The sequence below is a fragment of the Roseibium sp. AWQ4_254 genome, from assembly GCF_056161025.1.
In genome coordinates this window covers 112,165-157,462 of the sequence record NZ_JBSWYH010000012.1, presented here as the reverse complement: position 1 = coordinate 157,462, position 45,298 = coordinate 112,165, and the positions used below count along the sequence as shown (strand labels likewise).

Annotated in this window: 54 protein-coding genes and 1 riboswitch (1 of these 55 cut by a window edge); of the genes, 45 read left to right on the top strand and 9 right to left on the bottom strand. The window is 59.8% G+C overall.

Features of this window, described 5'->3' with window-relative positions:
* The 34 genes from ACXAIC_RS11555 to ACXAIC_RS11390 form a co-directional block, all read left to right on the top strand.
* Window positions 1–764: elongation factor Tu (locus ACXAIC_RS11555; RefSeq protein WP_475178294.1), on the top strand; the 764-nt coding region annotated here is incomplete at its 5' end.
* A gap of 73 nt (window positions 765–837) precedes the next feature.
* The gene (gene rpsJ / locus ACXAIC_RS11550) at window positions 838–1,146 is read left to right on the top strand and encodes a 30S ribosomal protein S10 (RefSeq protein WP_006936455.1); all 309 of its coding nucleotides are present in this window, start codon (window positions 838–840) and stop codon (window positions 1,144–1,146) included.
* Between the two features lie 22 nt (window positions 1,147–1,168).
* Complete coding sequence (rplC, locus tag ACXAIC_RS11545) at window positions 1,169–1,879, top strand: 50S ribosomal protein L3 (RefSeq protein ID WP_475178289.1); 711 nt, start codon at window positions 1,169–1,171, stop codon at window positions 1,877–1,879.
* A complete protein-coding gene (rplD, locus tag ACXAIC_RS11540) occupies window positions 1,879–2,499 on the top strand; it encodes a 50S ribosomal protein L4 (protein WP_475178286.1) in 621 nt (206 codons plus the stop codon). The genes rplC and rplD overlap by 1 nt, the downstream gene beginning before the upstream one ends.
* Window positions 2,496–2,789, top strand: coding sequence for a 50S ribosomal protein L23 (locus ACXAIC_RS11535; RefSeq protein WP_152501370.1), 294 nt, complete (start codon window positions 2,496–2,498; stop codon window positions 2,787–2,789). Before rplD ends, ACXAIC_RS11535 begins: the two co-directional genes overlap by 4 nt.
* 15 nt (window positions 2,790–2,804) lie before the next feature.
* A complete protein-coding gene (gene rplB, locus ACXAIC_RS11530; protein ID WP_475178279.1) occupies window positions 2,805–3,638 on the top strand; it encodes a 50S ribosomal protein L2 in 834 nt (277 codons plus the stop codon).
* An 11-nt stretch (window positions 3,639–3,649) separates the two neighbouring features.
* Entirely contained in the window at window positions 3,650–3,928 is a 279-nt protein-coding gene (gene rpsS, locus ACXAIC_RS11525) for a 30S ribosomal protein S19 (protein ID WP_022998243.1), read from the top strand.
* Between the two features lie 2 nt (window positions 3,929–3,930).
* Window positions 3,931–4,311 (top strand): 50S ribosomal protein L22, encoded by a 381-nt coding sequence (gene rplV, locus ACXAIC_RS11520; RefSeq protein ID WP_475178277.1) that lies wholly within the window; start codon window positions 3,931–3,933, stop codon window positions 4,309–4,311.
* Complete coding sequence (gene rpsC / locus ACXAIC_RS11515; RefSeq protein WP_299481553.1) at window positions 4,311–5,039, top strand: 30S ribosomal protein S3; 729 nt, start codon at window positions 4,311–4,313, stop codon at window positions 5,037–5,039. Before rplV ends, rpsC begins: the two co-directional genes overlap by 1 nt.
* Before the next feature lie 47 nt (window positions 5,040–5,086).
* Window positions 5,087–5,500, top strand: a complete 414-nt coding sequence (gene rplP / locus ACXAIC_RS11510) for a 50S ribosomal protein L16 (RefSeq protein WP_475178271.1) — start codon at window positions 5,087–5,089, stop codon at window positions 5,498–5,500.
* Between the two features lie 20 nt (window positions 5,501–5,520).
* Window positions 5,521–5,721 carry a 50S ribosomal protein L29 gene (gene rpmC / locus ACXAIC_RS11505; RefSeq protein WP_475178269.1) on the top strand — a complete coding sequence of 67 codons (201 nt, stop codon included), beginning with the start codon at window positions 5,521–5,523 and terminating at the stop codon, window positions 5,719–5,721.
* Between the two features lie 10 nt (window positions 5,722–5,731).
* Window positions 5,732–5,962, top strand: a complete 231-nt coding sequence (gene rpsQ / locus ACXAIC_RS11500; RefSeq protein WP_475178265.1) for a 30S ribosomal protein S17 — start codon at window positions 5,732–5,734, stop codon at window positions 5,960–5,962.
* 171 nt (window positions 5,963–6,133) lie between these two features.
* A complete protein-coding gene (gene rplN, locus ACXAIC_RS11495; RefSeq protein ID WP_008191626.1) occupies window positions 6,134–6,502 on the top strand; it encodes a 50S ribosomal protein L14 in 369 nt (122 codons plus the stop codon).
* Window positions 6,502–6,819, top strand: coding sequence for a 50S ribosomal protein L24 (rplX, locus tag ACXAIC_RS11490; protein ID WP_475178259.1), 318 nt, complete (start codon window positions 6,502–6,504; stop codon window positions 6,817–6,819). The genes rplN and rplX overlap by 1 nt, the downstream gene beginning before the upstream one ends.
* Complete coding sequence (gene rplE, locus ACXAIC_RS11485; protein ID WP_094071092.1) at window positions 6,812–7,369, top strand: 50S ribosomal protein L5; 558 nt, start codon at window positions 6,812–6,814, stop codon at window positions 7,367–7,369. The genes rplX and rplE overlap by 8 nt, the downstream gene beginning before the upstream one ends.
* A gap of 21 nt (window positions 7,370–7,390) precedes the next feature.
* Window positions 7,391–7,696, top strand: coding sequence for a 30S ribosomal protein S14 (rpsN, locus tag ACXAIC_RS11480; protein ID WP_094071091.1), 306 nt, complete (start codon window positions 7,391–7,393; stop codon window positions 7,694–7,696).
* Between the two features lie 12 nt (window positions 7,697–7,708).
* Window positions 7,709–8,107, top strand: a complete 399-nt coding sequence (gene rpsH / locus ACXAIC_RS11475; RefSeq protein WP_207140512.1) for a 30S ribosomal protein S8 — start codon at window positions 7,709–7,711, stop codon at window positions 8,105–8,107.
* 40 nt (window positions 8,108–8,147) lie between these two features.
* Entirely contained in the window at window positions 8,148–8,681 is a 534-nt protein-coding gene (rplF, locus tag ACXAIC_RS11470; RefSeq protein ID WP_475178247.1) for a 50S ribosomal protein L6, read from the top strand.
* 13 nt (window positions 8,682–8,694) lie between these two features.
* Window positions 8,695–9,057, top strand: a complete 363-nt coding sequence (gene rplR / locus ACXAIC_RS11465; RefSeq protein WP_475178243.1) for a 50S ribosomal protein L18 — start codon at window positions 8,695–8,697, stop codon at window positions 9,055–9,057.
* A gap of 41 nt (window positions 9,058–9,098) precedes the next feature.
* Complete coding sequence (gene rpsE / locus ACXAIC_RS11460; protein WP_475178240.1) at window positions 9,099–9,665, top strand: 30S ribosomal protein S5; 567 nt, start codon at window positions 9,099–9,101, stop codon at window positions 9,663–9,665.
* Between the two features lie 41 nt (window positions 9,666–9,706).
* On the top strand, window positions 9,707–9,904 hold the full coding sequence (gene rpmD / locus ACXAIC_RS11455) for a 50S ribosomal protein L30 (protein ID WP_475178235.1): 198 nt from the start codon (window positions 9,707–9,709) through the stop codon (window positions 9,902–9,904).
* 22 nt (window positions 9,905–9,926) lie between these two features.
* Entirely contained in the window at window positions 9,927–10,394 is a 468-nt protein-coding gene (gene rplO, locus ACXAIC_RS11450; RefSeq protein WP_475178231.1) for a 50S ribosomal protein L15, read from the top strand.
* 50 nt (window positions 10,395–10,444) lie between these two features.
* A complete protein-coding gene (gene secY / locus ACXAIC_RS11445; RefSeq protein ID WP_475178226.1) occupies window positions 10,445–11,776 on the top strand; it encodes a preprotein translocase subunit SecY in 1,332 nt (443 codons plus the stop codon).
* Entirely contained in the window at window positions 11,773–12,369 is a 597-nt protein-coding gene (locus ACXAIC_RS11440; protein ID WP_475178223.1) for an adenylate kinase, read from the top strand. The genes secY and ACXAIC_RS11440 overlap by 4 nt, the downstream gene beginning before the upstream one ends.
* Before the next feature lie 179 nt (window positions 12,370–12,548).
* Entirely contained in the window at window positions 12,549–12,917 is a 369-nt protein-coding gene (gene rpsM, locus ACXAIC_RS11435) for a 30S ribosomal protein S13 (protein WP_031268319.1), read from the top strand.
* A 71-nt stretch (window positions 12,918–12,988) separates the two neighbouring features.
* The gene (gene rpsK / locus ACXAIC_RS11430) at window positions 12,989–13,378 is read left to right on the top strand and encodes a 30S ribosomal protein S11 (RefSeq protein ID WP_006936427.1); all 390 of its coding nucleotides are present in this window, start codon (window positions 12,989–12,991) and stop codon (window positions 13,376–13,378) included.
* Between the two features lie 91 nt (window positions 13,379–13,469).
* On the top strand, window positions 13,470–14,492 hold the full coding sequence (locus tag ACXAIC_RS11425; protein WP_475178218.1) for a DNA-directed RNA polymerase subunit alpha: 1,023 nt from the start codon (window positions 13,470–13,472) through the stop codon (window positions 14,490–14,492).
* 185 nt (window positions 14,493–14,677) lie between these two features.
* Window positions 14,678–15,103 (top strand): 50S ribosomal protein L17, encoded by a 426-nt coding sequence (rplQ, locus tag ACXAIC_RS11420; RefSeq protein ID WP_475178213.1) that lies wholly within the window; start codon window positions 14,678–14,680, stop codon window positions 15,101–15,103.
* Window positions 15,104–15,365: 262 nt separating this feature from the next.
* Window positions 15,366–17,471, top strand: a complete 2,106-nt coding sequence (locus tag ACXAIC_RS11415) for a methyl-accepting chemotaxis protein (protein WP_475178210.1) — start codon at window positions 15,366–15,368, stop codon at window positions 17,469–17,471.
* A gap of 151 nt (window positions 17,472–17,622) precedes the next feature.
* A complete protein-coding gene (locus tag ACXAIC_RS11410) occupies window positions 17,623–19,068 on the top strand; it encodes a DegQ family serine endoprotease (protein ID WP_475178315.1) in 1,446 nt (481 codons plus the stop codon).
* A gap of 9 nt (window positions 19,069–19,077) precedes the next feature.
* Window positions 19,078–20,382, top strand: a complete 1,305-nt coding sequence (locus tag ACXAIC_RS11405; RefSeq protein WP_475178206.1) for a replication-associated recombination protein A — start codon at window positions 19,078–19,080, stop codon at window positions 20,380–20,382.
* A 204-nt stretch (window positions 20,383–20,586) separates the two neighbouring features.
* Entirely contained in the window at window positions 20,587–22,980 is a 2,394-nt protein-coding gene (locus ACXAIC_RS11400; RefSeq protein WP_475178201.1) for a patatin-like protein, read from the top strand.
* A gap of 192 nt (window positions 22,981–23,172) precedes the next feature.
* Entirely contained in the window at window positions 23,173–23,556 is a 384-nt protein-coding gene (gene crcB, locus ACXAIC_RS11395; RefSeq protein ID WP_475178198.1) for a fluoride efflux transporter CrcB, read from the top strand.
* 199 nt (window positions 23,557–23,755) lie between these two features.
* Complete coding sequence (locus tag ACXAIC_RS11390; RefSeq protein WP_475178193.1) at window positions 23,756–24,775, top strand: RluA family pseudouridine synthase; 1,020 nt, start codon at window positions 23,756–23,758, stop codon at window positions 24,773–24,775.
* A 27-nt stretch (window positions 24,776–24,802) separates the two neighbouring features.
* Here ACXAIC_RS11390 and ACXAIC_RS11385 read toward each other — a convergent pair whose 3' ends face one another.
* The 3 genes from ACXAIC_RS11385 to ACXAIC_RS11375 form a co-directional block, all read right to left on the bottom strand.
* Window positions 24,803–25,291, bottom strand: coding sequence for a P-loop nucleotide/nucleoside kinase family protein (locus tag ACXAIC_RS11385; RefSeq protein ID WP_475178190.1), 489 nt, complete (start codon window positions 25,289–25,291; stop codon window positions 24,803–24,805).
* 5 nt (window positions 25,292–25,296) lie between these two features.
* Window positions 25,297–25,467 carry a hypothetical protein gene (locus ACXAIC_RS11380; RefSeq protein WP_475178189.1) on the bottom strand — a complete coding sequence of 57 codons (171 nt, stop codon included), beginning with the start codon at window positions 25,465–25,467 and terminating at the stop codon, window positions 25,297–25,299.
* 77 nt (window positions 25,468–25,544) lie between these two features.
* A complete protein-coding gene (locus ACXAIC_RS11375) occupies window positions 25,545–26,795 on the bottom strand; it encodes a DUF2778 domain-containing protein (RefSeq protein ID WP_475178186.1) in 1,251 nt (416 codons plus the stop codon).
* A 432-nt stretch (window positions 26,796–27,227) separates the two neighbouring features.
* Between ACXAIC_RS11375 and ACXAIC_RS11370 the strand changes: the two genes are divergently transcribed.
* Window positions 27,228–27,908, top strand: a complete 681-nt coding sequence (locus ACXAIC_RS11370; RefSeq protein WP_475178183.1) for an HAD-IA family hydrolase — start codon at window positions 27,228–27,230, stop codon at window positions 27,906–27,908.
* Window positions 27,908–28,681 (top strand): ATP12 family chaperone protein, encoded by a 774-nt coding sequence (locus ACXAIC_RS11365; RefSeq protein WP_475178179.1) that lies wholly within the window; start codon window positions 27,908–27,910, stop codon window positions 28,679–28,681. Before ACXAIC_RS11370 ends, ACXAIC_RS11365 begins: the two co-directional genes overlap by 1 nt.
* A gap of 22 nt (window positions 28,682–28,703) precedes the next feature.
* Here ACXAIC_RS11365 and mgtE read toward each other — a convergent pair whose 3' ends face one another.
* From mgtE to ACXAIC_RS11340, 5 genes are all read right to left on the bottom strand, one after another.
* Window positions 28,704–30,125 (bottom strand): magnesium transporter, encoded by a 1,422-nt coding sequence (mgtE, locus tag ACXAIC_RS11360; RefSeq protein ID WP_475178176.1) that lies wholly within the window; start codon window positions 30,123–30,125, stop codon window positions 28,704–28,706.
* Window positions 30,126–30,210: 85 nt separating this feature from the next.
* The gene (locus tag ACXAIC_RS11355; protein ID WP_475178171.1) at window positions 30,211–30,942 is read right to left on the bottom strand and encodes a proteasome-type protease; all 732 of its coding nucleotides are present in this window, start codon (window positions 30,940–30,942) and stop codon (window positions 30,211–30,213) included.
* Window positions 30,943–31,218: 276 nt separating this feature from the next.
* The gene (locus ACXAIC_RS11350) at window positions 31,219–32,040 is read right to left on the bottom strand and encodes a transglutaminase family protein (RefSeq protein WP_475178165.1); all 822 of its coding nucleotides are present in this window, start codon (window positions 32,038–32,040) and stop codon (window positions 31,219–31,221) included.
* A 27-nt stretch (window positions 32,041–32,067) separates the two neighbouring features.
* Complete coding sequence (locus ACXAIC_RS11345) at window positions 32,068–33,018, bottom strand: alpha-E domain-containing protein (protein ID WP_475178161.1); 951 nt, start codon at window positions 33,016–33,018, stop codon at window positions 32,068–32,070.
* 6 nt (window positions 33,019–33,024) lie between these two features.
* Window positions 33,025–34,449 (bottom strand): circularly permuted type 2 ATP-grasp protein, encoded by a 1,425-nt coding sequence (locus tag ACXAIC_RS11340; RefSeq protein WP_475178157.1) that lies wholly within the window; start codon window positions 34,447–34,449, stop codon window positions 33,025–33,027.
* A gap of 289 nt (window positions 34,450–34,738) precedes the next feature.
* Between ACXAIC_RS11340 and ACXAIC_RS11335 the strand changes: the two genes are divergently transcribed.
* Window positions 34,739–36,271 (top strand): acyl-CoA carboxylase subunit beta, encoded by a 1,533-nt coding sequence (locus ACXAIC_RS11335; RefSeq protein WP_475178154.1) that lies wholly within the window; start codon window positions 34,739–34,741, stop codon window positions 36,269–36,271.
* Between the two features lie 81 nt (window positions 36,272–36,352).
* Here the strand turns inward: ACXAIC_RS11335 and ACXAIC_RS11330 are convergent, their stop codons facing one another.
* Window positions 36,353–36,667, bottom strand: coding sequence for a hypothetical protein (locus ACXAIC_RS11330; RefSeq protein ID WP_475178150.1), 315 nt, complete (start codon window positions 36,665–36,667; stop codon window positions 36,353–36,355).
* A 256-nt stretch (window positions 36,668–36,923) separates the two neighbouring features.
* Here ACXAIC_RS11330 and ACXAIC_RS11325 point away from each other — a divergent pair, with 256 nt between their 5' ends.
* The 8 genes from ACXAIC_RS11325 to ACXAIC_RS11290 all read left to right on the top strand — a co-directional run.
* Window positions 36,924–38,936 (top strand): acetyl-CoA carboxylase biotin carboxylase subunit, encoded by a 2,013-nt coding sequence (locus tag ACXAIC_RS11325; RefSeq protein WP_475178145.1) that lies wholly within the window; start codon window positions 36,924–36,926, stop codon window positions 38,934–38,936.
* 175 nt (window positions 38,937–39,111) lie between these two features.
* A complete protein-coding gene (locus ACXAIC_RS11320; protein WP_475178141.1) occupies window positions 39,112–40,203 on the top strand; it encodes a peptidoglycan-binding domain-containing protein in 1,092 nt (363 codons plus the stop codon).
* 105 nt (window positions 40,204–40,308) lie between these two features.
* Complete coding sequence (locus ACXAIC_RS11315) at window positions 40,309–40,962, top strand: HAD family hydrolase (RefSeq protein WP_475178137.1); 654 nt, start codon at window positions 40,309–40,311, stop codon at window positions 40,960–40,962.
* A 51-nt stretch (window positions 40,963–41,013) separates the two neighbouring features.
* Window positions 41,014–41,166, top strand: a riboswitch (FMN riboswitch).
* Between the two features lie 168 nt (window positions 41,167–41,334).
* Window positions 41,335–42,243, top strand: a complete 909-nt coding sequence (locus ACXAIC_RS11310) for a DMT family transporter (RefSeq protein WP_475178135.1) — start codon at window positions 41,335–41,337, stop codon at window positions 42,241–42,243.
* A gap of 112 nt (window positions 42,244–42,355) precedes the next feature.
* Complete coding sequence (locus ACXAIC_RS11305; protein WP_475178129.1) at window positions 42,356–42,643, top strand: acylphosphatase; 288 nt, start codon at window positions 42,356–42,358, stop codon at window positions 42,641–42,643.
* Between the two features lie 134 nt (window positions 42,644–42,777).
* Window positions 42,778–43,998 carry an NAD-dependent epimerase/dehydratase family protein gene (locus tag ACXAIC_RS11300; RefSeq protein WP_475178124.1) on the top strand — a complete coding sequence of 407 codons (1,221 nt, stop codon included), beginning with the start codon at window positions 42,778–42,780 and terminating at the stop codon, window positions 43,996–43,998.
* 7 nt (window positions 43,999–44,005) lie between these two features.
* Window positions 44,006–44,872 carry a glycosyltransferase gene (locus tag ACXAIC_RS11295; protein ID WP_475178119.1) on the top strand — a complete coding sequence of 289 codons (867 nt, stop codon included), beginning with the start codon at window positions 44,006–44,008 and terminating at the stop codon, window positions 44,870–44,872.
* Window positions 44,873–45,298, top strand: partial view of an NAD-dependent epimerase/dehydratase family protein gene (locus ACXAIC_RS11290; protein WP_475178113.1) — the 5' end (the start) only. It continues 444 nt past the right edge of the window; 426 of the gene's 870 nt are visible here — the first part of the coding sequence; its start codon is at window positions 44,873–44,875; its stop codon lies beyond the right edge, outside the window.

The following is a 45,298-nucleotide window of genomic DNA, read 5'->3' as shown; positions in this document are numbered from 1 at the left end:
ACGAAGAGCTGCTTGAGCTGGTTGAAATGGAAATCCGCGAGCTGCTGTCTTCCTACGAGTTCCCGGGTGACGACATTCCGATCGTGAAGGGCTCTGCCCTTGCGGCTGTTGAAGACCGTGATGCGGCGATTGGCCGTGACGCGATCCGCGAGCTTATGGCGCAGGTTGACGACTACATCCCGACGCCTGAGCGTCCGAAGGATCAGCCGTTCCTGATGCCGATCGAAGACGTTTTCTCGATCTCCGGCCGCGGCACGGTTGTGACCGGCCGTGTTGAGCGCGGCATCATCACCGTTGGTGAAGAAGTCGAGATCGTCGGCATCAAGGACACTTCGAAGACGACGGTGACCGGCGTTGAAATGTTCCGCAAGCTGCTGGACAGCGGCGAAGCGGGCGACAACATCGGTGCGCTGATCCGCGGCGTTGGCCGTGAAGATGTTGAGCGTGGCCAGGTTCTGTGCAAGCCGGGTTCTGTGACCCCGCACACGAAGTTCAAGGCTGAAGCCTACATCCTGACGAAGGAAGAGGGGGGCCGTCACACGCCGTTCTTCACCAACTACCGTCCGCAGTTCTACTTCCGTACGACGGACGTGACGGGTGTTGTGTCTCTGCCGGAAGGTACGGAAATGGTGATGCCGGGCGACAACGTCTCTGTGGACGTTGAGCTGATCGTGCCGATCGCCATGGAAGAAGGCCTGCGCTTCGCGATCCGCGAAGGTGGCCGTACCGTCGGCGCCGGCGTCGTCGCATCCATCATCGAATAATCGACAGCCGGGCCTGCCGGCGCAGCTTATGGTTTGAGCGGGCAGGCCCGCAGTCTTATTGGGAACAATAACAATGAACGGTCAGAATATCCGGATCCGCCTCAAGGCGTTTGACCACCGTATTCTCGACGCCTCCACCAAGGAGATCGTCAATACGGCCAAGCGGACCGGTGCTCAGGTACGGGGTCCCGTGCCGCTGCCGACGCGGATCGAGAAGTACACCGTGCTTCGCGGACCGCATATCGATAAGAAAAGCCGCGATCAGTTCGAGATGCGGACGCATAAGCGTCTTCTCGACATCGTTGATCCGACGCCCCAGACGGTGGACGCGCTCATGAAGCTCGACCTTGCCGCTGGTGTCGACGTCGAGATCAAGCTCTAAGGCGGGGTCAAGGGGACACATCATGCGTTCTGGAGTGATCGCTCAGAAAGTGGGCATGACCCGCATCTACAACGATGCAGGCGAGCATGTTCCGGTCACGGTTCTGCGGCTGGAAAATTGCCAGGTGGTTGCCCACCGGACTGACGAAAAGAATGGATACACGGCGCTGCAGCTCGGCGCGGGTACCCGTAAAGTTAAGAATACGCCGAAAGCACTGCGTGGGCACTTTGCTGTTGCAAAGGTCGAGCCGAAGCGGACAGTGGCCGAGTTCCGCGTTTCCGCGGACAACATGATCGACGTGGGAGCGGTTTTGACCGCTGACCATTATGTCGAGGGCCAGTTCGTGGATGTCACGGGCACGTCGATCGGTAAGGGGTTTGCCGGTGCGATGAAGCGCCACAACTTCGGTGGTGGACGCGCAACCCACGGTAACTCGATCTCGCACCGTTCACACGGTTCAACGGGTCAGTGTCAGGATCCGGGCCGTGTGTTCAAGGGCAAGAAAATGGCCGGTCATATGGGCGATGCCCGCGTGACCACGCAGAACCTGAAGGTTGTGCGCACTGATGTTGAGCGTGGCCTGATCATGGTCGAGGGTTCTGTTCCGGGCGCCAAGGGCGGCTGGATCCTGGTCCGCGACGCGATCAAAAAGGCGCTGCCGGACAATGTTCCGGTTCCGGGTGCTTTCAAGGCGTCCGAAGCGACTGAGGCTGCCGGGAAGGAGAGTGAGTGATGGAACTCCAGGTCAAGACCCTAGAAGGTGGGGCGGCCGGTTCGATCACGGTGTCTGACGAGATCTTTGGTCTCGAGCCGCGCACCGATTTGATCCACCGTGTGGTGCGCTGGCAGCTTGCCAAGCGCCAGGCGGGCACCCACAAGACGCTGCAGCGGTCTGAAATCTCCGGCACGACGAAAAAATTCGTCCGCCAGAAGGGTTCGGGCGGTGCACGTCACGGCAACAAGAAAGCCCCGCAGTTTCGCGGTGGTGGCAAGGCCTTCGGCCCGGTCGTGCGCGACCACGGCCATGACCTGCCGAAAAAGGTCCGTGCCCTCGGCCTGAAACACGCATTGTCCGCGAAAGCCAAGGCCGACAGCCTGGTGGTTGTGGAAGATGCGAAAGCAGCCGAAGCCAAGACCAAGGCTCTGAAAACGCAGCTCGGGAAGCTTGGGCTGACCAGCGCCCTGGTCATCGATGGTGCGGAACTTGACAACAACTTCGCACTGGCCTCGCGCAACATCCCCCATGTGGATGTGCTGCCGGTTCAGGGCATCAACGTCTACGACATCCTGCGGGCCAACACGCTTGTGTTGACCAAGGCTGCGGTGTCCGCACTTGAGGAGCGCTTTAAATGAGCAAACTTCCTCACTACGACAAGATCGTCGGCCCGGTGATCACCGAAAAGTCGACGATGGCTTCTGAAGAGAACAAGGTTGTCTTCAAGGTTGCCAATGACGCAACCAAGCCGGAAATCAAGGCCGCTGTCGAAGCTCTGTTCGGCGTCAAGGTCACGGCAGTGAACACCCTGGTCCGCAAGGGCAAGGTGAAGCGCTTCCGCGGACGTCTTGGCCGCCAGTCCGACTTCAAGAAGGCCGTCGTTACGCTGCAGGAAGGTCACGCTATCGACGTGACCACCGGGCTCTGAGACGGGGACTAGAAAATGGCACTTAAGACATTCAACCCGACGTCCCCAGGCCGCCGTCAGCTGGTTCAAGTTGACCGCTCCGGCCTCTGGAAGGGCAAGCCGGTCAAGACCCTGACCGAAGGCCTTTCCAAGAAGGGCGGCCGCAACAACACCGGCCGTCTGACGTCTCCGAACCGTGGTGGCGGTCACAAGCGGTCCTACCGTCTTGTTGACTTCAAGCGCCGCAAGTGGGACGTGCCGGCAACGGTCGAGCGTCTGGAATACGATCCGAACCGGACCGCATTCATTGCGCTGATCCGCTATGAAGATGGCGAGCTGAGCTACATTCTGGCGCCGCAGCGCCTTGCGGCTGGCGACACCGTCATTGCCGGTGCAAATGTGGACGTGAAGCCGGGCAATGCGGCGCCGCTGTCCAGCATTCCTGTCGGCACGATTGTGCACAACATTGAGCTTAAGCCGGGCAAGGGCGCCCAGATCGCCCGTTCTGCCGGTGCGTTTGTTCAGATTGTTGGCCGTGACCAGGGGTACACCACGCTGCGTCTGATGTCTGGCGAACAGCGCCGGGTTCTGGGGACCTGCATGGCCTCCATCGGTGCTGTGTCCAACCCGGACCACGGCAACGTGAACCTCGGCAAGGCAGGCCGTTCCCGCTGGCTTGGCATCCGCCCGCATACGCGCGGTGTTGCCATGAACCCGATCGACCACCCGCATGGTGGTGGTGAAGGCCGGACCTCCGGCGGTCGTCATCCGGTTACCCCCTGGGGCAAACCGACCAAAGGCAAGCGCACGCGGCGCAACAAGCAGACTGATAAGTTTATCGTCCGCAGCCGCCACGCGCGTAAGAAGTAAAGGACAGGATCGTGGCACGTTCGATCTGGAAAGGTCCGTTTGTCGACGGGTATCTGCTGAAGAAAGCGGACAAGGTCCGTGAGTCCGGCCGGAACGAGGTCATCAAGACCTGGAGCCGCCGCTCAACGATCCTCCCGCAGTTCGTCGGTTTGACTTTCGGCGTCTATAACGGTCAAAAGCACGTTCCGGTGCTTGTGTCTGAAGAGATGATTGGTCACAAGTTCGGTGAATTTTCGCCGAGCCGGACCTATTACGGACACGGCGCCGACAAGAAGGCGAAGAGGAAGTAACGATGGGCAAGCCGAAGCGTGAGCGGACGCTCGCTGACAATGAGGCCCGGGCAATGACCCGCATGCTGCGCATTTCTCCGCGCAAGCTGAACCTCGTTGCGGCTTCGATCCGTGGCAAAAAGGTCGGTTCCGCGATTGCGGACCTGACATTCTCCCGTAAGCGCATCGCGCATGACGTCAAGAAGACCTTGATGTCTGCCGTTGCGAACGCGGAAAACAATCACGACCTGGACATCGACAACCTGGTGGTTGCCGAAGCTCATGTTGGCAAGGCATTTGTCATCAAGCGGTTCCAGGCCCGTGCACGCGGCCGGGTTGGCCGGATCGAGAAGCCGTTCTCGAACCTGACCATCGTCGTGCGCGAAGTTGAGGAGACTGCCTGATGGGACATAAAGTAAACCCGATCGGCATGCGCCTCGGGATCAACCGCACCTGGGACTCCCGCTGGTATGCGAACAAGAACGAATACGGCGATCTTCTGCACGAAGATTTCCGCATCCGTGAGTTCCTTCTGAAGGAACTGAAGCAGGCTGCTGTCTCTAAGGTCGTGATCGAGCGTCCGCACAAGAAATGCCGTGTGTCCATCCATTCCGGCCGTCCGGGTGTGGTCATTGGCAAGAAGGGTGCGGATATTGAGCGCCTTCGCAAGAAGATCGCCGATATCACGAATTCGGAAGTGCATCTCAACATTGTTGAAGTGCGCAAGCCGGAGATCGACGCGACGCTTGTTGCCGCTTCGATCGCTCAGCAGCTGGAACGCCGTGTTGCTTTCCGCCGCGCCATGAAGCGGGCCGTTCAGTCTGCCATGCGTCTTGGCGCCCAGGGCATCCGGATCAATTGTGGCGGCCGCCTCGGCGGTGCGGAAATTGCGCGTATCGAATGGTACCGTGAAGGCCGCGTGCCGCTTCACACTCTGCGGGCCGACATCGATTACGGTGTTGCCAGTGCGCATACCGCTTATGGCGTGTGCGGTGTCAAGGTCTGGATCTTCAAGGGTGAAATTCTGGAGCATGACCCGATGGCGTCCGAACGCCGTGCAACGGCTGCTTCCGAAGGTAACCAGGGTGATCGCGGCGGACGCCGGGATCGGGGCCGCGAGCGCGCAGCTTAAACAAAGCTGCCTGCCGCTCGTAAGATAAGAAAGACGAGAGAAGAACGATGCTGCAACCGAAGCGCACAAAGTTCCGCAAGCAGCACAAAGGCCGCATCCACGGCTTGTCGAAGGGAGGCACTGACCTCAACTTCGGCGCATTCGGTCTGAAGGCTATGGAGCCGGAGCGTGTGACTGCACGTCAGATCGAAGCGGCCCGTCGTGCTATGACCCGTCACATGAAGCGTGCGGGTCGTGTTTGGATCCGTATCTTCCCGGACCTGCCGGTTTCCTCGAAGCCTGCCGAAGTCCGCATGGGTAAGGGTAAAGGGTCTCCGGATTACTGGGCTTGCCGAGTCAAGCCGGGCCGGATCATGTTTGAAATCGACGGTGTGCCGGAAGACGTGGCCCGTGAAGCCATGCGTCTTGCTGCCGCCAAGCTGCCGATCAAATGCCGTTTCGTTCAGCGTATCGGCGAGTAAGGCAGGCGAGGAGTTAAGCCATGAAGGCGACCGATGTACGGGCTAAGACCCTCGACGAGCTCCGCAGTGAGCTTGAAGGCCTGAAGAAAGAGCAGTTCAACCTGCGCTTCCAGAAGGCCACGGGTCAGCTTGAAAACACTGCGCGTGTGCGGCAGATCCGCCGTGACATTGCGCGTATCCAGACGATCATGCGCGAGAAGCGCGTGACGGCGAACGCTTAAGGAGACGGCCATGCCGAAGCGTATCCTGCAAGGCACCGTTGTCAGCGACGCCAATGACAAGACGGTGACGGTGAATGTGGAGCGCCGCTTCACGCACCCGCTTTTGAAGAAGACTGTGCGCCGGACCAAGAAGTACCGGGCACATGACGAAAGCAACCAGTACAAGGTTGGCGACTCTGTTCAGATCGAAGAGTGCGCGCCGATTTCGAAAAACAAGCGTTGGACCGTGGTCGCCGAGTGACCCGGCTCCCCGTTTGGTGAGTACCAGGCGCCCGTGACCCGGGCGCCTAAAGATCATCCTGACGGCGGCCAGCCGCAGGCAGGATGTAGGAACATCTGAGAGCTGATCATTTTGGTGTCATGTGGGATCCACATGAGGGCAGGGTGATCGAGAAGAACAAGGCAGCCAGTCATGATTCAGATGCAAACAAACCTCGACGTCGCGGATAATTCCGGCGCCCGTCGTGTCATGTGCATCAAAGTGCTCGGCGGCTCCAAGCGCAAATACGCCCAGGTCGGAGACATCATCGTTGTGTCCGTCAAAGAGGCTATTCCGCGGGGCCGCGTCAAAAAGGGCGACGTGATGAAGGCTGTCGTCGTGCGCACGGCAAAGGATATCCGCCGTCCCGATGGCAGCGTGATCCGGTTCGACCGCAATGCGGCCGTGCTGGTCAACAACAACAAGGAGCCGGTCGGCACCCGTATTTTCGGTCCGGTGCCGCGTGAACTCCGCGCAAAGAACCATATGAAGATCATTTCGCTCGCGCCGGAGGTGCTCTGATGGCTGCGAAAATTAAAAAAGGCGATACGGTGATTGTGCTGACCGGTCGTGACAAGGGCAAGTCCGGCGAAGTCATCAAGGTGATGCCGTCCGACAACAAGGCTCTGGTCCGCGGGATCAACATGGTCCGCCGCCACCAGAAACAGACCCAGACGCAGGAAGCTGGCATCGTGTCCAAAGAGGCGCCGATCCACCTGTCCAACATCTCGCTCGCCGATCCGAAAGACGGCAAGCCGAGCCGCGTCGGGTTCAAGCTGCAGGACGATGGCACCAAGGTTCGTGTCGCCAAGCGTTCGGGAGACCTGATCGATGGCTGAGACCACTTACGTGCCGCGTCTTAAGACGCATTACGATGAAGTCGTGCGCAAGCAGCTTCTCGAAAAATTCCAGTACAAGAACGTCATGCAGGTTCCGCAGCTGGAAAAGATCGTTCTGAACATCGGTGTCGGTGAGGCTGTTGGCGATTCCAAGAAAGCCCGCACCGCGGCTGAAGACCTGGCGGCGATTGCCGGTCAGAAGCCGGTGATCACCAAGGCGAAAAAATCCATCGCGACCTTCAAAGTCCGCGAAGGCATGCCGCTGGGTGCCAAGGTGACCCTGCGCCGCCAGCAGATGTTCGAATTCATGGACCGTCTGATCACCATCGCGCTGCCGCGCGTGCGTGACTTCCGGGGCCTGAATCCGAAGAGCTTCGACGGTCGCGGCAACTACGCCATGGGCATCAAGGAGCACATCGTGTTCCCGGAAATCGAGTACGACAAGGTCGACCAGATCTGGGGCATGGACGTGATCGTTTGCACCACGGCGCCGACCGATGACGAGGCGCGCGAGCTTCTGCGCGCGTTCAACTTCCCGTTCACGAAGTAACGGGCAAGGAAGGGAACGACGATGGCGAAGAAAAGCGCAGTCGAAAAAAACAAGCGCCGCGAGAAGCTTGTCAAGAAATACGCTGAGAAGCGCGCCGCGCTGAAGGCAATGGCTAAAGATGAGAGCCTGTCTTTGGAAGAGCGTTACAATGCCCGCCTTAAGCTGGCGAAACTGCCGCGGAACTCCGCGCCGAACCGCGTTCGCAACCGTTGCGAAGTGTCCGGCCGTCCGCGCGGTTTTTACCGCAAGCTGAAGATGTCGCGTATTGCGCTTCGTGAACTGGGTTCCCTGGGCAAGATCCCGGGCCTGGTCAAGTCGAGCTGGTAAGGAGAAACTCCGATGGCAATTTCTGATCCGTTGGGGGATATGCTGACCCGCATTCGCAACGCGCAGATGCGTCGCAAGAACAAGGTCAGCTCACCAAATTCCAAATTGCGTGCACATGTACTTGATGTGCTTGCAAAAGAGGGGTACATCCGTGGCTACACCACGGTTGACTACGAGGGCGGCAAGTCCGAGTTGGAAATCGAACTGAAGTATTTCGACGGGGAACCGGTCATCCGCACGATTGAGCGGGTATCCAAGCCGGGCCGCCGCGTGTACTCGTCGGTGAAAAACATCCCGCATGTCTCTAATGGCCTGGGCGTGTCGATCATTTCGACTCCGCGCGGTGTCATGAGCGACCATCAAGCGCGGGAAGAAAATGTAGGTGGTGAGGTTCTTTGCCGCGTCTTCTGATGCGGCATCCTCGCTTTTAAACAACGACAAGGTTGGTCATATGTCTCGAATTGGCAAAAAGCCAGTCCCCGTGCCAAGCGGGGTAACGGCATCGATCGACGGTCAGACGGTTACGATCAAGGGCCCGAAAGGCGAAAAGTCTTTCGTGCTCAATGATCTTGTTCTGGCCGAAATGACGGATGACGGGATCAAAATCGATCCGCGCAACAATTCCAAGCCGGCCCGCTCCATGTGGGGTATGAGCCGTACGATGGTTTCTAACCTGATCACAGGGGTGACCGACGGGTTTAAAAAGGACCTGGCAATCACCGGTGTCGGGTATCGTGCCCAGGTCCAGGGCCAGAACCTTCAGCTGGCGCTTGGTTTCTCGCATGACGTTGTCTATCCGATCCCGGACGGCATCGATATCAAATGCCCGAAACCCACGGAAATCAGCATCTCCGGCACTGACAAACAGCGTGTCGGCCAGGTTGCTGCTGAAATCCGCGAATTCCGCCCGCCGGAGCCCTATAAGGGCAAAGGCGTTCGTTATGCAGACGAATTCATCGTCCGCAAAGAAGGCAAGAAGAAGTAACGGACCATAGATCATGGCGAATAGCAAACAAGCTTTCGAACGCCGCCGCGATCGCGTGCGCCGTTCGATCAGGAAAGCCGCTGGCGGACGTCCGCGCCTTTCCATCTTCCGCTCGTCGAAGCAGATCTACGCCCAGATCATTGACGATGCGAAGGGGTACACAATTGCCTCTGCTTCAACGATCGAAAAAGATCTCAAGGGCAGCCTGAAAACGGGCGCCGACGTTGCAGCAGCTGCTGCCGTTGGCAAGCTTGTCGCAGAGCGGGCAGTTGCCGCTGGCGTCAAGCAGGTCGTGTTCGACCGGGGCGGGTACATGTATCACGGGCGCGTCAAAGCGCTGGCCGATGCAGCCCGCGAAGGTGGACTTGAATTCTGACCAGCGCCCGTTGGCGCTCTTAAGAACGGAAGACGTATAAAATGGCGAGACAGGAAAATCGCGATCGCGAAGAGCGAGACAGCGAATTCGTCGACAAGCTCGTTCACATCAACCGCGTGGCAAAAGTGGTCAAGGGTGGCCGCCGGTTCGGCTTCGCAGCACTTGTTGTGGTTGGTGACCAGAAGGGCCGTGTCGGCTTCGGTCATGGCAAGGCACGTGAAGTGCCGGAAGCCATCCGGAAAGCAACAGAAGCTGCAAAGCGCACCATGATCCGTGTGCCGCTGCGCGAAGGCCGGACCCTCCACCACGATGTGGAAGGCCGTCACGGCGCAGGCAAGGTTCTGCTGCGAGCAGCCCCGGCCGGTACCGGGATCATCGCAGGTGGCCCGATGCGTGCCGTCTTCGAAACGCTTGGCGTTCAGGATGTTGTGGCAAAGTCCCTCGGGACGTCGAACCCGTACAACATGGTTCGTGCCACCTTCGCCGCCTTGAAGAAGGAAGACAGCCCGCGCTCCGTCGCTGCCCGCCGTGGCTTGAAGGTCTCTGTGCTGCAGTCTCGGCGTCGTGATAACAACGAAGAGGCGGCTCCGGCTGCCGCTGAGGCTTGACCTTGGCGGCTCCGGCCCCCAGCTGAGAGAGGGTAGGTTCCATGGCGAACACCGAAAAGACTGTTACGGTCGAACAGATCGGCAGCCCGCTGCGCCGTCCGAAGGACCAGCGCGCGACGCTCATCGGTCTCGGCCTGAACAAGATGCACCGCCGCGCGACACTGAAGGATACTCCTGAAGTGCGCGGCATGATCAATAAGGTTCAGCATCTCGTTCGCGTCGTCGAAGACAACGCATAAGGACGGGGTGAGGAGAAACAACATGAAGCTCAACGAACTTCAGGACAACGAAGGTGCCGTCAAGGACCGCACCCGTGTTGGCCGCGGCATCGGGTCCGGCAAGGGCAAGACCGGTGGCCGTGGTGTCAAGGGGCAGAAATCCCGGTCCGGCGTTGCTATCAAAGGCTTTGAAGGCGGCCAGATGCCGCTTCACCGCCGTTTGCCGAAGCGCGGCTTCACGAACATCTTTGCCAAGGACTACAACACCGTGTCCGTTGGCCGTGTTCAAAAAGCAATTGATGCAGGCAAGCTGAATGCGTCGGAGGCAGTTACCGTCGAAGCGCTCAAGGCAGCCGGCGTTGTCAAAAGGGTCCGTGACGGTGTGCGCATCGTTGCCAACGGTGAACTCACCGCGGCAGTGACCTTTGAAGTTGCCGGTGCCTCCAAGGGCGCTGTGGCAGCAATCGAAAAAGCGGGCGGCAAGGTTGCCGTTCTGGGAGCTCAGGCTTAACAGCCTGGGCTTTTCCCATTTGTCAGCAAGTATTCTGACCGGAGTAGGGCATGGCATCGGCCGCCGAGCAACTGGCGTCAAATCTCAATTTCTCAGCTTTCGCCAAGGCTGAAGAACTCAAAAAGCGCATCTGGTTCACGCTGGGGGCGCTTTTGGTTTATCGACTGGGCACTTACATTCCGATGCCCGGTATCAATCCGGTGGCCTTTGCGCAGGCCTTCGACCAGGCCCAATCCGGGATTCTGGGCATGTTCAACATGTTCGCGGGCGGAGCGGTTGGCCGGATGGCCATTTTCGCGCTCGGGATCATGCCGTATATCTCCGCATCCATCATCATGCAGCTCATGACGACCGTTGTGCCGTCTTTGGAGCAGCTGAAGAAGGAAGGCGAGCAGGGCCGCAAGGTCATCAACCAGTATACCCGTTACGGAACCGTGGTGTTGGCCATGTTCCAGGCCTATGGCATCGCCGTCGGACTGGAGTCGGCCGCCAATGTTGTGACCGACCCGGGCTGGTTCTTCCGTGCCTCCACCGTGATCACCCTTGTGGGCGGCACCATGTTCCTGATGTGGCTCGGGGAGCAAATCACCTCGCGCGGCATCGGCAACGGTATTTCGCTGATCATTTTTGCCGGGATCGTCGCCGGGCTTCCGGCCGCGGTCGTTCAGACCCTTGAGCTGGGCCGTCAGGGCTCTCTGGCTACCTGGATCATTCTGACCGTGATCGTTCTGGCCGTGGTCGTCATTGCGTTCATCGTGTTCATGGAGCGGGCGCAGCGCCGGCTGCTGATTCAGTATCCGAAGCGGCAGATGGGCAACCGCATGTTTGAGGGCAACACCTCGTTCCTGCCTCTGAAGCTCAACACTGCCGGTGTGATCCCGCCGATCTTTGCGTCCTCGCTTCTGCTGGTTCCGGCCACGCTTGCCGGCTTCGGGCAAGGCACGGGCAATGAATGGCTGACCTATATCACTGCGGCGCTTGGTCACGGGCAGCCCCTGTTCATGGTCTTTTATGCGGCCATGATCATCTTCTTCTGTTTCTTCTATACGGCGATCGTGTTCAACCCGAGTGACACGGCCGATAACCTTAAGAAACATGGTGGTTTTATCCCGGGTATCCGTCCGGGCGAACGGACGGCTGAATATATAGACAAGGTCCTCACGCGTATCACGGTTGTGGGCGCGATCTATATCACCATCGTTTGTCTATTACCCGAATTCCTCATTTCGGCGACTGGCGTTCCGTTCTATTTCGGAGGAACCTCTTTGCTGATCGTTGTCAGTGTGACCATGGACACGGTATCCCAGATCCAGGGCCATCTGCTTGCGCATCAGTATGAGGGGCTGGTGAAAAAAGCTAAATTGAGGGGGAAACGCCGATGAGGCTGATACTGGTAGGACCGCCGGGCGCAGGGAAGGGAACGCAGGCCACACGCCTCGTTGCGAAATACGGCATTCCCCAGCTCTCAACCGGTGACATGCTGCGTGCGGCCGTTGCCGCGCAGACCCCGGTCGGGGTGAAAGCCAAGGAAGTGATGGATTCGGGTGGTCTGGTGTCGGACGAAATTGTCGTCGGCATCATCCGGGACCGGATCTCGGAAGCAGATGCCAGGAACGGGTTCATTCTCGACGGCTTCCCGCGCACGATCGCCCAGGCCGAGGCGCTGGACGAGATGCTCAAGGATAGCGGCCTGAAGTTGAATGGCGTTCTGGAGCTTCGGGTCGACCAGACCAAACTGGTGGACCGGATCATCAAGCGGGCGGAAGACGCCAAGGCGGCCGGTGAGGCTGTGCGCAAGGATGACGACCCTGAGGTCTTCAAGCAACGCCTTGAGGCTTACAACCGGGATACGGCTGTTGTTGTGCCGTATTACGAGAAAACCGGTCTGCTTTCGGTCGTTGACGGCATGCAGTCTATTGACGATGTGTCAGCGTCCATAGAAAGCGTTCTTCAGGGACTTGACGAGAAGGTTTAAGAGCGGTAAAGGACCCGCTCTGTCAAAAAGTTTAGCCGGTTCCATGCAAATGGGACCGGCATTCTCTGTGCCGGGTGCTTCCCGGCATATTCGTACCCGCAAGGGCCGGCCTCCACCGGACGCGGGCATTCGCAATAGCGCTCTTCCACCTGGCTGGCGCTCAACACATGGAGACAAACGTGGCACGTATTGCTGGCGTTAACATCCCGACGAACAAGCGCGTTGTGATCGCGCTTCAGTATATTCACGGCATCGGCGCGAAATTCGCGCAGGAAATCATCGAGAAGAACAACATCGATGCAGCCCGCCGTGTCAACGAGCTTTCCGACGCAGAAGTGCTGTCCATCCGCGAAACCATCGACCGCGATTACCTCGTGGAAGGGGACCTTCGCCGTGAGACGGCAATGAACATCAAGCGTCTGATGGACCTTGGCTGCTACCGCGGCCTGCGTCACCGCCGCGGCCTGCCGGTCCGTGGTCAGCGGACGCACACGAACGCCCGTACCCGCAAGGGTCCGGCGAAACCGATCGCTGGTAAGAAGAAATAACCATCGCACCGCGATTGGTGGTGGAGCTGCCGGAATTACGGCAGTGACGAGATCAAAACAAGGATAACAGAATGGCTAAAGACACGACGCGCGTGCGTCGCCGCGAACGCAAGAACATCTCTTCTGGCGTTGCGCATGTGAACTCCACGTTCAACAACACGATGATCACGATTACCGACGCTCAGGGCAATGCAATCTCCTGGTCGTCCGCTGGTGCGCTTGGCTTCAAGGGCTCCCGTAAGTCCACGCCCTATGCTGCACAGGTTGCTGCCGAAGACGCTGCCAAGAAGGCCGCTGAACACGGCATGCGCACTCTGGAAGTTGAAGTCCGTGGCCCGGGTTCCGGCCGTGAATCCGCATTGCGTGCGTTGCAGGCTGCCGGTTTCCTGATCACGTCCATCCGTGACGTGACGCCGATTCCGCACAATGGCTGCCGTCCGCGCAAGCGCCGCCGCGTCTAAGGCTTTCCGGCTTTAGGTACCTGTTTCTCCAAATGGCAAAGAATGGCCCGGACCTTGAAGAACCGGGCGGGATAGCCGAAGGGACGAAAACGTGACCATTCAGAAAAACTGGCAAGAACTGATCAAGCCGACCAAACTCGAGATCAAGCCGGGTCAGGACCCGCGCTTTCTGGCAACCGTTGTTGCCGAGCCTCTTGAGCGTGGCTACGGTCTGACACTCGGCAACGCTCTGCGCCGCATTCTGCTGTCTTCCCTGCAAGGGGCGGCGGTGACGGCTGTGCAGATCGATGGCGTTCTGCACGAGTTCTCGTCGATCCCGGGCGTGCGCGAAGACGTTACCGACATTGTTCTGAACATCAAGGAAATTGCCATCCGTATGGATGGCGAAGGCCCCAAGCGCATGGTTGTGCGCAAACAGGGCCCGGGCGTTGTGACGGCCGGTGATATTCAGACGGTTGGCGATGTGGAAGTGCTCAACCCGGACCTGGTGCTCTGCACGCTTGATGAAGGCGCTGAAATCCGCATGGAATTCACCGTCAACACGGGCAAGGGCTACCATTCTTCCGACCGGAACCGTCCGGAAGATGCACCGATCGGCCTGATCCCGGTCGACAGCCTGTATTCCCCGGTCAAGAAGGTCTCCTACAAGGTGGAAAACACCCGTGAAGGCCAGGTTCTTGATTACGACAAGCTGACCCTGACCGTTGAAACCGACGGCTCCGTCAAGCCGGATGATGCGGTGGCTTTTGCCGCACGCATTCTGCAGGATCAGCTGTCCATCTTCGTCAACTTTGAAGAGCCGCAGCGCGAAGTCGCCGAGGACACCGTCCCGGAACTGGCGTTCAACCCGGCGCTCTTGAAGAAAGTCGACGAGCTGGAACTGTCTGTCCGGTCTGCAAACTGCCTGAAGAACGACAATATCGTGTATATTGGCGATCTCATCCAGAAGACCGAAGCGGAAATGCTGCGGACGCCGAATTTCGGCCGCAAGTCGCTCAACGAGATCAAGGAAGTGCTCGCCCAGATGGGTCTCCATCTCGGCATGGAAGTGGCCAACTGGCCGCCTGAGAACATCGACGATCTGGCCAAGCGCTACGAAGACCATCAATACTAAGGGACGTACGCGTCCCAAGAGCATCCAACCGTCTTGACGGCGCAAACAGGGTGCTCGCCGACGAAGGAACAGGGCAATTTTCTAGTTTCAGGCGTTCAGACCTGGAAATGAATTGCTCTTCAGGATCAACCGGGCAAGTGCTCACAGGACAAGAGCAGACTGCCTGACAGACAAAGGAGAGGGCCATGCGCCACGGGAAATCCGGCCGCAAGCTCAACCGGACCTCTAGCCACCGCAAGGCTATGTTCGCGAATATGGCAGCATCGCTGATCAAGCATGAACAGATCGTGACGACGCTGCCGAAGGCCAAGGAAATGAAGCCGATCATCGACAAGCTCATCACTCTGGGCAAGCGCGGTGATCTCCATGCACGCCGCCAGGCCATTTCGCAGATTCGCGACACGGCCATGGTTGCCAAGCTGTTCGAAACGCTCGGCGCGCGTTACAAGGACCGCAACGGCGGGTATTCACGGGTTCTCAAAGCCGGTTTTCGTCATGGTGACAACGCTGCCATGGCTGTGATCGAGCTGGTTGACCGGGATCCGGAAGCACGCGGTGCTGAAGACCGCGCACGCGCTGAAGCTGAAGAAGTGGCGGAAACCGCAGCGTAATTTAATTTGCCATTGGCAAAAAATATCAGAAGCGGGCCCCTGGCCCGCTTTTTTTGTGCCTCTATCTTGAACCTAAGCGACTGGTTTTAATTCATAAAATTGAAACTTACGATTATCATTGGATTAAGAAATTTTACCTAGGTTCCCTTCCAGCATTGCAATCGGCTTTCGATAGGGTTGGGAGAATCTAGTGTCCAAACGGTCGTCTTCTTCTGGAAAGAAGTTATCCTCATTCCGGCTTTCCTTTGTGATTCCCGCGTTGATGATTTTCATTACGTTTGCTGCCTGCGCGGCGGTCGGGGTCATTGGCTATCTCAACGGTAAGGACGGGTTGCGCAAAATGGCGGAAGCGGAACTTGGGATGGTGATCACCGCCCGGTCCGCGCTTCTGGATAGCAAGCTGAAAGCCGCAGAAGGCGAAATTGGCACCCTTGCCTCCAACGTGGCTGATCCGCTGAACAGGCTCGGCCAAGCGTCGCTCAATCTGGATCGGGAACAAAACGATATTCTGACCTATTTCCAGGCCCCGTCTGACCGGGCTGAGCGGGCCGCGCTTGCGGGCAGTGATCAGAAGACCATGTATGCTTGGCGCCATTCCGAAGCGCACCCGGCGATCTACAACGTCTGGAAGAACAGCGGCTACGCGGATATCTACCTGATCGACAAGTCCGGCCTGGTGCTCTACACGGTGACCAAGGGCGGTGAGTTTCTGAAAAGGCTCGGCGACAACAACAACCCGGCCAACGGAACCGGCCTGGATCAGGTGTTCAAGAATTCCATCGGTCTGGACGAAGGTCAGCTTTCGGTGACCTCCTTTGCCAAATATGCTCCGGCTGGCGGCGAAGCCTCCCTGTTCCTCGGTGCGCCGGTTTTCCTCAATTCCTTCGGTCAGAAAGAGCTGAACGGCGTCGTTGCAGTCCGGCTTGATTCCGGGTTCCTCGACAAGGTGGTCTCCAGCCGCAAGGATCTAGGGCAGACCGGCCAGGTCTATGTGGTTGGCGAGGGGGGCAAGGTGCTCAGCGACAAGCCGCTGGCCTCCGGTCCGACCTCCCTGGTCGAAACTGCGTCCGCTGCGCCGGTACTGGAGGCGCTCAAGGGCACAGAAGAGGCCGGTATCGTCAAAGGCGAGGACGGTGTATCCGATCTCATGGTGGCCCGTCCGCTTCAGTTCCGGGGGCAGACCTGGGCCGTGGTTGCTGAAAAGAGTGTCGAGGAAACCCTGGCGGCTGTCACCAACATGCGCAATCAGATGTTCATCTGGTCGCTGGTGACCATCGCGATTGCCGCCGTGATCGCGCTTCTCTTCTCGCAATCGGTCACGCGGCCTCTGTCGACGCTCGTGGGAGCGCTCAACGCGATTGCGTCCGGTGAACTGGGGGCTGAGATCAAGGCCGCTAGCCGCGGCGATGAAATCGGTGATATCGGCCGGGCTGTGCTGCAGATCCGCCAGAATGCGGCGGATGAAAACGAGCGCCGGGCCGCGGAAGAAGCCGAAGAGGCCCGCAGCCAGGCGGAACAGCGCCAGGAAATGCTGGCCAATCTGGCTGGTGAATTTGAAGCCACGGTCGGCACGGTGGTGAACAAGGTGGCCCGTTCGGCAGCCTCTCTGCGCTCCTCTGCAGACAAGATGCGGGAGATCACCGATACGGCCGGGGAGACCTCTGCCAGCGCTGCGTCCATGTCTGAAGGCGCGCTAAAGGAAGTGGAATCGATTGCGGCTGCTTCTGACCAGCTCTCTGGGTCAATCCAGGAAATCTCGGCTCTGATCGAACGTTCCTCCAATGTGGCCGCTGAAGCCACCAAGCGGGCGGAGACGACCAACTCCACCGTTAAGTCGCTTGCCGAAGCGGCCAACCGGATCGGTGAGGTTGTTACCCTGATCAGCGACATTGCCGACCAGACCAATCTTCTTGCCCTCAACGCCACCATCGAGGCTGCCCGTGCCGGCGAAGCGGGCCGGGGCTTTGCGGTGGTTGCGTCCGAGGTCAAGGATCTTGCCTCCCAGACCGGCAAGGCCACCGGCGAGATCCAGCAGCAGATCGATGCGATCCGCAATGCGACTGATGACGCGGTGGGGGCCATTGGCGACATTCAAAAGACCATCAACGAGATCACCACCTCGGTCAGCGAAGTGTCGGCTGCAGTCACCGAGCAAAGCTATGCGACTCAGGGGATTGCCGAAAACACACAGCGGGCCGCCCAGGGAACGTCCAAGGTCACTGAGGACATCCGCAACGTGTCGTCCCTGTCAAACGACACCAACATGGCTGCCCAGAACTTCTCCGAAGAAGCCGCTGACATGGCCGGGGATGCGGAACAGCTGGACCAGGAAGTGCGCAGCTTCCTTGAACAGGTCCGCTCTGCCTGACGCAGCGCGCCTGAAGTGACAGCAAAGTGACCGCCGGGGTCCGGATCTTTCCGGGCCCCGGCTGTTTTTGTATTTGCCTCTGTTCCACCCAATCTGCCATGTATCGCCGGGGCATAGAAGAATCGACAAAAGGATACCGGCAATGCGTCTGATGCGTTTTGACACGCTTCGCTTTTCCAGTTTTGCACTGATCACGGCCTGTGCGGCCCTTTGGGCCTGTCTGGCTGCGGCGCAAACAGTTGAACCGAGCCCGGCAGATCTGCGGCTGGTTCCGCAATCGTCGGAACAGATCAAACTGTCTTTTGCCCCTGTTGTGAAAAAAGTCGCCCCGGCAGTGGTCAATGTATATGCGAGCCGCAAGGTGGTCCGGCGCCAGCGGGTGTCGCCGTTTCTCGAAGATCCGTTCTTCCGCCGCTTTTTCGGCCAGCAGGGTGGAGGTGGCCGCCCGCAGGAGAGGGTTGAATCCTCGCTCGGCTCCGGGGTGATCATTTCCGCCGACGGCACGGTGATCACCAACCATCACGTCATCAAGGGCGCCGACGAGGTGCGGGTGGCGCTCAGCGACCGGCGGGAGTTTGACGCGGATATCGTGCTGATGGACGAGCGGACGGATCTGGCGGTGCTCAAAATCCGGGGTGAGGGCCCCTTCGATCATGTCAGCTTCGCCGATTCAGACAGTCTTGAGGTAGGCGATGTGGTTTTGGCGATAGGTAACCCGTTCGGAGTGGGCCAGACCGTGACGCAAGGAATTGTTTCCGCCCTGGCACGGACGCAGGTCGGGGTGACCGACTTTCAGTTCTTCATTCAGACGGATGCGGCCATCAATCCGGGCAATTCAGGCGGGGCCCTGGTGGATATGACCGGCAAACTGGTCGGTATCAATACGGCGATCTTTTCGCGCTCCGGCGGTTCCAACGGAATCGGCTTCGCCATTCCGGCCCATATGGCCCGGTTCGTCGCCCAGGCGGCCGATCACGGCGGCAAGGTGCAGCGGCCCTGGCTCGGTGCGACAGTGCAGCTCGTCAATTCCGACATTGCCGAGGCGCTTTCCCTGGAAAGGCCGCGTGGGGTTCTGGTGACGGCGGTCTATGACGGCTCGCCGGCAGCTGAAGCGGGTCTCAAGGTCAGCGATCTTGTGATTGCGATTGAGGGCAAGGAGGTCACCGATCCCAATTCCTTCGGCTACCGCTTCGCCACACGCATGATCGGGGAAGCCGCGTCCTTTCAGGTGCTGCGCGACGGTAAGGAGCTCACTTTGTCCGTCCCCTTGAAACCGGCTCCGGAAACCGTGCCCCGGGACACCCGCGAGTTGCGCGAGTTCTCGCCCTTTGAGGGCACAACCGTGATGAACCTGTCCCCGGCCGTTTCGGAGGAACTCGGCCTGGAAGGGGTGTTTGACGGAGTGGTGATTGCCTCGGTCCAGCGGGGCGGGGCCGCCAACCAGGTGGGGCTTCGACCCGGCGATATCATCCGTGCGGTGAATGACCAGCCGGTGGAAAGCACCCGCATGCTGGAGACCATTACCAAGACCCCGCCGCGTGTGTGGCGGTTGGAAATCGAGCGCAACGGCAAGATTTCCAAGCTCGAACTGCGCTAGGAAGGGGCCGTGAGCGATCTGTTCGAAGCGTCTGGCCTTGCGCAGACCGGTCCGCGCCCGCTCGCGGACCGGATGCGGCCATCGCAGCTTGCCGATGTGGTTGGCCAGGACCACCTGCTGGGACCGGAGGGAACGCTCTCGCGCATGCTCAAGACACGCACCCTTGGGTCGCTTGTCTTCTGGGGACCGCCGGGCACGGGCAAGACAACCATTGCCCGGTTGCTGGCCAATGAGACCGATCTGGCATTCGAGCAAATTTCGGCGATCTTCTCTGGCGTCGCGGACCTCAAGAAAGTGTTTGAAGCGGCAAAGGCCCGGCGCATGAGCGGGCGGGCTACCTTGTTGTTTGTCGATGAAATCCACCGCTTCAACCGGGCTCAGCAGGACAGTTTTCTGCCGGTGATGGAAGATGGCACGATCACGCTTGTAGGGGCGACGACCGAAAATCCGTCCTTTGAGTTGAATGCCGCTCTCCTGTCGCGGGCCCATGTGATGACCTTCCAGTCCCTGAGCCTGGAGGCGATCGAGCAGCTTCTGCTGCGGGCCGAGGCGGAGGAGGACAAGGCTCTTCCCCTGGACGCAGAGGCGCGCAAGGTTCTGATCCGCATGGCCGACGGGGACGGGCGTTCGGCTTTGACCCTGGCCGAAGATGTCTGGCGGGCGGCGGGTGAAGACGAGACATTTGACGCGGAGCGGCTGCAGGAGATTGTGCAGCGCCGGGCGCCAATCTACGACAAGAGCGCCGACGGCCACTACAATCTGATCTCCGCGTTGCACAAATCCGTGCGCGGGTCCGATCCGGATGCGGCCCTATACTGGTTCTGCCGCATGCTGGACGGTGGCGAAGACCCTATGTATCTGGCCCGGCGTCTCATACGCATGGCGGTGGAGGATATCGGGCTTGCGGATCCCAATGCGCTGGTTCAGGCCAACGCATCGCGCGATGCCTATCAGATGCTTGGCTCGCCGGAAGGGGAGCTCGCCCTGGCCCAGACCGTGATCTATCTGGCAACAGCGCCCAAATCCAATGGCGCTTACGTCGCCTACAAGGCAGCGCTCAGGGATGCCAAATCCAGTGGCTCCCTGCTACCGCCCAAACATATTTTGAACGCGCCCACCAAGCTGATGAAGCAGGAAGGCTATGGCGCGGGGTATCAATATGATCATGATGCGCCGGACGGGTTTTCCGGCCAGGATTATTTCCCTGAGGATCTGGGACGTCAGACCTATTATGATCCTCCGGAACGCGGCTTTGAACGGGAGCTGCGCAAACGGCTGGACTATTGGAGCCGGCTGCGCAAGGAACGCGGCTAGCCTGACTGCTGGTTGGGGGGGGGGCGTCCGGCCTGCTCAAGCGGGCGTGAACCTTTTTGAACCCTATTTGACCGCTCCGCAGCGTAAGGCCGTTCCCTGTGATGCCGATGGCAGCTATCCAATAGGTCCTATTCGGTGAGCTTGGAATAAGGAATATAGCAACCCTTTTCACGCAGGATAAAGCCTTGGTCCGGTGGGCAGTTCATGAAGGAAATCGAACTCAGACTTGCGCTCGTGCTTTATGGTGGCGTTTCTCTCGCCATCTATATGCATGGGGTGAGCCGGGAGATCCTGAACCTGGTGCGGGCGTCCAGTTTCCGCCTGGACCGCAAGAGCGGCAACGGGGCGCCTGGCGGCGAGGCCCAGCCTCTTGAGCCGGTTCAAACCGCCTATCAGGATCTGCTTGATATCCTGTCGGAGACCGCCGACATCCGGGTGGTTGTCGATGCGATTGCCGGTGCGTCTGCAGGCGGGGTTAACGGGATTATGCTGGCCAGGGCGCTCGCCCATGACCTTCCGCTGGTCAGCCATAGCGAGATGTGGCTGGAAAATGCCGATGTCACCCGCCTGTCGCGGCCGCAATCGGGCCTGTCCCGCTATTTGAAACTCTCCGTTTCGCCGGTGCTTGATCAGCTCATTTCCACCCGGCTGAAAAAGCAGATCAAAAGCGTGGAAACCCGGGAGAAACTGCGCCAGTTCATGCAGGCAAGATGGTTTTCGCCGCCCTTTTCCGGAGAACGGTTCATCGGCTGGATGCTGGATGCCTGCCAGAAAATGGACAAGGCGGGCGAGGGGGCACGCACGCTGATCCCCCGGGGGCAGACCCTTGATCTGTTCGTGACCATCACCGACTATAACGGGGTCAAGCGCAAGATCCTCCTGGACGATCCGGCCTATGTTGAGGAATGGGACCACCGGCGCATTTTGAATTTCCATGCGGTGCACCGCACCCCTGGCTTTGTCGACAGTCAGTTCGACATGCAAAATGTGCCCGAACTGGTGTTCGCCGCCCGCGCAACCTCATCTTTTCCCGGGGCGTTCCCGCCTGCGACAGTGGCGGAGATGGAGCGGGTGCTTGCGAAGAAGGGGCTCGGCTGGCCCTGCCGGGAAGCGTTTTTGGCCCGGGGCATGGGCCTTTCCGGAGACACCATCGCCCAGCACTGTTTTGTCGATGGCAGCGTGGTCATGAACAAGCCCTTTGCGCCGGTGCTTGATGTGATTGAAAAACGCCCGGCCGCACGCGAAGTCGCCCGCCGGCTGATCTATGTGGACCCGGCGCCGGTCGACCTGAGTGCCCCCCGGGGGAGCGGTCTTGAAGTGCCGGGTTTTTTCCGGGTGATCCTGGCTTCGCTGGCCCATATCCCGCGCAATGAGCCGATCGGGGACGATCTGAAGGAGCTGGAGCAGAACAACCGGCGCAGCCGCTGGCTTGCGCAACTGATCGATGCGACCGGCCCCGTCGTTGAAAAGGCGGTTTCGCCTCTCTTGCCCAAGCGCCGGGCGGTGACGGCGGACGGCTTGGCGCGCTGCCGCAAACAGGCCACCAATGCAGCGTTTGAACAAGCCGGGTTTGCCTTCTTGAACTATCAGTCGCTGAAACTGCACGCGCTGGCGGAACGGCTGGCCGGGCTGGCCGCGCGGGTCAGCCTTGGCACGCAGCACACGGTGTCTGAAGATATGGCGCTGCCGCTTGTGTCAGGCTATTTCAACCGGCTGGCGGCGGCCAGCAAGGACGGGCTGGGACGCAGCGATCCGCAGATTGTGGGGCTGCTGCGCGGACTGGATGTTGACTACCGCATCCGCCGTCTGCGCTTTGCCATCCGCCGGCTCAACGGGTTTTACCAGCATGACAAGGCAAGCGGCCGCCCGCCGCCGGATGCCAATGCCCTCGATCACCTGAAGGGTCTGCTCTATGAGCAGATCGACCATCTTAGCTGGCGCTGGACCGAGCGGTTTTTCGGGGGGCGCAGCGGTGACCTTTCCGAGGCGTTTCTGGCGGTGGCCTCAGCCGGGAAATTTGCCGCTGACACGGATATTCAGTCTTTGCTTCTAAGCCTTGGCAGGCGCATGGGGCTGACGGACCTGGACCGGCTGCATGATGAGCTGTTTGCCGAAACTGCCCGGGAGCTTCTGGACAAGGACCGGCACCAGTCTCTGCTCAGGTCTTATATCGGCTTTGGGTTTTATGATCTGATCACGTTTCCGGTGCTGCAGAGAAACGATTTTTCGGAAGTGACGGAGATCCTGGTGGACCGGATCAGCCCCCGGGACGCCGAGAGCCTTTATACGGATGGTTTTGATCTGAAGGGCAAGGCTCTCAACACTTTCGGCGCCTTCTTCAACCGGAGCTGGCGGGAACATGACTATCTATGGGGGCGTTTGAATGCGGCCGACCGGCTGGTCAGTATCGTTCTGTCTGCCACCGGCGAGGGCGCCTTGCCCCAGCAGCAGGTCAATCAGGCCCGCGCGCGCCTTTTTCTGGCGATCCTGGAAGAGGAGCGGGAGAAGCTGATGACCATTCCTGACGAGCTGCACCGGGTTGACACGCTGATCCGCTCTATCTATCCCGACTTTGCCCATGTGGAAGAAGAAGCTTAAGCTTTGACGCTCTGCCGCGGCCAAAAGATCTTCAAATGGCTTGGCCGATTGCGGGAAATACGCAGAGGGCGTTGTTCTTGGGGGCAATTCCAGCTAGCTTTGCTGAGGATTTCCACAAGGTGCCCATGAAGAGCGGCTGCGCATCGCGTCTCTCCATTCCCGTTCAGGCGTCTTAAAATTCATGGTGACGTTTTGAAACATTTCCTTCTTGTAATGCTCGGCGGCGGGATCGGGGCCGGGGCGCGGCATCTTGTGGCGCTGTTGACACTCCGCCTTTTCGGGCCGGGGTTTCCGGTTGGAACGCTGACGGTCAATGTGCTCGGCTCGCTTGCTATGGGTCTGCTGATCGGCTGGCTGGCCAAATCCGGGGTCCAGCATGTCCAGGCGGTACGTTACTTTCTGGCAACGGGGGTTCTGGGCGGGTTTACGACCTTCTCCGCCTTTTCCCTGGACACATCAGTCCTGTGGGAGCGGGGGGACACCCATCTGGCGATGATCTATGTGCTTGTCTCCGTATTCTTCTCGGTCAGCGCCGTCTTTGCGGGGCTGATGATCGCCCGGCAGGTTGTCTCTTAAGTTTCCCTTCCCATCCGGCTGAATTGCGCCTATACGCTCCGGAACGCTTTTGCCGTGCGTTCGTGTGATGAGCGCAACGAGATATGCGCCGCTTTTGAATGCGATCAACGTTTCGGTGCCCGGTCAGGCCTGTCTGTGCTCCGGTTGATCTTAAAATCATGCCCGGCCCCAGGGGACCGGCTGCCGGATTTGAGAACAAATGTCCGCGATTGAACAAAAACATGTGACCGCCGATGAGGCGGGCATGCGCCTCGACCGTTGGTTCAAGACCCATTATCCGGGGCTTGGCTTTGGCCGGCTGCAAAAACTGCTGCGCACGGGTCAGGTGCGTGTCGATGGCAAACGGGCGGAAGCCAACACCCGCATTGCCAAGGGGCAGATGATCCGGATCCCGCCCTTGGGCGTCGAGTTGCCGGCCGATGACAAGAAGAATGCCCGGCCCAAATCCACCAAGCTCATTGCCGATGACCGCAAGGCCATTGAGGACATGATCCTGTTTGAAGACAATCAGGTGATGGTGCTGAACAAACCGGCTGGGCTGGCGGTGCAAGGGGGCTCCGGCCTCAAGCGGCATCTGGACGGCATGCTGGAAGCCTTTGCGGACCTTAAGGGCAACAAGCCGCGTCTGGTGCACCGGCTGGATCGGGAAACCTCCGGCATCATTCTGGTGGCACGTACCCGCCAGGCGGCACAGGAGCTGACCAAGGCCTTTCGCCACCGCAACACCCGCAAGATCTACTGGGCCATGCTTGCCGGGGTGCCCAAGCCCCGCCAGGGCCGGATTTCCACCTTCCTCGCCCGCAGTGAAGGCGAGGAACGGATGCAGGTTGTCCGTCAGGGGGACGATGAGGCCCAGCACGCGGTCTCGCTCTATTCAGTGTTCGAACAGTCGGCCCAGAAACTGTCCTGGGTCACCATGAAGCCGGTTACCGGCCGGACCCATCAGCTGCGCGCCCACGCGGCCCATATCGGACATCCGATCATTGGGGACGACAAGTATTTCAACATCGAGAACTGGGAGTTGCCTGGCGGCATCCAGAACCGGCTGCATCTTCTGGCGCGCCGGATCGTGATCCCGCATCCCTCCGGCCACGGGTCCATTGATGTGTCTGCGCCTTTGCCACCCCATATGCGCCAGACCTGGAACCTGCTCGGCTTTGATGCCAATGACTATGATCCGGAGGCCGATGACCCGGATGAAAGCCTGATCAAGCGGTAACCGGAAGGCGGGAACAGCAGCTGCCACTCAGGTGGTGTGCCAGTGTATCTGGAAGCCCTCGGCGTCCATAGGGGGCTCAAAGTGGCGGCTGATCCGGTCAAACTGGTCTTCGCTCACAGTGAATTCGTGGGCCCTGGCCGCATTGCGCTGGCTGAGCCGGCTCTTGCAGACTGCGTCTGGAACATCGAGCACATGCAGTTCATGTTTGCTGTCTGCTGCCTCAAACAGGCTACGCATCCACAGCCGGGATGTGGAGGTGTTTGCCTGAAAATCGAGAACGACCGACAGGCCTGTTTTCAAGAGGCTGACAATGTGCGGGCCCATGGTTTTCCTCAGCCTTTCAGAACACTCCACATAGTCGGACAGAGTGATGAGCCGGTCCGAAAAGAGCCCGGACAGCAAGGCATCTTCCTGCAGCAGCAGGGTGTTTGGGCGCTCTGCCAGCGATTTGGCAAGGGTGGATTTGCCGGCAGCGACCTTGCCGCAAATCAGGTAAAGAGTGCTGTCTGCTGGCATTTGCCCTAAAAGCCCTGAAACAAGGCGCTCAGGATCACCGAGGCCACGGTGAGACCGGCGACACCTGCCACCAGCTTCCAGGCGTCGGAGCGTTTTTTGAGACCGGGCCAGCCGAGCGGTTTGATCACCTGGATGGCGGCCACCAGGAACAGAAAAAGCGTGACGATCTTGATCAAGGCCAGGCTCCGGTCACAGGGCAGAGAAGGAACTGTCCTGCGGCATAGCCAATGTTCCCGGTTGCCGCAAGCCTTGCTCAGGCGCCGATGCGGCGCTCCAGTTTGGCCATATAGGTCGGCAGTTTTTCAATCGACGGCACAACGATCATTTTCTTCACCTTGCCGGCTTTGAAGGCCTTCAGGAATTTATTGTAATCCTTGAAGGCGACGCAGCCGTGGGAACCATTGGTCCGGCGCAGGAGGGGTGTGTGGGCGAGCATGCCGTCCCGGCCTTTCATTGCGGCCTGATCGTGCGGCAGCATACGAATGGCTTCGACCCCGTGGAAGCGTCTTTCCCGCATCCTCAGATCGTAGATATTCGGCGGGGTTGGGCCCAGATTGCGCACATGGGTGTAGTCCGGATTGTCCATGCGGTGGCCGATCCCGGAATGGGCTTCCAGTTTGGTGCCGTCCGGCATGTGCACGGTGGCCGCGCTGATGTCATAAACGGCAATTCCGCTGCCGCGCCCCGGAAGGCCGTCTTTGCGGCCGCTGAAGAGTTTGCCGATGCCGCTGAAGGGACCGCTGTCTTCGCTGTCGGGCAGGCCCGGCGTTGCATAGGCCAGAACCGGCGCGGAGGCTTTGGGCGCATCTTTGCTGCGCCCAGCGGTTCTGGACTGCGTCCGGACGGGCGGTTGCGGTTTCACGCCGGGGGCTGGGGCCAGAATTGCGCCGGGCTTTTCGGGGGCAAGTTCAGCGGATCGTGTCTCAGCAGAGGCGGAAGGGTTGGCCAGAGGGTCATTTGCCAGCGGGATGGAGGCCGTCACGATTTCCGCCGCGTCCTCTCCCACATCCTGCGCTGGTGCGCCGCCTGAAGGCAGCGGTGCCGGAGTGTGTGCAAGGGCTGGCGCTGCAGCGGTTGCCAAAGAGGTGGCCTCAAGCCGGTTGCGGGCTGCCAAAAGCGTGCTGGCCAGTTTCTGCTGTGCGAGTTTCTTGGCCAGTTTCAACTTGGCAGATTTGATCATGTCTTCCCCCGGCGCAAGGGCAGCCTTGTCCCGGCCGGGCCTTGGGGCTGCCGGGGCGCCGGGCATTTCCGTTTCGAAGACCTCTCTTTCCCGGGGCTGTGCCAGACCCTTGGGGGAGGCGTCAGCGTCAGGAGCGAGCCCCATATCCGCAGACCCGGACGTATGGGAGAGCGCCAGAGATGGGGGGCTGGAGAGCCCCTGTGCAGAGCGGGAGGGGGCAAGGGCCGGATTGAAAAGGGCGCTGAGGGCCGCGGCACCGGCAATTACAGCCGCGGCTGCGGCAAAAAACACAAGGAAAAGCTGGTTCTTGTTCAAAAGGCCCACGCGGTTTTCCCTGCTCGTCTGCTGTTCATTCCGCTTCATTTAGACACAATCATCCCGTTGCCCGCAGCTCTTTGAAAGTGCGATCCAATATGTGTGCGATTTGGCGACAATCAGGCCCAATCGACGGTGCCCACCCATGCAGCGCAGTATCTTGATCTATGGTAACCGTCCGGTTTACGAACATGGTTAACCAAAGCTTGCGGCAGGCCGTATGCTTCGAAAACCATCATAAAGCGGCAAATTTCAGGCGCTTGTGCGCAATGGCAGATATCCAAAGAACGCATGGCTCGGCAAAAGACCCTGGGTCATTTTTGCCGGGTGGGCTCTTGACGCGGGTTTCCGGTGGGCTAAGCGCCCAGCTTCCGGCCCCTTGACCCGGCCTTCAAAACCCGGCACATGCGGGTTTTGCGCTCTCCGGCAACGAGGTCCCCTATGTATCTGGTCATGTTTGATGTCGACGGCACACTGGTCGACAGTCAGGAGACGATCTATCACGGTCTTCAGGTCGGGTTTGAAGCAGCAGGCTTGCCCATGCCAGACCGCAAGACGGCGCTGTCCATTGTCGGCCGTTCTCTGGAAGAGGCCTTCGCGGATCTGTTGGGGAACAGCCATTTGGACAAGGTGCCGGCGATGGCGGAGGCCTACCGGCAGTCCAAGATCCAGCGCCGTCAGCAGGGACTGGAGATTGATCCGCTTTATCCCGGTGCGCGTGAGGCGATCCTCAGGCTGCATGCCCGCGACGACATCCTGTTGGGCATTGCCACCGGCAAGGCACAGCGCGGGGTCCGCCACATGGAGGAGACCCACGGGCTGACCGGCCGGTTCGTGACCATTCAGACGGCCGATACATCCCCCTCCAAACCCCATCCGGACATGATCGAGCGTGCCCTTGCCGAAACCGGGGCCGAGGTATTCAGAACGGTGATGATCGGCGATACCGGATTTGACATGGCCATGGCCAAACAGGCAGGTGTGCATGCAATTGGTGTCACCTGGGGCTATCATGACAGCATCCGTCTGGTTGCGGACGGGGCGGACAGGTTGATCGACGGCTTTGACCAGTTGGATGAAACGCTCGCGGTGATTTTGGATTTTGACAGGGAAACAGTCTGATGCGGGATTTTCTTGAAACCTTGCATGAGGATGCGGCGAAGGATCCGGAGCAGCGTGCCCGGGATCTGTCCCGGCGTGAGTTGCCCAAGCGATTTTACAAGGAGGCTGCGCCTTCAGAAGTGGAAGGGGGCTACGCCATTCACCTGGACGGGCGCCCTGTGAAAACGCCGGGCAAGGCCTTGCTGCTGCTGCCCAATGAAGCGATTGCCGGAGCTGCCGCAGCCGAGTGGTCTGCTCAAGACAAGGAGATCAATCCGGCCACCATGCCCCTGACCCGGCTGGCCAACACCGCAATTGATGCCGTTGCAGAGCGTTTCGGCGAAGTGGCTGACGATATCGTGCGCTTTGCCGGCAATGATGCGCTGTGCTACCGGGCGGACGATCCGGACAGTCTTGTGGAGACCCAGCGCAGATTGTGGGACCCGGTGGTTGAGTGGGCGGGAGACCTGCTCGGCGGCCGATTTGTGCTGATTGAAGGGCTTATTCACGCCGAACAGCCACAGCCGCTCCTGGCTGCCTTTCGGGAGCGCATCGCCAGTGAAACGCCGTTGCGGCTGGCCGCTCTTCACACGGTGACCAGCCTGACCGGGTCGGCCCTGCTGGCACTTGCCATCCGGGAGGCGCATCTGGAGGCAGATGCGGTCTGGCGGGCCGCGCATGTGGAAGAGGATTTCAACATCGAGCGCTGGGGCGAAGATGCGCAAGCAGCCCAGATCCGCGCCTATAAACGCACCGAATTTGAGGCGGCGGTTCTGGTTCTCAAGACGGCCTGAGCGGGTTTGCGCGTGCTGCGGGTCAGCCCATGTAAAATGTGGTCGCCATCAGGAAGAAGATCAGCACCCCGAGCACGTCATTTGACGATGTGATGAAGACCCCGATGGCCATGGCCGGGTCAATGCCGATCTTGTCCAGAAGGATCGGCACCGTTGCCCCCACCATGGCGGCCAGTGTTGTGACGCACAGAAGCGACAGCGATGTGGCAAGCGCAAGGCGCAGCGGGGCTTCGAGAGGCACAACAAAAGACGCAGCCAGCACCAGCGCCGCCAGAACCAGCCCGGCAATTGCCCCATTGAAGAACGCAGCCATAAGTTCCTTGATCAGGCGGTAGACTATATCGCCGGACCACAGGGCCCCGGTCGCGATGCCCTGAACCGCCACAGCGGAGGCCTGAAGACCTGCATTTCCAGCCATCGACATGGTGACGGGAATGAAGGCGGCCAGAATGGCCGCTTCGGCCAGCTGGTCCTCGTAGGAGCCGACAACGGTTGCCGCGATGCTGGAGCCAACAAGACCGGCCAGAAGCCAGGGCAGGCGGCCGCGCACGATCCGCAACACGGTGTCATCGGAGCGCGCTTCGCCGGACACGCCACTCATCAGCAGCATATCCTCATTGGCTTCATCTGCCGCAATGCGTGTCAGCTGCTTCGGCGTGACCCGGCCGATCAGATGCCCCTCGCCACTTACAACCGGCACCGTGCGCATGTCTCGTTTGCGGGCAAGACGCAGGACCTCTTCCTGATCCGTATCCGCAGAAACGGCAATCACATCCCGGTTCATGATGCTGGACAGCGGCACGCCGTTCTGGGCGAGCAATAGCTTCCCAACCTCGACCGTGCCGGTTAGCTTGCCGTCAGCATCAGTGACATAAACGGTGAAGATCCGCCGGATCCGGCTGGCTTCCGCCTGCATCAGGGCCACGGCGTCCCCGGCCAGGCAGTCTTCGCGCAGGGCTACGAACTTGCGGGCCATTACCCGCCCGGCCGTATCGTCTGCATAAGCGCCGCGGGTTGCGATTTCTTCCACATCGGGCAGGCGCGCGATCAGCTCGTCGGCGACATCGTCTGGAAATTCATTCAGGATCTCGGTGGCATCTTCCGGGTCCAGCCCGGCCAGAATGTCCCGGAACTGATCCAGCGTGGAATCTTCCATCAGGATCGAGCGGAATTCGGGCCGCAGCTCGGCCACCACCTTGATGGAGGGATTGGCGGGCAGCCACTGGAACAGCTTGCGGGCATGTTTCAGCCGCAGGCGCGTGAGCAGCTGCATCACGTCGATCGGGTCCCAGCGTTTGAGCAGCTCCTCAAGCTGGGCGCGCTGACCCGCCTTGATCATGTCGCGCACGGCTTTCAGTGGCTGTTCGTTGGCGTCCAGCAGATCATGTGAGGTCTCCCGCGTCCAGGCAATTTCGGCCGCTTCGCGCGCAACGCTGGTGGTCATGACTTTACTCCGGATCAATTCATCCGCTTCTACTGCCGCATTGTGACGGCTTTCTTACAAGAGCTTTCGGGGTGGCAGCGCGCGCTCAAACATCAAATTCATCAATTTCGCCAAAGGCCGTGCGCAATTTGTCGGACCAGCCCTTGGAGAGCTTCTGGAAATAGGGGTCGTCCTGTTCAATCCGCACCTGACGGTCCGTTGAGAACGTGTCCTTGTTGTAAAGCAGCATGTCGATGGGCATGCCGACGGACAGGTTCGAGCGCAGCGTGGAATCGAAGGACAGGAGCACCAGTTTGGCGGCTTCGCCAAGGCGCATGCCGGAGCGGGTCACCCGGTCGAGAATCGGCTTGCCGTATTTGTGCTCTCCGATCTGCAGGAACGGCGTGTCCTCGGAGACCTCAATGAAGTTTCCGGCCGCGTATATCTGAAACATGCGTGGCTCTTCCCCGGCGATCTGCCCGCCCAGAATGAAGGTGACAAAGAAGTTTTCCGCATTGGTCGCCAGCGCTTCGCCATCGATTTCCTTGACCTCGCGCACGGCGCTGCCCACCAGCCGGGCCACCTGAAACATGGTTTTGGCGGTCAAAAGAGTGGCGCGGTCATTGTCCGCCGCCGTGATATGTTCGCTCAGAAGTGAGATGACTGCCTGGGTGACGGCCAGGTTTCCGGCCGACAGAAGTGTGATCACACGCTCCCCTGGCTCCTCCCAGGTGTGCATTTTCTTGAAGGTTGAGATGTTGTCGACACCTGCATTCGTGCGCGTGTCGGAGGCAAACACAAGTCCGCGATCCAGTTTCAAGCCAACACAATAGGTCATTTCCGTGCCCCAAACCCCTTTGCCCTGTGGTCCAGCCACCGGCCTGTCACGTGTTCAGTTGTTATGCTGCGCAAGCCAAATTGCAAGGCCGGAATCCGCTGTGTCCCACAGGCAATGAGCGTCTCGCGCGCGGCTGTTGACAAGGTGGGCGGGAGGGACCGGCCTGCGATTGCAGAGCGGGCAGGCCTCCCCGGTTGCGGGCAGAGATGTGGCCCGCACGTCTCCGGCTGGCTCTCGCGCCCGTGCCGGGAGACCCCGGCGCCCGGAACAGCCGCTTTACTGCTGTTGCTGCTGCAACGCGGCCTGGACGACATCCACTTCCACCTGGAGGTTCTCCTCCAGCCCGCCAAAGCGGATGCCCCGGATGGGCGCGGCGGAGCGGGAATCCAGCCCGGTCGTAAGCCGCACGTAGCGGTCTGTCGGACACATGGCGTTGGAAACGTCGAAGCCGGTCCAGCCGAGCCCCTCAATCATCACTTCCGCCCAAGCGTGATGGGCTTCGGAGACCTGCTCGTCCTCCAGCAGCAGATAGCCGGAGACATAGCGCGCGGGAACGCCGAGGGAGCGGGCGGCGGCAATGAAGATATGGGCGTGGTCCTGGCACACGCCTTCGCCTGCCGCCAAAGCCGTGGCCGCCGGAGCGTGGGTCTCTGTCACGCCGGTCTTGTAGTCCACCTTGTCCCGCACGGCCTGCATGAGCGCATGAAACCCTGCAATCCGGTCATGGCCTTCCGCATGGGAGGCCAGACGGCGGATGGCCTGGTTGGACTGGGTAAGGGGGGTGACCCGGGTAAAGATGCGCGGCGGGATCACCGCGTTGGGCTCATGGCCCAGAACCCCATTGGTGTCTTTTGTCTCCACGGTGCCGCTGGCGGTGATTTCGACATCTTCCACCGGCTCGCTGCGCGAGACCATGTGCACCTGATTGCTGAACGCGTCCTTATATGTGGTGGCACGGGCAATGCCCGGGGCCTCAATGGCCCAGTCCAGCACCTTCTGGGTGGCGCCGTCTTCCGGCGTCAGCCGCAATTGTTGCATGGAATTGGCCAGCGGCACATCGTAGCGGTAGCGGGTCGTATGTCGGATAGTCAGTTTCATAGGGCACCGGACAGCGGAAAGGGTCGATCAGGCAAAATTGTAGTCTTCGGAGAGCTGCAAGGCGAATTGATTGTTCTTGCCGATGAAGTCGGTCAGGAAGTCGTGGAGCCCGTCCTGATAGATTTCCCGCATCTGCTTTTCGCACAGGGTGCGAGAGATCTCCATGGCCAGGTCCAGGCTCGGTTCGCGGGAGCTGTAAAATTGTGCCAGTTCCTCTGCCGTATCGGCAATCCATTTGTAACAATGGGCGAGCGAGCGTGGCATTTCCCTTTTCAAAATCAGGAACTCGCCAATATTGAAGGCCTTGAGCCGGGCATTGGGATAGGCGAACCGGTAGCTTCTGCGCCCGGACAGGGACCTGAGGATTGCGGACCACTGATAGCGTTCCACGGATCCGTCATCGGCAATATCGCTATCCGGCAGCAGCGCCCAGTACTGTGTGTTCAGGATGCGGGCGGTGTTGTCGGCCCGCTCTACGAAATTGCCCATCTGGGAGAAGAAATAGCCGTCATCCCTAAGAACCGTGTTGAGCAGGGCGCCCCGGAACAGATGGGCGCGTTGGCTGACCCATGCGAGAAAATCGGGCAGTTTTTCCTGGGTGATGGTTTGCGGGTTGACTTCAATGAACTCGATCCAGGTTGTGTTGATGGCTTCCCAGAGTTCCGCCGTGATGCTGGTGCGGACCGCCCGGGCATTGTTGCGCGCCAGTTCCAGGCTGTTGCGCACACTGACCGGATTGTCCTTGGAGAAGATCAGGAACGCGGTCATCGTGCGGATGTTCAGTTCATCATATCTCTCTGCAAAGCCCTGCTCATTGTCCGAACAGGTGAGGGCAAAGCGCCAGTGGGTGCCGTCTTCCTGGCCCCCGTGGGACATGATTGCGCCGCGATAGGCGACTTCCAGCAACCGGGCGACATTCTGGGCACGCTCGTGATAGCGGGACATCCAGAAGAGGGAGGAGGCAGTTCTTCCGAGCATCAAAAATCAGTCCTCAAGTACCCAGGTGTCCTTGGTGCCGCCGCCCTGGCTGGAATTGACCACTAGCGAGCCCTTTTTCAGCGCGACCCGGGTCAGCCCGCCCGGGGTGATGCGGACCTGATCGCCAATCAGCACGAAGGGCCTGAGATCCACATGCCTTGGTGCGACGCCCGAGGCCACGTGGGTCGGGCAGGCCGAGAGCGCCAGGGTGGGCTGGGCGATGTAGTTGGACGGGTTGGTCTCCAGCACTTTGCGGAATTCAGCAATTTCCCGTTTGGACGCGGTCGGGCCGATCAGCATGCCATAGCCGCCGGAGCCATGAACTTCCTTGACCACGATGTCGGCCAGATTGTCGAGCACATAGGCCAGATCGCCGGGGCGGGCGCAGTTCCAGGTGGGCACATTGTTCAAGATCGGCTTCTGGCCGGTATAGAACTCAATGATGTCCGGCACATAGGCATAGATCGCCTTGTCATCGGCAATACCGGTGCCCGGCGCGTTGCAAATGGTGACATTGCCGGCCCGGTAAGCATCGAACAGTCCGGGAACACCCAGCATGCTGTCCGGATTGAAGGTGAGCGGGTCAAGGAACGCATCGTCGATCCGCCGGTAGATCACGTCCACCTGTTTCGGCGCGCGGGTGGTGCGCATGAACACCTTGCCCGCATCGACAAACAAATCCCGTCCTTCCACAAGACCGACGCCCATGGAATCAGCCAGGAAGGCATGTTCGAAATAGGCGGAATTGTATATGCCGGGAGTGAGCACGACGACGGTCTGCTCCGACTTTGCCGGATCGGGGCCGACGCTTTCCAGGGTTCGGCGCAACAGTTCCGGATATTGCTCGACCGGAGCGACGGCATGGGTCTGGAAGAGTTCGGGGAAGAGCCGCATCATGGTCTCCCGGTTCTCCAGCATATAGGAGACGCCCGACGGGGTGCGGGTGTTGTCTTCCAGAACGTAGAATTCGTTCTCCGACACTCTGACCAGATCCGTGCCGATGATATGGGCATAGACCTTGCGGGCCGGGGTGAAACCCGCCATCTCCGGCAGGAAGGCATCGTTTTGCAGAATCAGATCGGCGGGAATGCGCCCGGCCCGCAGGATTTCCTGGCGGTGATAGATATCATGCATGAAGGCATTGAGCGCTCTCACCCGCTGGTCGATCCCGGCGGACAGGCGCCGCCACTCGGCTGCCGAAATGATGCGCGGAATCGGGTCGAAGGGAATCAGCCGTTCGGTTGCCTCTTCCGCGCCATAGACGGCGAAGGTGATGCCAAGGCGGCGGAAAATCGTCTCCGCGTCGCGGCTTTTTTGGGAGAGGAAATTCGCGGGTTTGTCTTCAAGCCAGGCGGCCAGCCTGGAATAGGGCACGCGGGGCCCGCCGGTTTCATCGAGCATTTCGTTGAAGAAAGTCCGGTCGTCCGCCATTGCCTCCCCTTTTTTTGCTGTTTGCTTGTTGAGCAATCATGGCAAAATTCGGAAGGGTGTCAAAGAACAATATCGCGGCTGAGTTGCCTAGTATTTGTGCAAATCGTCTGGCGGGTGTGCCTGAAACTGCCGTAGCTGCATTCTGAATGGCTGGAAGGCCGGTCTTCTGTGCAAGGGCGCGCGGTCGGTTCAGCAAGGTCCTTACGGAAGGACCTTAAGCCCATGTGCTGACTTTGCCTTCTTTGGCGATCATGGTACGGCCAAGGGAAACAAGCATTGGGAGGACCGGATGAAAGACGTTCTGGCCGAATTGGAACAGCGCCGCGCAACGGCACGCCTTGGGGGCGGTCAGCGGCGGATCGATGCCCAGCATGCCAAGGGCAAGCTGACGGCGCGCGAACGGATCGAGGTGCTTCTGGATGAAGGCTCCTTTGAAGAATTCGACATGTTCAAGCAGCACCGCTGTACCGAATTCGGTATGGAAGAGCAGCATATTCCGGGCGATGGCGTTGTCACCGGCTGGGGCACGGTCAATGGCCGCACCATTTATGTCTTCTCAAAGGATTTCACGGTGTTCGGCGGGTCTCTTTCAGAGACCCATGCTGAAAAAATCACCAAACTTCAGGATATGGCCCTTCAAAACCGAGCACCTGTCATTGGCCTGTTTGATGCCGGTGGCGCCCGCATTCAGGAAGGTGTGGCCGCGCTGGGCGGGTATGGCGAAGTGTTCCAGCGCAATGTGCTGGCCTCCGGCGTCATTCCGCAGATTTCTCTCATCATGGGCCCTTGCGCCGGTGGGGATGTCTATTCTCCGGCCATGACCGATTTCATCTTCATGGTGCGCGACACGTCCTATATGTTTGTCACCGGTCCGGATGTGGTGAAGACGGTCACCAATGAAACCGTGACAGCGGAAGAACTGGGGGGCGCGTCGGTCCATACGACCAAATCTTCCATTGCCGACGGCGGCTTCGACAATGATGTGGAAGCGTTGCAGGAGATGCGCCGGCTGATCGATTTCCTGCCGATGAACAATCAGGCGGATCTGCCGGAATTGACCAATTATGATGATCCGGAGCGGATCGACACCAGCCTCGACACGCTGATCCCGGACAATCCGAACAAACCGTATGACATGCGCGAGCTGGTTCTGAAGACCCTGGATGAAGGGGATTTCTTCGAGATCCAGAAAAACTTTGCAGGCAACATCTTAACGGGGTTCGGCCGCATGGAAGGGCGCACGGTGGGCATTGTCGCCAACCAGCCCATGGTTCTGGCGGGAGTTCTGGATTCCGACGCCAGCCGCAAGGCCGCCCGGTTTGTCCGCTTCTGCGATTGCTTCAACATTCCGATCGTGACCTTTGTGGATGTTCCGGGGTTTTTGCCGGGCACCTCCCAGGAATATGGCGGTCTGATCAAGCATGGGGCCAAGCTTCTTTTTGCCTATGCGGAGGCCACGGTGCCGAAAATCACCGTCATCACCCGCAAGGCCTATGGCGGCGCCTATGATGTGATGAGCTCAAAACACATTCGCGGTGACATCAACTACGCCTGGCCGACGGCGGAAATCGCCGTCATGGGGGCAAAGGGGGCGGTGGAAATCCTCTACCGGTCCGAGTTGGGGGATGCTGACAAGATCACCAGGCGCACAAAGGAATATGAAGACCGGTTCGCCAACCCGTTTGTGGCGGCAGAGCGCGGCTATATTGATGACGTCATTCGCCCGCATTCCACCCGCCGCAGGGTGGCCAAGGCTCTGGCGCTGCTCCGCTCCAAACAGGCCGATATGCCTTGGAAGAAACACGACAACATTCCGCTTTGACCTGCGCGGAAAGCGAGCTGGGTTGAAGGGGCAAGAGGCCGGTCCCCGGATCCGGCCTCTTTGGGGGGCGTCCGGAAACCCTCAATCCCAGCGGTTGAAGCCGCCGCGTGGAAACAGGGGCTCCTTGCATTCATAGGCAACAGGGCATTTGCGGGTGTCCCGGGTCGGGCCGTATTGCACAAAGAGTTCCTGATTGTAGTCGCAATAGCTCCGGTTGGACACGAACATGGAATAGGTATGCTGGCCGGTGGTGAAGACCACGGCACCATGCTGGCGCACCATGTTTTGGGCCTGTTTGCAGGTCATCTGGCGCAGGTCCGGGCGGGCTTCGGCCGCTGTGGCAATCATCAGGCTGGCAAGCGCCGCGCTGAAAGCGGCGGAACGGGGCAGGCGCATCTCGGTCTCCCTTTTTGTCCGGTTGATCCGGCGGTGAATGGAACAGGGTCTTTCACTTTCCCAATGTGCACCGCTGGACGTGACCACACTGTGATGGCGGCAACAGATTATCGCATTTACCGCATTGATGCTCCAGCGTCAGGTCTTGAGAGAGAAGGGGCCGTTCTGTGTCCTTTCACCTCTCGCCCTTTGGATAAGTTGCGCCGGTTCAAAGGGCCGCCTACAAACGAAAAAACGATCCAGTCGGGTGGAAAACATGTTTTCAAAAATTCTTGTCGCCAACCGGGGCGAAATTGCTTGCCGTGTCATGAAGACGGCCCGCCGTATGGGCATCAAGACGGTGGCCGTCTATTCCGATGCCGACCGGGATGCGCTTCATGTGGAGATGGCAGACGAGGCGGTGCCTATCGGCCCGGCAGCAGCTGCTGAATCCTATCTGGTTGCGGACAAGATCATCGCCGCCTGCAAAGAGACGGGAGCCGAGGCGGTTCATCCGGGCTATGGTTTTCTGTCGGAACGGGCCAGTTTCCCCGAGGCCCTTGCCTGGGAAGGCATTGTCTGGATCGGGCCCAATCCGCGGGCGATTGAGGCCATGGGCGACAAGATCGAATCCAAGAAATTCGCCAATGAGGCCAAGGTCAGCACGGTTCCGGGCTATCTGGGCGTGATTGAAACGCCGGACCATGCGGTGCAGATTGCCGAAGAGATCGGCTATCCAGTCATGATCAAGGCCTCCGCGGGCGGCGGCGGCAAGGGCATGCGCATTGCCTGGACGGCGGCGGAAGTGCGCGACGGCTATGACCGCTCCAAATCGGAAGCTGCCTCTTCCTTTGGCGATGACCGGGTCTTCATCGAGAAGTTCATTGAGAACCCGCGCCATATCGAAATCCAGGTTCTGGGCGACAAACACGGCAATGCCATCTATCTGGGCGAGCGGGAATGTTCGATCCAGCGGCGGAACCAGAAGGTGATCGAAGAGGCGCCATCGCCGCTTCTGGACGAGGAGACCCGCCGCAAGATGGGCGAGCAGGCGGTCGCCCTGGCCAAGGCGGTGGATTATGACAGCGCGGGGACGGTGGAATTTGTCGCCGGGCAGGACAAGAGCTTCTTCTTTCTTGAAATGAACACCCGCCTTCAGGTGGAGCACCCGGTGACCGAACTGGTCACGGGTGTCGATCTGGTGGAGCAGATGATCCGCGTTGCGGCGGGTGAACAGCTGGACCTGGCCCAGAAGGATGTGACCCTCTCGGGCTGGTCGGTGGAAAGCCGGATCTATGCGGAAGATCCGTACCGCAACTTCCTGCCTTCTATCGGCCGTCTGGTACGCTATCAGCCGCCGGAAGAGCAATCCGGCGATGGGGTGACGATCCGCAACGATACCGGTGTCGTGGAAGGCTCGGAAATCTCCATGTTCTACGATCCGATGATCGCCAAGCTGATCACCCACGCCCCCAGCCGGGATCAGGCGATTGCGGCGATGAGCGAAGCGCTGGACGCGTTTTATGTGGATGGCATCCAGCACAATGTGCCCTTCCTGACCGCCCTCATGAACCATCCACGCTGGCGCGCCGGGGATCTGGCCACCAGTTTCATTGCTGATGAATATCCGGACGGGTTTTCCCCGGCCGAGCCGGATCAGGAGGCGCTGAACGTGCTGGCGGCGGTCAGCCTGTCCATGGGGGCGCTGGAAAAGGAACGCCTTGATCATCTGCCCGGCCGTTTGCGGCCCCATTCGGGGGCGGTGCGCGAAGACTGGGTGGTCAAGCTGGACAAGGCCTATGTGCCGATCCGTCTCGCCGCCGGATATCCCGGAACCCCGGTGGAAATGGATGTGGCCCTTGGCGGCGGACCGGTTTTGACCGTGAGCTCCGAGTGGAGCCCCGGCGATGCGCTGTGGTCCGGCCGGGTCGGGGATCAGAGCGTCACGGTTCAGGTGCGCCCGGTCACCGGCGGCTACCGGCTGGACTGGCAGGGCTATTCGGTTGTGGCCAGGGTGCTGAGCCCGCGCGTGGCCGAGCTGGACAGGCTCATGCCGGAAAAACTGCCGCCGGACACTTCAAAAATGCTGCTTTGCCCGATGCCGGGCCTTGTGGTCTCCATCGCCGTGGAAGAAGGGCAGGAGGTCAAGGCCGGGGAACAGCTGGCGGTGGTCGAGGCCATGAAAATGGAAAACGTCTTGCGGGCGGAACGGGACTGCACGGTCACCGCGATCAAGGCCGCCCCCGGCGACAGTCTCGCGGTGGATGCCGTGATCATGGAGTTTTCCTGAGCGGCATTGCCTGCAGGATACCGCGTTGAAAGCGAAGAGCTCCGGTCTTGCGGCCGGAGCTTTTTTGTTTGGTGACGTTTGGACGGAGAGTGTCTTTAGGAAAGTAAAGTCGTCAGACAGATTATTGACTGAATATGTTGTCTAGATCACATTTTTTTGGTGATTATTATTATAGATGACGCAAGTGCCGTTCGGGCTGCGGCGCATTTGCAAGCAACACATTGAAAGAAAAACGATGCCTATTTATTCATCAATTGGAATCAGCGGGTCTGTTGGCAGGAGCGGCAAAAACGATCCCTTCGACGTGCGTACGGTTCAACAGCGGCTGAATGATTTGATGCATGCGCCCAGAGTGCCGCTGGCGGTCGACGGCAAGTCCGGTCCCAAGACACGGGGTATGATCCGTGACTTTCAGCATTCGGTGCTGCACTTCCGCTGGCCAGACGGCCGGGTTGACCCGGCAGCAAAAACAATCGCCGCCCTGAATGATCCGGCCTCAGAAAGCATCTGGGCGCAGGCGTCGATCCAGCCTTTCATTCCAGACAAGCCGTCCGGCGGCGGAAGCCAGAGCGATGATGTGATTGACGAGATCATCGAAGACCTGAAGGACGAGTTCGGCATGTCCGAAGGGGAAGAAAAGGCCATGCGAAAGGTTCTTGGCGAGGTGCTGAAAGGCAACCACCCTGGAGGCCCCACCAGCGCCGAAAAGGCCGGCAGCTATGGCCGTCTCTTTTTCAAGGCAGTGCGGGGCGGGCTCGTGTTCGCCGCTGCCAACAGTCCGCTTTGGGTCATGGGAGCGGTTTTGAGCATGGCGGCGCCCTTTGTCATGTTTTATGGCTTTTTGAAAGTGCTGGGAAAATCCATGCAGACGGGATCCCGCATTTATGGGGCCGTCGGGGCTGCCTACGCGACAGCCTATTGGGTCCATGGCGGTGTCAAGCCAGTTGGATGCCAGACCCTGATTGCGCGCAACAAGTCCAAACCACCGGAATGGCGGCAAAAGCCGGAAGACATGGAAAAATGCTGGCGTGAAGGCTGGAAATCGGCCTGGAATGCCATGGAAAAAATGTGCGCCGATGAGGCGCGCAAGGCCGGGTGCTCCAAAGAGGAAATGCACAAGGCGCTTCAGATGTTCATGGGCGTGAACAGTCCGCAGCAGATTGCCCGCAGCTGCCTGTTGCAGATTTCCAAGGATCTGCGTCTCAAGGACCCCAATGTCGCCAATGTTGCTGGCCTGCTGGCAAACGAACTCATTTATCCCCATTGAGGTTGAGGCTCTGATCCATCACGCTCAGACCAAGTCACTTCAAGGTTTTTGCAAGGGCAGGGCTGTGCTAGGCAAAACAGGCACACCTTCCCGCATGGACCTGCAATGACATCCTTAAAAACAGTTCTCTTCGATCTTGACGGCACCCTGACAGACCCTTTTGAGGGGATCACGCGGTCTATTCAATATGCGCTTGGCAAGATGGGCGCGGCCGTTCCAGAGGCTGCGGAGCTGCGCTGGTGCATCGGTCCGCCGCTCTGGGACAGCTTTGCCGTGCTGCTGAAGACACAGGACCGGGCGGTTCAGGACAGGGCCGTGGGGTTCTACCGGCAACGCTACACGGCAACGGGGCTCTTTGAGAACACGCTGATTGACGGGATCCCCGAATGCCTGGAGGCTTTGCGCGCAGCCGGGCTTGACCTTCACGTGTGCACCTCCAAGCCCCATGCCTACGCGGGCAAGATTGTCGATCATTTCGGCTTGAGGCCGCATTTTGGCGAGGTTTATGGCTCGGAACTGAGCGGTGAGCGCTCAGCCAAGGCCGAGCTGATCCGTCATATTCTGGACGAGCAGGGCCTGGCAGCGTCTGAGACCCTCATGATCGGCGACCGCAAACATGACCTTATCGGGGCCAATGCCAATGCGGTGCGCGGGGTTGGTGTGCTTTGGGGCTATGGCAGCCGGGAGGAACTCTCGGCGCAAGAGCCGGTTCTGATCGTTGAAACTCCGATAGAAATTTCAGCGATACTGAAAATTTAGTCGTTTTTCGTTGCGAACGGCGAGGAAGTTTTCTAGATATGCCACCGAGAGAACAGTTCTCGGGGCGGGGTGAAACTCCCCACCGGCGGTATCAGGGAAGCCTGGAGCCCGCGAGCGCCCTGGAAGATATCTGCCAGGGGTCAGCAGATCCGGTGAAAGGCCGGAGCCGACGGTTCATGCCAGTCCTTCTGAAAAAAGACCTCGCGACAGCAGGTCTTTTGACGAGAGGCGGCAGGTGGCAGGTTCTGGAGACAGGAGCGGCCCAAAGTCCGGATGAGAGAGAACTTGACTGTGGTCCTTTCAAGTGGGGCCAGCAGGCGCGTGTCTTTTAGAGACTGTTCTGGACTGGTTCAACGGGACGGGACATAGGCCATGGCCGCAGACACTTCTTTTACTTCCCAAAAATCCTTGCTGGGGGCCTTGGCAATGGTTGGGGCCGGCATCTGTTTTGCGCTTGTGAACGGGGCCCTGCAGGCCTCGACTATGCAATTGGGCGTGCCGTCCACCTCTGCCGCATTCTGGCAATATGGCCTTGGCCTTGTGGCTGCGCTGCCCTTTGTGCTCCGGCGCGGCTTCAGCGCCCTCAAGACGCACCAGCTTGGCTGGCATCTCCTGCGCGGTCTTCTGGCGGTCATCGGCATTCAGATGTGGGTGGCCGGTCTGGCCCGGGTGGAAATCTGGCAGGCTATTGCGCTGGTCATGACATCGCCCTTCTTCGTGATCATTGGGGCAAAGCTGTTTTTTGGGGAGCGGGTCGGCCTTGTGCGCTGGCTGGCGACCCTGGCCGGTTTTTCCGGCGGAATGGTCATTCTGGCGCCCTGGTCGGCCGGGTTCCACTGGGGCGCGGCACTGCCGCTTGGGGCTGCCGCCTTCTGGGCGGGTACGTCGCTGGTGACCAAGAAGCTGACTGAAACCGAGCAGGCTGACACGATTACCGTCTATCTGTTGTTGCTCCTGACGCCGGTCAACGCGCTGCTGGCGTTTGGCGAAGGCGGCATAGCCCTGGCAGCGGGCCCGGTCCTCTGGCTGCTGATTGGCGCAGGCGTTCTGACCGGCATTGCCAATTTTCTGCTGACCCTGGCCTACCAGACTGCGGATGCGGCCTTTGTGCAGCCCTTTGATCACTTGAAGCTGCCATTCAACATCGCGGTCGGGTTTCTGGCCTTCGGCTTTGCCCCGTCCGGGGCTTTCTGGCCCGGGGCTCTGGTGATCGCCGGAGCATCGCTCTTTGTGATGGTGGATGAACAAAGGCGCGGCCGCCAAAAAGCGGTCGCAGCCTGACCACAAAGTTGGGGCAAAGGGGAGGCATCCTGGCTGAGGCTGGGATAGGGTGAGGGGCACGCGACTTTGTCCCGCAGCCATAGCCTTCCAGATCCTTGCCAAGGAGTTGCCCATGTCCACTGACCTGCTGACCGTCCATGTTCTGATCGAAGGCCGCGTTCAGGGCGTCGGCTACCGGGCGTGGTGCGCGGAGGCGGCGGCGGCGCGGGATCTGGCGGGCTGGGTGCGAAACCTGCAAACGGGCGCTGTGGAAGCGGTCTTTTCCGGAACCCAGGACAATGTCTCGGACATGCTGGACGTGGTCTGGAGCGGGCCGAGATTCGCCCGGGTCACCGCCGTGCGGGATCTGGAGCCGGTGTCCCGTCCGGGCGGCGGGTTTGAGGTCCGGGAAACCTCGTAGTGTCTCCGATCCTTTTCTGTCTTGTGTATCAATTCCGGCTTTCGGCGTTGAACTGTCACGGAAATATCGCAATGATCTGATCTCACTTGTGAAACAATCAGATTTTAGCATTTGCCTGACGGAGGAGACGGACCGTGAAGATTGCGATACTGGGCGGAGACGGATTTGTCGGCTGGCCCACATCCTTGCACCTGTCGGACAAGGGCCACGACATTCATGTGATCGACAATCTCAGCCGCCGGTGGATTGACGCGGAACTCGGTGTTCAGTCGCTAACGCCGATGGATTCGATCCAGGAACGCACACGGATCTGGAAACAGGAGACCGGCAACACCATCCATTTCCATTTGATCGACATTGCCACTGATTACGAGGTCTTCAAGGCCTGGCTCGCGGAGCACCGCCCCGACGCCATCATCCATTTCGCCGAACAGCGGGCGGCGCCCTATTCGATGAAATCGGACCAGCACAAGAATTACACCGTCAACAACAATGTGAATGCGACCCATCACCTGCTGAATGCCATGGTGGAACTGGGGCTGGATGCCCATCTGGTGCATCTGGGCACCATGGGGGTCTATGGTTATTCCAGTGTTGGTGCGGCCATTCCTGAGGGGTACTTGAGCGTTGATGTGGAAACGTTGAGCGGTGCGAAGGCCCCCCAGGAGATCCTGTATCCGGCCAATCCCGGCTCGATCTACCACATGACCAAGTGCCTCGATCAATTGCTGTTCCAGTTTTACGCCAAGAATGACGGACTGCGGATCACCGATCTGCATCAGGGCATTGTCTGGGGCACCCATACGGAGCAAACCCGCCGTCACAAACAGCTGATCAACCGGTTTGACTATGACGGTGATTACGGCACCGTGCTGAACCGCTTTCTGATTCAGGCGGCCATCGGCTATCCGCTCACCGTGCATGGAACCGGCGGTCAGACACGGGCCTTTATCCATATTCAGGATTCCGTACGCTGCATCGAGCTGGCACTGAACAACGCCCCCAAGCCGGGCAGTCGGGTCAAGGTGTTCAATCAGATGACCGAAACCCACCGGGTGCGGGATCTGGCCGAACTGATCTCCCGGCTCACTGGCGCGAAGGTTGCCTATCTCCCCAATCCACGCAAGGAAGCGGCGGAAAACGACCTCGTGGTGGAGAACCGGCAATTCCTGGAGCTTGGTCTTGAGCCGATCAAACTGGCAGACGGGCTGTTGAGCGAAGTGGTGGACGTGGCCAGGGCCTTTGCCTATCGGGTGGACCGCAGCCGGGTGCCCGCCGTGTCCGCCTGGACCAGGGAGATTGCCGAAGAGATCGAGCATGACCCTGAACATCCGCGCCTGAAATCGGTCTCCTGAGGGCGCCATGCTGTCAGGACCTGATTTTGACCGGCCGGCCCGCTCGAAAGCGGCCTATGTGACGCTGGTGACCAACAAGGACTATGTGCTCGGCGCGGCGGCTCTGCTGCAGTCGCTGCGCGTGAGCTGCACGGAAGCGGATCTTGTGGTGCTGGCAACTCCCGGAGTGGCGGTTTACGATCTGACGATGCTGGAAGACCTGCGCCCCCGTATTGGCATATGCGATCGGCTGCCAACGTCAGACGCATTTAACGAGCGCCACGAGCGCGGGCGTCTGCACGCGGCCGCACCCTTCACCAAGGGCGGCAAGCCGGTTTTTCACACACCGCTCGACAATTTCGTCAAGCTGCGCCTGTGGCAGCTGAAAGACTATGAACGGGTGGTCTTCATCGATGCGGATGCGCTGGTGCTGCAAAACTGCGACAGGTTGTTTGCCTATCCGGACTTTTGCGCCGCACCGAATGTCTATGAGAGTCTTTCCGACTTTCACCGGCTGAACAGCGGTGTTTTCACCGCTCGCCCGGATGCGGCCACGTTTGAGGCCATGCTGGCCAGGCTGGACCAGCCAGACGCGTTCTGGCGGCGAACCGACCAGACGTTTTTGGAGAATTATTTTCCCGGTTGGCACGGGCTGCCGGTCTTTTACAACATGCTGCAATATGTCTGGTTCAACCTGCCGGAGCTGTGGGACTGGCGCCAGATCCATATTCTCCACTACCAGTATGAAAAACCCTGGCAGGCGGGCCACGACAAGGCGGACCGCCTCAGGCCGCTGATAGATCTGTGGCAGCGTTTTGCCAGTGGCCGGGATCTGCCGGTGGATCTGGGCCGCTTGCCCGGCCCGCTGGAGGCTGCGGCGGTGAAAGCCTCGTAAATGCAGGTGCTGGTCACAGGAGCAAATGGCATTGCAGGCCGGTTTCTGACCCATAGATTGCTTGCCGATGGCCATGAAGTGATGGCGCTGGGCCGTACGCCTTTGCAGCAGAACCCGGCCGCCTTTTTCCCGTTTGATCTGGCCGGGCCCGCGCCGGTTCTGCCCGGTGCCGAGGTGCTGGTCCATGCGGCCTTCCATCATGAGCGGGGCAAATACCGGGGCGGCGAGGGAGCCGATCCGGAGCGGTTTCACGCGTTGAACGGGGCGGGGACAGAGAGGCTGTTTCAGGCCGCCAGAGCCGCAGGTCTGCGCCATGTGGTGTTCCTGTCCAGCCGTGCCATTTATGGCGACCACCGGCAGGGCGAGGTGCTGCGGGAAAGTGATCCGGTTCAGCCGGACACCCATTATGGTCTTGTCAAAAAGACC

Bases quoted from the DNA above. Each gene is read 5' to 3' on its own strand.
- rpsJ (WP_006936455.1), top strand. From the start codon at position 838: ATGAACGGTCAGAATATCCGGATCCGCCTCAAGGCGTTTGACCACCGT.
- rplC (WP_475178289.1), top strand. From the start codon at position 1,169: ATGCGTTCTGGAGTGATCGCTCAGAAAGTGGGCATGACCCGCATCTAC.
- rplD (WP_475178286.1), top strand. From the start codon at position 1,879: ATGGAACTCCAGGTCAAGACCCTAGAAGGTGGGGCGGCCGGTTCGATC.
- ACXAIC_RS11535 (WP_152501370.1), top strand. From the start codon at position 2,496: ATGAGCAAACTTCCTCACTACGACAAGATCGTCGGCCCGGTGATCACC.
- rplB (WP_475178279.1), top strand. From the start codon at position 2,805: ATGGCACTTAAGACATTCAACCCGACGTCCCCAGGCCGCCGTCAGCTG.
- rplV (WP_475178277.1), top strand. From the start codon at position 3,931: ATGGGCAAGCCGAAGCGTGAGCGGACGCTCGCTGACAATGAGGCCCGG.
- rpsC (WP_299481553.1), top strand. From the start codon at position 4,311: ATGGGACATAAAGTAAACCCGATCGGCATGCGCCTCGGGATCAACCGC.
- rplP (WP_475178271.1), top strand. From the start codon at position 5,087: ATGCTGCAACCGAAGCGCACAAAGTTCCGCAAGCAGCACAAAGGCCGC.
- rpmC (WP_475178269.1), top strand. From the start codon at position 5,521: ATGAAGGCGACCGATGTACGGGCTAAGACCCTCGACGAGCTCCGCAGT.
- rpsQ (WP_475178265.1), top strand. From the start codon at position 5,732: ATGCCGAAGCGTATCCTGCAAGGCACCGTTGTCAGCGACGCCAATGAC.
- rplN (WP_008191626.1), top strand. From the start codon at position 6,134: ATGATTCAGATGCAAACAAACCTCGACGTCGCGGATAATTCCGGCGCC.
- rplX (WP_475178259.1), top strand. From the start codon at position 6,502: ATGGCTGCGAAAATTAAAAAAGGCGATACGGTGATTGTGCTGACCGGT.
- rplE (WP_094071092.1), top strand. From the start codon at position 6,812: ATGGCTGAGACCACTTACGTGCCGCGTCTTAAGACGCATTACGATGAA.
- rpsN (WP_094071091.1), top strand. From the start codon at position 7,391: ATGGCGAAGAAAAGCGCAGTCGAAAAAAACAAGCGCCGCGAGAAGCTT.
- rpsH (WP_207140512.1), top strand. From the start codon at position 7,709: ATGGCAATTTCTGATCCGTTGGGGGATATGCTGACCCGCATTCGCAAC.
- rplF (WP_475178247.1), top strand. From the start codon at position 8,148: ATGTCTCGAATTGGCAAAAAGCCAGTCCCCGTGCCAAGCGGGGTAACG.
- rplR (WP_475178243.1), top strand. From the start codon at position 8,695: ATGGCGAATAGCAAACAAGCTTTCGAACGCCGCCGCGATCGCGTGCGC.
- rpsE (WP_475178240.1), top strand. From the start codon at position 9,099: ATGGCGAGACAGGAAAATCGCGATCGCGAAGAGCGAGACAGCGAATTC.
- rpmD (WP_475178235.1), top strand. From the start codon at position 9,707: ATGGCGAACACCGAAAAGACTGTTACGGTCGAACAGATCGGCAGCCCG.
- rplO (WP_475178231.1), top strand. From the start codon at position 9,927: ATGAAGCTCAACGAACTTCAGGACAACGAAGGTGCCGTCAAGGACCGC.
- secY (WP_475178226.1), top strand. From the start codon at position 10,445: ATGGCATCGGCCGCCGAGCAACTGGCGTCAAATCTCAATTTCTCAGCT.
- ACXAIC_RS11440 (WP_475178223.1), top strand. From the start codon at position 11,773: ATGAGGCTGATACTGGTAGGACCGCCGGGCGCAGGGAAGGGAACGCAG.
- rpsK (WP_006936427.1), top strand. From the start codon at position 12,989: ATGGCTAAAGACACGACGCGCGTGCGTCGCCGCGAACGCAAGAACATC.
- rplQ (WP_475178213.1), top strand. From the start codon at position 14,678: ATGCGCCACGGGAAATCCGGCCGCAAGCTCAACCGGACCTCTAGCCAC.
- ACXAIC_RS11415 (WP_475178210.1), top strand. From the start codon at position 15,366: ATGATTTTCATTACGTTTGCTGCCTGCGCGGCGGTCGGGGTCATTGGC.
- ACXAIC_RS11410 (WP_475178315.1), top strand. From the start codon at position 17,623: ATGCGTTTTGACACGCTTCGCTTTTCCAGTTTTGCACTGATCACGGCC.
- ACXAIC_RS11400 (WP_475178201.1), top strand. From the start codon at position 20,587: ATGAAGGAAATCGAACTCAGACTTGCGCTCGTGCTTTATGGTGGCGTT.
- ACXAIC_RS11390 (WP_475178193.1), top strand. From the start codon at position 23,756: ATGTCCGCGATTGAACAAAAACATGTGACCGCCGATGAGGCGGGCATG.
- ACXAIC_RS11385 (WP_475178190.1), bottom strand. From the start codon at position 25,291: ATGCCAGCAGACAGCACTCTTTACCTGATTTGCGGCAAGGTCGCTGCC.
- ACXAIC_RS11370 (WP_475178183.1), top strand. From the start codon at position 27,228: ATGTATCTGGTCATGTTTGATGTCGACGGCACACTGGTCGACAGTCAG.
- ACXAIC_RS11365 (WP_475178179.1), top strand. From the start codon at position 27,908: ATGCGGGATTTTCTTGAAACCTTGCATGAGGATGCGGCGAAGGATCCG.
- mgtE (WP_475178176.1), bottom strand. From the start codon at position 30,125: ATGACCACCAGCGTTGCGCGCGAAGCGGCCGAAATTGCCTGGACGCGG.
- ACXAIC_RS11355 (WP_475178171.1), bottom strand. From the start codon at position 30,942: ATGACCTATTGTGTTGGCTTGAAACTGGATCGCGGACTTGTGTTTGCC.
- ACXAIC_RS11350 (WP_475178165.1), bottom strand. From the start codon at position 32,040: ATGAAACTGACTATCCGACATACGACCCGCTACCGCTACGATGTGCCG.
- ACXAIC_RS11345 (WP_475178161.1), bottom strand. From the start codon at position 33,018: ATGCTCGGAAGAACTGCCTCCTCCCTCTTCTGGATGTCCCGCTATCAC.
- ACXAIC_RS11340 (WP_475178157.1), bottom strand. From the start codon at position 34,449: ATGGCGGACGACCGGACTTTCTTCAACGAAATGCTCGATGAAACCGGC.
- ACXAIC_RS11335 (WP_475178154.1), top strand. From the start codon at position 34,739: ATGAAAGACGTTCTGGCCGAATTGGAACAGCGCCGCGCAACGGCACGC.
- ACXAIC_RS11330 (WP_475178150.1), bottom strand. From the start codon at position 36,667: ATGCGCCTGCCCCGTTCCGCCGCTTTCAGCGCGGCGCTTGCCAGCCTG.
- ACXAIC_RS11325 (WP_475178145.1), top strand. From the start codon at position 36,924: ATGTTTTCAAAAATTCTTGTCGCCAACCGGGGCGAAATTGCTTGCCGT.
- ACXAIC_RS11320 (WP_475178141.1), top strand. From the start codon at position 39,112: ATGACGCAAGTGCCGTTCGGGCTGCGGCGCATTTGCAAGCAACACATT.
- ACXAIC_RS11315 (WP_475178137.1), top strand. From the start codon at position 40,309: ATGACATCCTTAAAAACAGTTCTCTTCGATCTTGACGGCACCCTGACA.
- ACXAIC_RS11310 (WP_475178135.1), top strand. From the start codon at position 41,335: ATGGCCGCAGACACTTCTTTTACTTCCCAAAAATCCTTGCTGGGGGCC.
- ACXAIC_RS11305 (WP_475178129.1), top strand. From the start codon at position 42,356: ATGTCCACTGACCTGCTGACCGTCCATGTTCTGATCGAAGGCCGCGTT.
- ACXAIC_RS11295 (WP_475178119.1), top strand. From the start codon at position 44,006: ATGCTGTCAGGACCTGATTTTGACCGGCCGGCCCGCTCGAAAGCGGCC.